The sequence below is a fragment of the Ruegeria sp. BHSA162 genome (assembly GCF_059613385.1).
Window position 1 is genome coordinate 1 of the sequence record NZ_JBXWSK010000021.1, and the last position, 47000, is coordinate 47000.

The 47000-nt window shown below is 63.0% G+C and carries 48 protein-coding genes, 1 pseudogene and 1 riboswitch; of the genes and pseudogenes, 12 read left to right on the top strand and 37 right to left on the bottom strand.

The features are described from left to right. Positions 1 to 161 precede the first annotated feature (161 nt). On the top strand, positions 162 to 809 hold the full coding sequence (locus AC2FM5_RS08455) for a sulfotransferase family 2 domain-containing protein (RefSeq protein WP_170358384.1): 648 nt from the start codon (positions 162 to 164) through the stop codon (positions 807 to 809). A gap of 186 nt (positions 810 to 995) precedes the next feature. Then, entirely contained in the window at positions 996 to 1760 is a 765-nt protein-coding gene (locus AC2FM5_RS08460; protein WP_367646303.1) for a Hint domain-containing protein, read from the top strand. Positions 1761 to 1815: 55 nt separating this feature from the next. Here AC2FM5_RS08460 and AC2FM5_RS08465 read toward each other — a convergent pair whose 3' ends face one another. The 7 genes from AC2FM5_RS08465 to AC2FM5_RS08495 all read right to left on the bottom strand — a co-directional run bounded on the left by AC2FM5_RS08465 (position 1816) and on the right by AC2FM5_RS08495 (position 9188). Beyond that, positions 1816 to 4017, bottom strand: a complete 2202-nt coding sequence (locus AC2FM5_RS08465; RefSeq protein WP_170358386.1) for a 3-hydroxyacyl-CoA dehydrogenase NAD-binding domain-containing protein — start codon at positions 4015 to 4017, stop codon at positions 1816 to 1818. A gap of 23 nt (positions 4018 to 4040) precedes the next feature. Further along, on the bottom strand, positions 4041 to 5252 hold the full coding sequence (locus AC2FM5_RS08470; RefSeq protein ID WP_170366562.1) for an acetyl-CoA C-acetyltransferase: 1212 nt from the start codon (positions 5250 to 5252) through the stop codon (positions 4041 to 4043). Positions 5253 to 5262: 10 nt separating this feature from the next. After that, positions 5263 to 5901, bottom strand: coding sequence for a glutathione S-transferase family protein (locus AC2FM5_RS08475; protein WP_496735013.1), 639 nt, complete (start codon positions 5899 to 5901; stop codon positions 5263 to 5265). A gap of 137 nt (positions 5902 to 6038) precedes the next feature. Next, positions 6039 to 6251, bottom strand: a complete 213-nt coding sequence (locus tag AC2FM5_RS08480; RefSeq protein WP_170358392.1) for a hypothetical protein — start codon at positions 6249 to 6251, stop codon at positions 6039 to 6041. 56 nt (positions 6252 to 6307) lie between these two features. Then, positions 6308 to 8089 (bottom strand): acyl-CoA dehydrogenase C-terminal domain-containing protein, encoded by a 1782-nt coding sequence (locus tag AC2FM5_RS08485; protein ID WP_170529145.1) that lies wholly within the window; start codon positions 8087 to 8089, stop codon positions 6308 to 6310. A 46-nt stretch (positions 8090 to 8135) separates the two neighbouring features. Then, complete coding sequence (locus AC2FM5_RS08490) at positions 8136 to 8537, bottom strand: MerR family transcriptional regulator (protein ID WP_093962630.1); 402 nt, start codon at positions 8535 to 8537, stop codon at positions 8136 to 8138. 282 nt (positions 8538 to 8819) lie between these two features. Next, on the bottom strand, positions 8820 to 9188 hold the full coding sequence (locus AC2FM5_RS08495) for a MerR family transcriptional regulator (RefSeq protein ID WP_170337669.1): 369 nt from the start codon (positions 9186 to 9188) through the stop codon (positions 8820 to 8822). A 113-nt stretch (positions 9189 to 9301) separates the two neighbouring features. Between AC2FM5_RS08495 and AC2FM5_RS08500 the strand changes: the two genes are divergently transcribed. The 3 genes from AC2FM5_RS08500 to AC2FM5_RS08510 are packed head-to-tail and all read left to right on the top strand — an operon-like array spanning position 9302 to position 11563. Continuing rightward, positions 9302 to 9721, top strand: coding sequence for a PaaI family thioesterase (locus AC2FM5_RS08500; protein ID WP_170358398.1), 420 nt, complete (start codon positions 9302 to 9304; stop codon positions 9719 to 9721). 1 nt (position 9722) lies between these two features. Beyond that, positions 9723 to 10241: a PaaI family thioesterase gene (locus AC2FM5_RS08505; protein ID WP_170368762.1), complete on the top strand. Its 519-nt coding sequence runs from the start codon at positions 9723 to 9725 to the stop codon at positions 10239 to 10241. A gap of 5 nt (positions 10242 to 10246) precedes the next feature. Next, on the top strand, positions 10247 to 11563 hold the full coding sequence (locus tag AC2FM5_RS08510; protein WP_496735017.1) for an MATE family efflux transporter: 1317 nt from the start codon (positions 10247 to 10249) through the stop codon (positions 11561 to 11563). Here AC2FM5_RS08510 and arsC read toward each other — a convergent pair. The 4 genes from arsC to AC2FM5_RS08530 are packed head-to-tail and all read right to left on the bottom strand — an operon-like array spanning position 11560 to position 13719. After that, positions 11560 to 11901: an arsenate reductase (glutaredoxin) gene (gene arsC, locus AC2FM5_RS08515; protein WP_170402020.1), complete on the bottom strand. Its 342-nt coding sequence runs from the start codon at positions 11899 to 11901 to the stop codon at positions 11560 to 11562. The two genes, AC2FM5_RS08510 and arsC, sit on opposite strands and share 4 nt — an antisense overlap. After that, a complete protein-coding gene (locus AC2FM5_RS08520) occupies positions 11898 to 12956 on the bottom strand; it encodes a quinone-dependent dihydroorotate dehydrogenase (protein ID WP_496735020.1) in 1059 nt (352 codons plus the stop codon). Before AC2FM5_RS08520 ends, arsC begins: the two co-directional genes overlap by 4 nt. After that, positions 12953 to 13384 carry a DUF1330 domain-containing protein gene (locus AC2FM5_RS08525; protein ID WP_496735022.1) on the bottom strand — a complete coding sequence of 144 codons (432 nt, stop codon included), beginning with the start codon at positions 13382 to 13384 and terminating at the stop codon, positions 12953 to 12955. The genes AC2FM5_RS08520 and AC2FM5_RS08525 overlap by 4 nt, the downstream gene beginning before the upstream one ends. Then, complete coding sequence (locus AC2FM5_RS08530) at positions 13381 to 13719, bottom strand: DUF952 domain-containing protein (protein WP_170359235.1); 339 nt, start codon at positions 13717 to 13719, stop codon at positions 13381 to 13383. The genes AC2FM5_RS08525 and AC2FM5_RS08530 overlap by 4 nt, the downstream gene beginning before the upstream one ends. Before the next feature lie 107 nt (positions 13720 to 13826). Between AC2FM5_RS08530 and AC2FM5_RS08535 the strand changes: the two genes are divergently transcribed. Further along, positions 13827 to 15404, top strand: a complete 1578-nt coding sequence (locus AC2FM5_RS08535; protein WP_496735024.1) for a bifunctional metallophosphatase/5'-nucleotidase — start codon at positions 13827 to 13829, stop codon at positions 15402 to 15404. 63 nt (positions 15405 to 15467) lie between these two features. Here AC2FM5_RS08535 and AC2FM5_RS08540 read toward each other — a convergent pair whose 3' ends face one another. Then, positions 15468 to 17120 carry a tetratricopeptide repeat-containing sulfotransferase family protein gene (locus tag AC2FM5_RS08540; protein WP_496735026.1) on the bottom strand — a complete coding sequence of 551 codons (1653 nt, stop codon included), beginning with the start codon at positions 17118 to 17120 and terminating at the stop codon, positions 15468 to 15470. Between the two features lie 55 nt (positions 17121 to 17175). On the opposite strand from AC2FM5_RS08540, the gene AC2FM5_RS08545 reads away from it, so the two are divergent. Beyond that, positions 17176 to 17844 (top strand): SOS response-associated peptidase, encoded by a 669-nt coding sequence (locus AC2FM5_RS08545; protein WP_170363052.1) that lies wholly within the window; start codon positions 17176 to 17178, stop codon positions 17842 to 17844. A gap of 51 nt (positions 17845 to 17895) precedes the next feature. Beyond that, on the top strand, positions 17896 to 18948 hold the full coding sequence (mnmH, locus tag AC2FM5_RS08550) for a tRNA 2-selenouridine(34) synthase MnmH (RefSeq protein WP_496735028.1): 1053 nt from the start codon (positions 17896 to 17898) through the stop codon (positions 18946 to 18948). Here mnmH and selD read toward each other — a convergent pair. The 7 genes from selD to AC2FM5_RS08585 are packed head-to-tail and all read right to left on the bottom strand — an operon-like array spanning position 18939 to position 27045. Beyond that, positions 18939 to 21098 carry a selenide, water dikinase SelD gene (selD, locus tag AC2FM5_RS08555; protein WP_496735030.1) on the bottom strand — a complete coding sequence of 720 codons (2160 nt, stop codon included), beginning with the start codon at positions 21096 to 21098 and terminating at the stop codon, positions 18939 to 18941. The two genes, mnmH and selD, sit on opposite strands and share 10 nt — an antisense overlap. 4 nt (positions 21099 to 21102) lie before the next feature. Then, positions 21103 to 21489, bottom strand: a complete 387-nt coding sequence (locus tag AC2FM5_RS08560) for a Na+/H+ antiporter subunit G (RefSeq protein WP_093962618.1) — start codon at positions 21487 to 21489, stop codon at positions 21103 to 21105. A gap of 7 nt (positions 21490 to 21496) precedes the next feature. Next, positions 21497 to 21766: a K+/H+ antiporter subunit F gene (locus tag AC2FM5_RS08565; protein WP_093962617.1), complete on the bottom strand. Its 270-nt coding sequence runs from the start codon at positions 21764 to 21766 to the stop codon at positions 21497 to 21499. Next, positions 21763 to 22260 (bottom strand): Na+/H+ antiporter subunit E, encoded by a 498-nt coding sequence (locus AC2FM5_RS08570; protein WP_170337690.1) that lies wholly within the window; start codon positions 22258 to 22260, stop codon positions 21763 to 21765. Before AC2FM5_RS08570 ends, AC2FM5_RS08565 begins: the two co-directional genes overlap by 4 nt. After that, positions 22260 to 23816, bottom strand: coding sequence for a monovalent cation/H+ antiporter subunit D (locus AC2FM5_RS08575; RefSeq protein ID WP_496735033.1), 1557 nt, complete (start codon positions 23814 to 23816; stop codon positions 22260 to 22262). The genes AC2FM5_RS08570 and AC2FM5_RS08575 overlap by 1 nt, the downstream gene beginning before the upstream one ends. Further along, the gene (locus tag AC2FM5_RS08580) at positions 23813 to 24172 is read right to left on the bottom strand and encodes a Na+/H+ antiporter subunit C (protein ID WP_170337694.1); all 360 of its coding nucleotides are present in this window, start codon (positions 24170 to 24172) and stop codon (positions 23813 to 23815) included. Before AC2FM5_RS08580 ends, AC2FM5_RS08575 begins: the two co-directional genes overlap by 4 nt. Then, positions 24172 to 27045, bottom strand: coding sequence for a monovalent cation/H+ antiporter subunit A (locus AC2FM5_RS08585; protein WP_496735035.1), 2874 nt, complete (start codon positions 27043 to 27045; stop codon positions 24172 to 24174). Before AC2FM5_RS08585 ends, AC2FM5_RS08580 begins: the two co-directional genes overlap by 1 nt. A 222-nt stretch (positions 27046 to 27267) precedes the next feature. On the opposite strand from AC2FM5_RS08585, the gene AC2FM5_RS08590 reads away from it, so the two are divergent. Continuing rightward, positions 27268 to 27738, top strand: coding sequence for a rhodanese-like domain-containing protein (locus AC2FM5_RS08590; RefSeq protein WP_170402048.1), 471 nt, complete (start codon positions 27268 to 27270; stop codon positions 27736 to 27738). Then, entirely contained in the window at positions 27738 to 28553 is an 816-nt protein-coding gene (locus AC2FM5_RS08595) for a CE1 family esterase (RefSeq protein ID WP_475144541.1), read from the top strand. Before AC2FM5_RS08590 ends, AC2FM5_RS08595 begins: the two co-directional genes overlap by 1 nt. Here the strand turns inward: AC2FM5_RS08595 and mdoH are convergent, their stop codons facing one another. From mdoH to AC2FM5_RS08630, 7 genes are all read right to left on the bottom strand, one after another. Beyond that, complete coding sequence (gene mdoH / locus AC2FM5_RS08600) at positions 28554 to 30434, bottom strand: glucans biosynthesis glucosyltransferase MdoH (protein ID WP_496735038.1); 1881 nt, start codon at positions 30432 to 30434, stop codon at positions 28554 to 28556. After that, complete coding sequence (locus AC2FM5_RS08605) at positions 30422 to 31921, bottom strand: OpgD/OpgG family glucan biosynthesis protein (protein ID WP_496735059.1); 1500 nt, start codon at positions 31919 to 31921, stop codon at positions 30422 to 30424. The genes mdoH and AC2FM5_RS08605 overlap by 13 nt, the downstream gene beginning before the upstream one ends. Next, positions 31918 to 33135 (bottom strand): OpgC family protein, encoded by a 1218-nt coding sequence (locus AC2FM5_RS08610; protein WP_496735040.1) that lies wholly within the window; start codon positions 33133 to 33135, stop codon positions 31918 to 31920. Before AC2FM5_RS08610 ends, AC2FM5_RS08605 begins: the two co-directional genes overlap by 4 nt. A 29-nt stretch (positions 33136 to 33164) precedes the next feature. Continuing rightward, positions 33165 to 34535: a tetratricopeptide repeat protein gene (locus AC2FM5_RS08615; RefSeq protein ID WP_170599303.1), complete on the bottom strand. Its 1371-nt coding sequence runs from the start codon at positions 34533 to 34535 to the stop codon at positions 33165 to 33167. 180 nt (positions 34536 to 34715) lie between these two features. Then, on the bottom strand, positions 34716 to 35900 hold the full coding sequence (locus tag AC2FM5_RS08620; protein WP_170443314.1) for a CaiB/BaiF CoA transferase family protein: 1185 nt from the start codon (positions 35898 to 35900) through the stop codon (positions 34716 to 34718). Next, complete coding sequence (locus AC2FM5_RS08625; RefSeq protein ID WP_496735043.1) at positions 35887 to 37506, bottom strand: thiamine pyrophosphate-binding protein; 1620 nt, start codon at positions 37504 to 37506, stop codon at positions 35887 to 35889. The genes AC2FM5_RS08620 and AC2FM5_RS08625 overlap by 14 nt, the downstream gene beginning before the upstream one ends. 79 nt (positions 37507 to 37585) lie before the next feature. Beyond that, entirely contained in the window at positions 37586 to 38047 is a 462-nt protein-coding gene (locus tag AC2FM5_RS08630; protein ID WP_170358436.1) for a DUF302 domain-containing protein, read from the bottom strand. Positions 38048 to 38191: 144 nt separating this feature from the next. On the opposite strand from AC2FM5_RS08630, the gene AC2FM5_RS08635 reads away from it, so the two are divergent. Then, a complete protein-coding gene (locus tag AC2FM5_RS08635; protein WP_170438629.1) occupies positions 38192 to 38536 on the top strand; it encodes a DUF1636 family protein in 345 nt (114 codons plus the stop codon). On the opposite strand, the gene AC2FM5_RS08640 is transcribed toward AC2FM5_RS08635, so the two are convergent. The 9 genes from AC2FM5_RS08640 to cbiE form a co-directional block, all read right to left on the bottom strand. Further along, positions 38524 to 39018, bottom strand: a complete 495-nt coding sequence (locus AC2FM5_RS08640) for a hypothetical protein (RefSeq protein WP_170338190.1) — start codon at positions 39016 to 39018, stop codon at positions 38524 to 38526. The genes AC2FM5_RS08635 and AC2FM5_RS08640 overlap by 13 nt on opposite strands. 64 nt (positions 39019 to 39082) lie before the next feature. Next, on the bottom strand, positions 39083 to 39781 hold the full coding sequence (locus AC2FM5_RS08645) for a CbtA family protein (RefSeq protein WP_496735046.1): 699 nt from the start codon (positions 39779 to 39781) through the stop codon (positions 39083 to 39085). 4 nt (positions 39782 to 39785) lie between these two features. Beyond that, the gene (locus tag AC2FM5_RS08650; RefSeq protein ID WP_005981986.1) at positions 39786 to 39956 is read right to left on the bottom strand and encodes a CbtB domain-containing protein; all 171 of its coding nucleotides are present in this window, start codon (positions 39954 to 39956) and stop codon (positions 39786 to 39788) included. Between the two features lie 36 nt (positions 39957 to 39992). Further along, a riboswitch (cobalamin riboswitch) is annotated at positions 39993 to 40201 on the bottom strand. 43 nt (positions 40202 to 40244) lie between these two features. Next, on the bottom strand, positions 40245 to 40988 hold the full coding sequence (gene cobF / locus AC2FM5_RS08655) for a precorrin-6A synthase (deacetylating) (RefSeq protein WP_496735048.1): 744 nt from the start codon (positions 40986 to 40988) through the stop codon (positions 40245 to 40247). Beyond that, complete coding sequence (gene cobA, locus AC2FM5_RS08660) at positions 40981 to 41709, bottom strand: uroporphyrinogen-III C-methyltransferase (RefSeq protein ID WP_170443308.1); 729 nt, start codon at positions 41707 to 41709, stop codon at positions 40981 to 40983. The genes cobF and cobA overlap by 8 nt, the downstream gene beginning before the upstream one ends. Continuing rightward, positions 41706 to 43022: a cobyrinic acid a,c-diamide synthase CobB gene (locus AC2FM5_RS08665; RefSeq protein ID WP_496735050.1), complete on the bottom strand. Its 1317-nt coding sequence runs from the start codon at positions 43020 to 43022 to the stop codon at positions 41706 to 41708. Before AC2FM5_RS08665 ends, cobA begins: the two co-directional genes overlap by 4 nt. Continuing rightward, complete coding sequence (cobM, locus tag AC2FM5_RS08670; RefSeq protein WP_496735052.1) at positions 43015 to 43809, bottom strand: precorrin-4 C(11)-methyltransferase; 795 nt, start codon at positions 43807 to 43809, stop codon at positions 43015 to 43017. The genes AC2FM5_RS08665 and cobM overlap by 8 nt, the downstream gene beginning before the upstream one ends. Further along, positions 43806 to 44174: a cobalamin biosynthesis protein gene (locus tag AC2FM5_RS08675; RefSeq protein WP_170370991.1), complete on the bottom strand. Its 369-nt coding sequence runs from the start codon at positions 44172 to 44174 to the stop codon at positions 43806 to 43808. Before AC2FM5_RS08675 ends, cobM begins: the two co-directional genes overlap by 4 nt. Continuing rightward, positions 44171 to 45370: a precorrin-6y C5,15-methyltransferase (decarboxylating) subunit CbiE gene (cbiE, locus tag AC2FM5_RS08680; protein ID WP_496735054.1), complete on the bottom strand. Its 1200-nt coding sequence runs from the start codon at positions 45368 to 45370 to the stop codon at positions 44171 to 44173. The genes AC2FM5_RS08675 and cbiE overlap by 4 nt, the downstream gene beginning before the upstream one ends. On the opposite strand from cbiE, the gene AC2FM5_RS08685 reads away from it, so the two are divergent. Continuing rightward, a complete protein-coding gene (locus tag AC2FM5_RS08685) occupies positions 45369 to 46118 on the top strand; it encodes a cobalt-precorrin-6A reductase (RefSeq protein WP_496735056.1) in 750 nt (249 codons plus the stop codon). The genes cbiE and AC2FM5_RS08685 overlap by 2 nt on opposite strands. Here the strand turns inward: AC2FM5_RS08685 and cobJ are convergent. Further along, positions 46091 to 46843: a precorrin-3B C(17)-methyltransferase gene (gene cobJ, locus AC2FM5_RS08690; RefSeq protein ID WP_170438064.1), complete on the bottom strand. Its 753-nt coding sequence runs from the start codon at positions 46841 to 46843 to the stop codon at positions 46091 to 46093. The two genes, AC2FM5_RS08685 and cobJ, sit on opposite strands and share 28 nt — an antisense overlap. Further along, positions 46840 to 47000: pseudogene (locus tag AC2FM5_RS08695) on the bottom strand (precorrin-2 C(20)-methyltransferase); the annotation flags it as partial. The pseudogene AC2FM5_RS08695 and the gene cobJ, both read right to left, overlap by 4 nt.

Sequence of the window (47000 nt, forward strand, 5' to 3'; positions counted from 1 at the left end):
GTGTTCGAGTATTCGGTCATGATCTTCGGGCCGGTTTTTGCCTGGGTGGTGATGGGGCAGGGGATCGGACCGCTGCAGATTGCGGGCATCGCCCTGATCGCCGCGGCCGGCGCAGTGCTGGCGTGGCGGGCGAGCGTGGTTCCCCAACGGGAACCGGCGCAATGATTCTATCAACAGGGCGGACCTACATCTTCATACATATTCCCAAGACCGGGGGAACATCGCTGGCGCTGGCGCTCGAGCAGCGGGCCATGAAGGACGATATCCTGGTGGGCGACACCCCCAAGGCGCAGCGCAGAAACAAACGCAACAGGTCACTGAAGACGGCGGGAAGGCTGTGGAAACACTCCCGTCTGACCGATTTGCGGGGGCTTTTGCCCGACCAGCAGATGCAAGAGATGTTCGTGTTCACGCTGATCCGCAACCCGTGGGACCGGATGGTCAGCTATTACTACTGGCTGAGGGATCAGTCCTTTGATCACCCAGCGGTTCATCTGGCCGGGCGGCTGGATTTTGAGGCCTTTGTTCTGCACCCTAAAATCCAGCAGTCCTTTCGGGAAAACCCGTTCCCATCCTATGTCAGAGACGCCACCGGAACCGATCTTTGTCGCGCATACATTCGGATCGAAAGCTTTCAGCGGGATGCGGCCCCACTGTTCGATCATCTGGGGTTTCGTCTGGACCTTCCGCATGAAAACCGGTCAGCCCGGGGGGCGGAATACGCCAACTACTACTCGGTCCAGGCAAAAAAGGCTGTGTTTGACGCCTGTCGCGAAGACATAGAGAGATTCGAATATCGGTTCGAATAAGGCTGGTCGATTATTTCCCGAATTGCGCGAAACGCTGACAAATACAGGCTTTTGTTTATAAAAAAACGCGACTAATGGGGCGAAAAAGGCCCAAAGTGGCCCTAAATATGGCAAAACTAAGTCACTCCCGAAAACTTCGTGCTAGCACAATGGGATAGTTTGAAAGTGCCAAAAGGGGGTCGGCACGTGTTGGAAGTAGTGAGTGTTTCGGGGTTTTCCGAAAATAATATCCAGACCGTACCGGGTGACGCCGTTTCGGTCAGGCGTGGCGGATTGCTGCACGGGACGAAGGTTGCCACCACCAGTGGCTGGAAACTGGCCGAGGCATTGGTTGCCGGCGATCTGGTCAGAACGATGGACAACGGGTTTCAGGAAGTGAAACGCGTGTCCCACGACAGAATAGCCGTACCGGCTGGCGAGGTTCGACCTGACTTTTTGCCAGTGCGCGTGCCGTCCCGCGCGGCATATAACGGTCGTGCGGTCTGGCTGATGCCCGAGCAGGGAATGGCCGTAGCCTTGTCTTCTGATTTCAACATAGACGAGGGGCTGGCGATCATTCCGGCGCGTCTGCTGAGCGGGCACTTCAGCTTTTCCTCTCGGACACCGGCAGAGGAATTCCAGGTCACATCGCTGTTTTTTGAGCAGGACGAAGTGGTCTTCATCGAGGGTGGCTTTCAAGCCTTCTGTTCCTCGTGCCGCATCCGTTCGCTGTCTGGCCCGTCCCGACGATCCTACGCGGTGCTGGAAGAATCCGAGGCGCGGAGCCTCGTCACATCTATCGCAGAAGCCGGCGAACTGTCGGCCCTTGCAAACCCGTTGGGTGCACTGCCTGCACCCATCCCGCAGGAACCGATCTTTCCGATACGTCCCCCATCGGGGGTGCGGCGTCCGGGACGTCCGGGGCGGCCCAACGTGCCGGCCTTGTTTCTGCGGCCTGAATGGCAGACCTGACCAAACACTCTAAGAAAGATGCTGGCGCATGGGATCATGCGCCAGCATCACTTGTTCAGGCAGCCTTGGCTTCGGGGTCGAAGCGGCCGTAGAAGGTCTGACCTTTTTCGGCCATCTCGCGCAGCAGCGGCGGGCAGGCGAAGCGGTCACCGTATTTCTCCGACAGCTGGTCACAACGCTCGGCCGCGTAGGGCGCACCGATGATATCAAGCCAGCTGAACGGACCACCTGACCACGGCGCAAAGCCCCAGGCCAGGATGGCGCCGACATCGCCTTCGCGGATGTCTTCCAGAACACCTTCTTCGAGCGCGCGCACGGCTTCAAGAACCTGTGCGAACATCAGGCGCTCCTGCACCTCGATCAAGTCGGGCTGCTGCTCGGCCAGCGGATACTTGTCCTGCAGACCTTTCCAGTAGCCGATGCGCTTGCCGTTTTCGTCATAATCGAAGAACCCGGCCTTGGACTTGCGGCCCAGGCGACCCTGTTCTTCCATCCAGAAGATCAGATCGTCCGCCGGGCTTTCCGGGTAGGCGTCGCCCATTGCCGCCTTGGTCGCCCGGGCAATCTTGGCGCCCAGGTCGATCGAAGTTTCGTCGGTTAGCTGAACCGGACCCACCGGGAAGCCCAGTTGACGGGCGGCGTTGTCGACCAGAACCGGGCTGACGCCTTCGGTGATCATCCGCGCCCCTTCGTTGATGTAGGGGATGATGCAGCGGTTGCAGTAGAAGAACCGCGCGTCATTGACCACGATCGGCGTCTTGCGGATCTGGCGGACATAGTCCAGCGCCTTGGCCACGGCCCGGTCACCGGTTTCCTTGCCCTTGATGATCTCGACCAGGAACATCTTCTCGACCGGCGAGAAGAAGTGGATGCCGATGAACTGATCGGGCCGCTTGCTGGCCTTGGCCAGTTCGGTGATAGGCAGGGTCGAGGTGTTCGAGGCAAAGATGCAGTCCTCGGGGATGATCGCCTCGACCTTCTGGGTCATCTCGGCCTTGACCTTGGGATCCTCGAACACGGCTTCGATGATCAGATCGCAGCCCGCCAGCTTTTCGAGGTCCGGCGTGGCAGTGATGCGGGCCAGCATGGCCTCTTTCTTCTCGGCCGTGACCTTGCCACGCTTCATGCCCTTGTCCAGATAGGCTTCGGTATAGGCCTTGCCCTTGTCCGCGGCGGCCTGATCGCGGTCGATCAGCACGACCTCCATCCCGGCCTGCGCCGAGACCAACGAGATGCCCGCGCCCATCATGCCCGCACCCAGAACGCCGATTTTCTTGACCGACTGATCCGGAATGCCTTGCGGACGAACGGCGCCTTTTTCCAGCGCTTCCTTGTTCAGGAACAGCGAACGGATCATCGCGCCCGAGGACGGGTTCATCAGCACCGAGGTGAACCAGCGCGCCTCGATCTTCAGCGCGGTGTCGAAATCGACCAGTGCGCCCTCATAGACCGCGCTAAGAAGGGCCTTGGCCGCCGGGAAGGCGCCCTGGGTCTTGCCGTTCACCATGGCCGAGGCACCCACGAAGTTCATGAAGCCCGCCGGGTGATAGGGCGCGCCGCCGGGCATCTTGTAGCCCTTGGCGTCCCACGGCTTGACCAGATCGGCATCCTTGGCGTTCAGCACCCATTCCTTGGCCGCTGCCAGCGGATCGGCTGCGATCTCGTCGATGTAGCCTGCGCCCTTGGCCTTTTTCACGTCCAGCATCTTGCCTTCCAGCAGCAGCGGAGCCGCCGCGATGGCGCCCACCTTGCGGACCATACGCGTGGTGCCGCCCGCGCCGGGGAAGATGCCGACCATGATTTCCGGCAGGCCGTATTTGGCCTTGGGGTTTTCGGCGGCAAAGATGCGATGGGTCGCCAGCGGCAGCTCCATGCCGATGCCGGCGGCGGTGCCGGGCAGGGCGGCCGCGATCGGTTTGCCACCTTTCTTGGTCTTGGGGTCCATGCCGGCCAGCTCGATCTTGCGCAGCAGGGCGTGCATCTTCATCGTGCCTTCGAACAGGCCCTTGGCCGGGTCGTCGCCCGCCTGTTCCTTCATCACCGCCAGCAGATTCAGGTCCATGCCGCCGGCAAAGGATCCTTCCTTGCCGCTGGTGATCACGATGCCTTTGATCTCGTCATCGGCCAGGGCCTGATCGATGCAGTCGTTCAGTTCGGACAGGCCGTCGAACGACATCACGTTCATGGTCTTGCCGGGGACGTCCCAGGTGATGATGCCAACGCCGTCGGCGTCTTTGGTCAGTGTAAAATCAGCCATTTTTCTTCTCCTGAACCCCGCCGTTACACACGTTCGATGATGGTTGCCGCGCCCATGCCGGATGCGATGCACAAGGTGGCCAGACCGGTTTCCTTGTCCTGGCGCTCCAGCTCGTCCAACAGGGTGCCGATGATGATCGCGCCGGTGGCGCCCAGCGGGTGGCCCATGGCGATCGAACCGCCATTGACGTTGACCAGCGCCGGATCGACGTCAAACGCCTGCTGGAACCGCAGCACGACCGAGGCGAAGGCCTCGTTGACCTCGAACAGGTCCAGATCACTGATCTTCATGCCGGTTTCGGCCAGGATCTTTTCGGTCACCGGAACCGGGCCGGTCAGCATGATGGTCGGGTCGGTGCCGATCTTGGCGGTGGCCTTGATGCGGGCGCGCGGCTTCAGGCCGTATTTCTCGCCGAATTCCTTGTTGCCGATCAGAACGGCCGCCGCGCCATCCACAATGCCCGACGAGTTGCCGGCGTGGTGGATGTGGTTGATCTTTTCCAGGTGCGGGTATTTCAGCATCGCCACCTTGTCGAAACCGGGCATCTGCTCGCCCATCATCTGGAAGGACGGGTTCAGCGCGCCGAGGCTCTGCATGTCGGTGCCGGGGCGCATGTATTCGTCGCGGTCCAGAATGGTCAGGCCGTTGCGGTCCTTGACGGTGATCACCGACTTGGCAAAGCGGTTCTCTTCCCACGCCTTGGCCGCGCGTTTCTGAGACTCGACGGCCAGCGCGTCGGCATCGTCACGGCTGAAACCGTATTCGGTGGCGATGATGTCGGCCGAGATGCCCTGCGGGACGAAATAGGTCTCCATCGCCAGCGACGGATCGACGGCGATGGCGGCGCCGTCGCTGCCCATGGGCACGCGGCCCATCATCTCGACGCCACCTGCGATATAGGCCTCGCCCGCGCCGCCCTTGACCTGGTTGGCGGCCAGATTCACGGCCTCCATCCCGGAGGCGCAGAACCGGTTGATGGCCAGGCCGGGGATCGATTCATCAAGGTCCGAGGCCAGAACCGCCGAGCGCGCCAGGCAGCCGCCCTGTTCCATCACCTGGGTCACGTTGCCCCAGATCACGTCCTCGACGGCGTGGCCCTCCAGGTTGTTGCGTTCCTTGATGGCGTTCAGGGCCACCGCCGACAGGCGCACCGAGGTCACCTCGTGCAGGCTGCCGTCCTTGCGGCCCTTGCCGCGCGGGGTGCGCAGGGCATCATAAATGTAAGCTTCGGTCATACTTCTCTCCTCAAGCTCGATCCGACGGATTGCCGGGCATCAGGTCATAGGGGTGTTTCCATCCTGGCTGCTCGGACAGGCGGGTCAGCCAGGCGTCGATATGGGGCCATTCGGCGCGGTCAAAGCCGAAGGGTTCGGGGTAATAGAGGTAGCCGCAGCAGCTGAGATCGGCGTTGGTCACGCTGTCGCCGACGATCCAGTCGCGGCCCTCAAGATGCGCGTTCAGCACCTGATAGGCGGCTTTCAGGCGGCCTTGGTTGAAGGCGATCACATCCGGGTTGCGGTGCTGTTCAGGCAGAAAGTTGATAAGGAACCGGGTCATGCCAGCCATCGAGCTGAACTTGTGGTTGTCCCACAGCACCCAGCGCAGGATGTCATAGGTCTCTTCCCGCGTCTTTCCGCCGAATTTCCCGGACTTCTCGGTGGCATAGGCCTGAATCGCGCCCGATTGGCTGGTCCGGAAATCTCCGTCGATCAACACCGGCGCTTCGCCCATTTCGTTGACTTCGGCGCGGTATTCGGGGGTTCGGGTCTGGCCGTTGAAGAAATCGACAAAGACCGGCTCCCATTCCAGCCCCGACATCTCAAGTGCCAAGGCAGCCTTGTATGAGTTTCCGCTTTCTCCGAAGCAATGCAGTTTTATCTTCATGCACTCACCCCTCCCAAGGCGGTTTGTACGGTTTCGTCACGCACGTGTTTCAAGAAAGACCTGTCTCGCGGGCCGCAGCCGCGTTCGGACTTGTCTTGCTAAAAACACGCCGGGCCTGGGCCAGGCATTGGGGTCGTCTAGCGTTTGCGCGCCTCAAGCTCGGAATTGAAGATGCGCAGCCGGTGGGTCAGGTTCTCCTCGTCGATCACGCTGTTGAAGTTCTCGAACAGGAATGACAGCGCCTCTCCTTCGTCCAGCCCGGCCTCGCGGGCAAACCCCTTGAGTTTTCGATAACCTTCCTCGGTCATGGCGACAGGAAAGCGGCGGGTCAGGCGAAAGCGTTTGGGCATGTCATCTCCTCCATGAGCGCTGGTTCCGGGCGGGGTCGCCCGGAACCAGACTGGGATCAGAAGTTCGCCGCGTCCAGTGCCATCACCGTGTCGGCGCCGGTCTGGATCCGTGCCAGGTGCATGCCCGTGGCCGGCAGACGGCGCGCCATGTAGTAGCGGCCGGTGGCGATCTTGGTCTCGTAGAAGTCCTTGTCGGACGCGCCGGCATCCAGCGCTTCCTGTGCGGCCTTGGCCATCTGCGCCCACATCAGGCCCAGGCAGACATGACCGAACATGTGCATGAAGTCATACGAGCCCGACAGAGCGTTGTTCGGGTTGGTCATGCCGTTCTGCATGAAATACATGCCGGCGGCCTGCAGGTCCTTCGAGGCGGCCTTCAGCGGTTCGATGAACGCCTTGTCATAGGCTTCGTCCTTGCCGCTGTTTTCCTTGCAGAAGGTTTTGACCATGTCGAAGAAGGCCATGACATGCTTGCCGCCGTCCTGCGCCAGCTTGCGGCCGACGAGATCCAGCGCCTGAACGCCGTTGGCGCCTTCGTAGATCATGGCGATGCGGGCGTCGCGGGTGTATTGCGACATGCCCCATTCCTCGATGTAGCCATGGCCGCCATAGACCTGCTGGGCCTGAACGGTCATGTCGTAACCTTCGTCGGTCAGGAAGCCCTTGATGACCGGGGTCATCAGCGAGATCAGCCCGTCGGCGTCCTTGTCGCCTGCGCGGTGCGCCTTGTCGATCAGGGTCGCGCCCCACAGGATGAAGGCCCGCGCGCCTTCCACAAAGCTTTTCTGGTCCATCAGGCTGCGGCGGATGTCGGGATGTACGATCAGCGGATCGGCCGGGCCGTCGGGATTCTTGACGCCGGTCACGTCGCGGCCTTGCAGACGGTCCTTGGCGTATTCCAGCGCGTTCTGATAGGCGGCCTCGGCTTGAGCCAGACCTTGCATGCCGACACCCAGACGCGCTTCGTTCATCATGGTGAACATGGCGCGCATGCCCTTGTGTTCCTGACCCAGCAGGTAACCGGTTGCGCCGTCATAGTTCATTACGCAGGTCGAGTTGCCGTGGATGCCCATCTTTTCTTCGATCTTGCCGACCGAAACACCATTGCGCTCGCCCAGGCTGCCGTCTTCGTTCACCAGGAACTTGGGCACGATGAACAGCGACACTCCCTTGATGCCCTCGGGGCCGCCGGGGATCTTGGCCAGCACCAGGTGGATGATGTTGTCGGCCATGTCGTGATCGCCGGACGAGATAAAGATCTTTTGGCCGGTGATCTTGTAGCTGCCATCGCCCTGCGGCTCGGCCTTGGTGCGCATCAGGCCCAGATCGGTGCCGCAATGCGGCTCGGTCAGGTTCATGGTGCCGGTCCATTCACAGCTGACCATCTTGGGCAGATATGTGTCTTTCTGCGCATCGGTGCCGTGCGCCAGGATGGCCGAGGCCGCGCCGTGGGTCAGGCCCTGATACATGGTGAAGGCCTGGTTTGCGGCCGAGAACATCTCGCCCACGGCCGTGCCAAGAACATAAGGCATGTTCTGGCCGCCATATTCCTCGGGCATATCCAGACCGGTCCAGCCGCCTTCCTTGACCTGCTCGAACGCGTCCTTGAACCCGGTCGGGGTGTAGACGACGCCGTTTTCCAGCCGGCAGCCTTCGGTGTCGCCGACCACGTTCAGCGGGTGCAGCAGGTTGACGGCGACCTTGCCGGCCTCCTCCAGAACGGCGCCCGTGAACTCGGGCTCCAGCTCATCATAGCCCGGAATATCCGAGGCCGAGATTTTCAGAACGTCATGCAGAACGAATTGCGTGTCTTTGGTAGGCGCGTTGTAAACGGGCATTTGAAGCTCCCTTAATTCAGATGTCCGGGTGGCAGGCGGCGCGGAGTTACTCGGCCGCCTTCTTTTCCTGTTTCATCGAGGCGATGACCTTCTCGCCCCAGCGCAACTGCTCTTTCAGATCGTCAATGGCCTGAGTCAGTTCCTCGCGGCGGGCTTCCATGTCCGCCAGACGCTCGCACGCGATTTCATAGGTGCGGGTCATCTGGGTCAGTTGCTGGTCGCCGACATGGTACAGATCCAGAAGCTGTCGAATCTCTTCCAGGCTGAAACCAAAGCGTTTGCCGCGCAGGATCAGCTTGAGCCGCGCCCTGTCACGTTTGGTGAACAGCCGTTTCTGGCCCTCACGGATCGGAAACAGAAGCTCTTTGGCTTCGTAGAACCGCAAGGTCCGCGGCGTGACGTCATAGGTCTCGCACATCTCGCGGATGGTCATAAGATCTTCGGTCATTGGTCACCCTCTCGTCGCTGGCGTCATGAGAAAGTTGCGCAGTCGATGGCCGCTTTACAACATGAGATTGACGTTTACGTAATCCAGACGCTGCGTCACAAAGAAATTGACGTAACTTCCGGTCGCGTAAAGCGGCGGGTTGGCAATTTTCTTTCCGTTGGGTCAGCCAAATCCACTTTACCGGCGCGGTTCGAAGCCGACGGGCAGGCGGCAGGGCGCCAGCCGAAAAATGCAGATTTCCGGTGTAATGAAGGATGGATTTGGGGGCTCGAACTGGCCGATTTAGGTCAGGGAGTTGGCCGTTTGATCGCGAAGGCGCTGCAACTCGTCCATAGCTTCGTCCAGTTGCTGACGCTGCTGACGCAGCTCTTCCATCTGGCGGTCGGCCATTTCGATAAAGGTAGCCATCTGGGCCTTGTTGCCTTGATCTTCGTAGATCAACAACCACTGCCGGATTTCCTCAAGTGGAAACCCGAACTTTCGGCCACGCATGATCAGCTTCATCCGCGCACGCTCGCGCGGACCGTAAAACCGGGACCGTCCTTCCCGGTCTGGCTGCAGCAGCTCGATATACTCGTAGTAGCGCAGGGTGCGCGGAGTCACGTCGAACTCGGCGCACATCTCTTTGAATGACAAACGCTTGTCGGACATTCCTGTTCTCCTCGGTTGCAACCTAGGGCGTTGTGCGGACAAGCGCAACAGGCGGGCTTGCCCTTTGCGCGCAGAGCAGATCATAAAGGGGCAGGACAACAGGACTGAACCTCATGGTCGACAAGACAGTACTCGCCCGCCAGTTCATCGAGGCGATCCCCCATGCGCGGGCCCTGGGCCTGACGCTGACCCATATCGGCGAGGGTGAGGCCGAGATCACCATGCCTTACAACGAGGATCTGATCGGCGATCCCCGCACTGGCGTGATTCACGGCGGGGCTGTGTCGGCCAGCCTGGATACTTGCTGCGGGGCTGCGGTCATGAGCCATCCGGCGGCGCCGGGCGGCACAGCAACCATCGATCTGCGCATCGACTACATGCGCGCCGCAACGCCCGGCCAGACGATCACCACCCGCGCGACCTGCTATCACATCACGCGCAATGTGGCCTTCGTGCGCGCAACTGCCATGGACGACGATCAGGATCGCCCGGTGGCCACCGCCTCGGGCGCCTTCACAGTCGAGGGGAAGTGAGATGGCAAGACCCCGTCCCGAACCGATGCAGGTGGTGAAACAGCGCCGCGACGCGGCCCTCAAGGCGCTGGTCGAGGGGGTTCCGTATATCCGGTTCCTCAATATCAGCTTCGACCGGCGCGGAGACGAACTGACCGGAGTTCTGAATTTCGACGAAAAGCTGATCGGCAACCCGTTCCTGCCGGCGATTCATGGGGGCGTCACGGCGGCCTTTCTCGAGGTGACGGCGGTGATCACGCTCAGCTGGGAGCACCTGTTCCCGCGCATCGAAAGCGGTGAGATCGATGCCGAGGACATCATCTCCGATCACAGTATCCGCTTTCCCAAGACCATCGATTTCACGGTGGATTACCTGCGCTCGGGCCTGCCGCGCGATGCCTATGCACGCGCCTTCATCAGCCGGGCGGGTCGGCGGTATGCCTCGGTGCGCGTCGAGGCTTGGCAGGACAACCACGCCAAGCTGTTCGCGCAGGCCACAGGGCATTTCCTGATGCCGCAAGAGCCTTCGGCCAAGAGCTGAGCAAAATGCGGGACGCCTCGGCACCCATTACGCACAGACGGGTGCTGAAGATCGCGGTGCCGATCGTGCTGTCCAACGCGACGGTGCCGATTCTGGGCGCGGTAGATACCGGCGTGGTCGGCCAGATGGGGCAGGCCGCCCCGATCGGCGCGGTTGGCATTGGCGCGGTCATTCTGGCCACGATCTACTGGGTGTTCGGCTTTCTGCGCATGGGCACGACCGGATTGGCGGCGCAGGCCCGAGGCGCGGGAGACACGGCCGAAACCGGTGCGCTGCTCATGCGCGGCCTGCTCTTGGGCGGCGCGGCGGGGCTGTTCTTTATCGTGGCGCAGGTGGCGGTGTTCGCAGGGGCCTTCGCGCTGTCGCCCGCCAGCCCCGAGGTCGAGGCGTTGACGCGCAAATACCTCGAGATTCGCATCTGGGGCGCGCCCGCGACCATTGCGCTTTATGCCGTGACGGGCTGGCTGATTGCGGTCGAGCGCACGCGCGGCGTTTTCGTCCTGCAGGTTTGGATGAACGGGCTGAACATCCTGCTGGATTTGTGGTTCGTGCTGGGTCTGGGCTGGGGCGTTGAAGGTGTGGCGGTGGCCACGCTAATTGCCGAATGGACGGGTCTGGCGCTGGGTCTGTGGCTGTGCCGCGATGCGTTCGGGGGTAATCAATGGCGCGATTGGGCGCGGATCTTCGACCCCGCCCGCCTGCGCCGGATGATGCAGGTCAATGGCGACATCATGATCCGGTCGGTCCTGCTGACCGGGTCCTTCACCACCTTTCTGTTCGTCGGCGCCGATCTGGGCGACGTGACGCTGGCCGCCAACCAGGTGCTGCTGCAGTTCCTGGAAATCACCGCCTTTGCGTTGGACGGGTTCGCCTTTTCTGCCGAGGCATTGGTAGGCAGCGCCGTCGGAGCCAAGGACCGATACCAGGTCCGGCGCGCCTCGGTCATGGCGTCGCAATGGGGCGTCGGTGGGGCTCTGGTGCTGGGGGCCACGTTTTTTGTGGCAGGGCCCGCATTGATCGACCTGATGGCCACCGCGCCCGAGGTGCGGATCGCGGCGCGTGAATACCTGATCTGGGCGGCACTGGCCCCGGTGATCGGCGTTGCCAGCTGGATGTTCGACGGCATCTACATCGGCGCGACCTGGACCCGCGCCATGCGCACCGCCATGATCCAGTCGGTGGCGATCTATGTTGTGGCGCTGTTCCTGCTGGTGCCGACCATGGGCAATCACGGGCTGTGGGCCGCGCTGATGGTGCTGAACATCGCCCGCGCGGTAACGCTGGGCCTGCGCTATCTCCGGCTCGAGGCGCAGGTGGCCTAGAGCAGGGTCAGCAGGTTCTCGGGCGGGCGACCGATGGCGGCCTTGTCGGCGGTGATCCCGGCGGGGCGTTCGATGAGGATCGGGTTCTCGGCCATGGCCTGAACCAACGCCTCCTCGGGCGTATCCTTGCTCAGCCCCAGTTCCTTGAACCGCGCCTCGCCCCTGCGCATCATCTCGATCGCCGGGATGCCCAACCGGGACAGCACCGCGCGCAGCTCATCCGCGCTGGGCGCGTCCTCGAGGTATTTGCGAACGGTGACTTCGGCGCCGCGGTCCTGTAGCAGGGCCAGCCCGGCGCGCGATTTTGAACACCGTGGGTTGTGCCAGTATTCGATCACAGCCAATCCTCTCGTTTACTGCCGACGGCGTCGGCCACCGACTTGAACCCGTCCCGCGCCAGCAGGGCATCCAGCCCCCGCGCGATCTCGGCCGCCAGCGACAGGCCCCCATAGACCATCGCGGTATAGAACTGCACGGCCGAGGCCCCGGCGCAGATCTTGGCATAGGCCTGTTCGGCCGTGCCGATACCACCCACGCCGATCAGCGGGATCCGCCCGTCGGTCAACTGGCTCAGCCGAGCCAGAACGCGGGTCGATTTTTCGAACAGGGGCGCGCCTGACAATCCGCCGGCCTGATCCTTGTGCGGGCTGCGCAGCCCTTCGCGCGACAAGGTCGTGTTGGTGGCGATCACACCGTCGATGCCCGTGTCACGGGCGACGTCGGCGATGTCCCGCAATTCGTCATCCGTCAGGTCGGGGGCGATTTTCAGAAACACCGGGACCCGCCGCGCCAAGGCGTCGCGGGTGTCCAGCACACCTGCCAGCAGGGCGCTCAGCGCTTCTTTCCCCTGCAGGTCGCGCAGCTTTTCGGTGTTGGGCGACGAGACATTCACCGTGGCGAAATCCAGCCATTGCCCGCAATGGGCCAGCACCTGTGCAAAATCCCGCGCCCGGTCGGTGCTGTCTTTGTTGGCGCCCAGGTTCAGGCCGATCACCGCGTCCTTGGGGCGATGCGCCAGACGCCGGGCCATCGCCTCCATCCCTTCGTTGTTGAAGCCGAACCGGTTGATGGCGGCGCGGTCCTCGGTCAGGCGGAACAGTCGCGGCTTGGGGTTGCCCGGCTGCGGGCGCGGGGTCACGGCGCCCACCTCAATGAATCCGAAGCCCGCGCGCGACAGCGGGCCCAGAACCTCGCCATTCTTGTCGAACCCGGCGGCCAGCCCCACCGGGTTGGGCAGGTCCAGCCCGGCAAGTTGCGTGCGCAAGCGCGTCGAGGTGACGGGACCGGGCGCCGGGGTCAGACCCGTTTTCAGCGCCTTGATCGACAGGCCGTGCGCGGTTTCTGGGTCCAGGCGATGTAGCGCGGCCAGGGCCAGTTTCTCGGTCAGTTTCATCCGAAGGACGCTCCGGTTGGGGTAGGGGCGGTGCGGATCAGGCGCGAGTCGGCCACCGCCGCCTGCCGGTGAATGACCGCCGCGCGATAGGCCGGGTCGGTCACCATCTCCAGAAACGCATGGGCCGAGGGGTAACGGGCGATGAACATCTCGTCCCACGCTTCGCACTTCGGGCCGATCAGCGTTGTCTGGAACGTGCCGCGCCAGATGATCGAGGCCCCCAGCCGCGCGATGATCGGGGTGGTTTCGGCACCATACCGGCGATAGGCTTCTGCGCCGCTCAGCCCCGCGCCGGCCAGGTCGTGGCCTGCGGGATAGACGGCCTTGGCGCGGAACTGCACAAGGTTCAGCATCTCGATCGGGTGATCGCGGTCCAGCGCTTTGAACGCCTCGAACTCGGCGCGGTCGGGGTCGATATGGCCGGTCATTGCATCTCCTTGGGGAAGCGGTGCGCGCCGTTTTCCAGCGATAGCGGCTTGGCCCAGACCACATCCGCCATGCGCATGTTGCGATAGAGATGCGGGAACAAGGCCCCGCCGCGCGAAACCTCCCATCTCAGATCATCGCCCATTTTCTGGGCATCGCAGGCCACGAGGGTCAGGTTTTCGACCCCGGCAAAGTGTTTAGCCGCGGTCTCGGCCGCCTGTTCTGCGGTGGAGAAATGCACAAACCCATCCGCCACATCGATGGGCGCGCCCCGGGTTTCGCCCTGTGCCTGCAGGGCCGCCCATTCCTCGGCCCGGAATATCTTGTAGATCAGCATGGCGCCGTGATGCCCCGCGCGCGGGGTAGAATCAAGCCGCATTTCCCCCTTTGACTCTTTGCCGCCCTCGGCGCACGATCCTGACAATCAATTACAGGGAGTTTCAAATGATTACCCGTTTCCTGACATCCGTGGCGGCCCTTGGCCTGACTGCAGGCATGGCGGCGGCCGACTACAAGCTGACCATTCTGCACACCAACGACTTCCATTCCCGGTTCGAGCCGATCAACAAATATGACAGCGGCTGTGGTGCCGAGGACAATGCCGAGGGCAAGTGCTTCGGCGGTTCGGCGCGACTGGTGACCGCGGTCAACGACGCCCGCGCACGGGCCGAAAACTCGATCCTCGTGGACGGCGGTGACCAGTTTCAGGGGTCGTTGTTTTATACCTATTACAAGGGCAAGGTCGCGGCCGAGTTCATGAACAAGCTGGGCTATGATGCGATGACCGTGGGCAACCACGAATTCGATGACGGCCCCGAGGTTCTGGCCGGTTTCGTCGATGCGGTCGAATTTCCGATTCTGATGTCGAATGCGAACATCGAGAACGAAGAACTTCTGACTGACCGGATCAAGAAATCGACCGTGATCGAAGTGGGTGGAGAGAAGATTGGCCTGATCGGCCTGACCCCCGAAGACACCGACGAGTTGGCTTCACCCGGGCCGAATGTCGTGTTCTCTGATCCTGTTCCGGCGGTTCAGGCCGAGGTGGACAAGCTGACGGCGGAAGGCATCAACAAGATCATCGTGCTCAGCCACTCGGGCTATGGCGTCGACCAGCGGGTCGCGCAGGAAACCACGGGTGTTGACGTGATCGTGGGAGGACACTCGAACACCTACCTGTCGAACACTTCGGACAAGGCCGCCGGGCCGTACCCGACCGTGGTGAACGGGGTGCAGATCGTTCAGGCCTATGCCTACGGCAAGTTCCTGGGCGAGCTGAACGTGACCTTCGATGACGACGGCAACGTGGTTCAGGCGGTCGGTGAGCCGCTGATCATGGACAACACCGTGACCGAGGATCAGGCTGCCCTGGATCGCATCGCAGAACTGGCCACGCCGCTGGACGAGATCCGCAACAAGGTCGTGGCCAATGCCGCGGCTCCGATCGAAGGGGACCGGTCGATCTGCCGCGTGCAGGAATGCGAGATGGGTAACCTGGTGGCCGATGCCATGCTGGCGCGGGTCGCCGATCAGGGCGTTCAGATCGCCATCGCCAACTCGGGTGGCTTGCGCGCCTCGATCGACGCGGGCGACGTGACCATGGGCGAGGTGCTGACCGTTCTGCCCTTCCAGAACACGCTCTCGACCTTCGAGATCAGTGGGCAGGGTATCATCGATGCGCTGGAAAACGGCGTCAGCCAGGTAGAAGAGGTCAAGGGTCGCTTCCCGCAGGTGGCGGGGCTGAAATTCACCTGGGATCCGTCGGTTGCTCCCAACGAAGGCCGCGTGACCGAGGTCATGGTGGCCGAAGGTGATGGGTATGTGCCGATCGATCCGGCCAAGACCTATTTGGTGGTGACCAACAACTATGTCCGCAACGGTGGCGACGGGTACAAGATGTTCTCTGGCGAGGACAAGAATGCCTACGACTTCGGTCCCGATCTTGCGGATGTGACCGCCGAATACCTTGCGGCCAATGCGCCCTACACGCCCTATCTGGACGGACGTATACAGCAGAAGTGATTGCTGACACAAAGAAAGAAAAGGCCGCATCCTTGGATGCGGCCTTTTTTGTTGGGTTTCGGCTTAATCGAATTCGTATTCGGGCCACAACTCGGGGTCGAAACCGTCCAACATGGGCCGGATATAGTCCGCAACCTGACGCCAGCCGCCAACCGATTTGGTCGAGATTTTGTTGCGCACCTGGTCGATACTGGCGGTACGCACCTGTTTCTTGTTTTCTTCCGGGTGCATCATGCTTTCGCGCCATTCGATCCCGCAGAATTCTGCAACCTGCTTGCTGTAGGTTTCGGGATCGGCAACCAGCTTTTCGTAGGGCACCGTCAGGATGCGATCACCGAAGATTGCATCCCAATGCTGCATGTAGCGGCGATACATGTTGGCCGAGTGCGCGATCGAGTTCAGGTTCGATGCGTATCGCATTCCGCCCGCTGGAAAACGCCGGATCCATTTCGACAGGCCGACGTCCCGTGGGTCACGCAGCATGTTGATGATCTTGGCGTTGGGGAACGCTGCCAAAAGAAAACCAACCCGCTGGTAGTTGTGCGGCATCTTGTCGACGAAAGCGATCGAGCCCTTGGGGATCGGGGGCATCAACTCGCGGAAATGCTTGGCGAACACCGCGGCTTCTGCGTCCGAGAATGCCTTCTTTTCGTTCGAGTATGGCGCCGAAAGGTCGGACCCGAGGTTCAGCTCTCCACATCCCGCGATGTCGGGGGCGGAACTCAGCATCATTTCCATCAAGGTGGTGCCCGACCGAGGCTGTCCGATCACGAAAATCGGCAGGGGCATTTCCTCGATCCCGGAACTTGGGACCGACGTGCTGTCAGGGAACAGGCCGCAGATGCGGCGTAGTTTGCGCTCTTCTTCTTCGAAATCGTATGGGTTTTCGTCGTGCTGCACCCTGTTCGCGACTGCAAACTGCGCAAGAGCGGCCTCCAACCCACCGATCTTTGATTGAAGCTGTGCCAGCGTGAATTCCAGAGTCGAATTGGGGTGTTTCCGCTTTTCGATCGCGGCCTCGACCCGGGGCAGCAATGCTTCGGCCTGTTCGGCATCTACCATTGACGACAATTGGAACAACGCCGATGCGTGATACGGATCCTTGTCCAAAACACGCCACAAAAGGTCAGTACAGCCCTTCTTGTCGCCGGCTTGGTGCAGGTCCACTGCTCGGCGGAAGGCGATTTCGATGTTGTCGGGATCCAGCTCGTATGCGCGCGCAATATCGGCCGAGGCCGCATCCACGAAGCCGACGCGCCCATAGGCCCTGCTGCGGGTGGACAGCAGCTTGGGGTTGTCCGGATCGGTCATCAGTCGCTTGGTGGCGTTCTCGATGATGCTGCGCCAGTTCTTGCCCTTGAGCGTGATTTCATCGATCACCCGGACGATCTCGCGGTTGCCGGGCATCTTTTCGGCCATCTTTTCGGCATAGGCCAACGCTCGCGCGATCTGGCCGGTCTGCATCAGGGCATTCGCGATGTTTTCGACGAATTGCGGGTCGTCCGGTTTCAGGCGGGCGGCTTCCTGGAAATGCGGCAGCGATTTCTTGTACTGCTTCATCTCGGTCAGAACGAACCCGGCAATCGCGTGGTAGTCCGCGTCTTTCGGGAATTTCTTGATGCCGAGGGTAGCTTTCTTCAGAGCCTGAGGAAGCTTGCCGGAGTCCAGATCCGCCACCGCCTTGGCCTTGAGGGAATTTGGTGCTTGATTTGTCATCTGACTGCGCGAGACCCTGTGCCTGATTGAAACTTTTGTTGTTGGTTCATTACCCATGTGCGGACGGTTTGCAATAACTCTTCCCAACGATGCCATGGCGCAGCTGTTTGCTGCGCGGCCTTCAAACGCGTTGCCGGCGGTGCCCAACTACAACATCTGCCCGACAAATCAGGTGCATGTCGTGCGCGCCAGAGAGGGAGGGCGGCAGTTGGACCCGCTGCGATGGGGTTTCTTGCCACATTGGTACAAAGCCCAAAACGACGGTCCGCTGCTGATCAACGCCCGCGCCGAAACCCTGGCCCAGAAACCGGCCTTTCGCACAGCCTGCCGCGATCGGCGCTGTCTGATCGTGGCCACGGGCTTCTACGAATGGACCAAGACCCAAGACGGTGCGCGGCTGCCTTGGTACTTCCACCGCAGCAATGGTGCGCCCATCGCCTTTGCCGGCATCTGGCAGAACTGGGGCGAGGGTGAGGCGCGGCAGGCGACCTGCGCGATCGTCACGACCGCAGCCAACGACAATGTGCGTGCGGTTCATCACCGGATGCCGTTGATCATCGAACAGGCGGATTGGGCCTTGTGGCTGGGCGAGGTCGGCAAGGGGGCAGCCCGCCTGATGAAACCCGGCGCCGAGGATGTGTTGCAGTTTCACAGGGTCGGCACGGCCGTAAACTCCAACCGGGCCAGTGGGCCGGACCTTATCGCGCCCGAAGCCGATGAATGACATCAGCGGGGCCTTCTTTTCTTTTGCCATCCTGCGCGCTAAACCCCTGTCATGGCCCTGAAATTCTCAAACCTGTCGCAGCTGTACGCGCATCCGTTCGATACGATCATCGATGTGCGCAGCCCGGCAGAGTTTGCCGAGGACCATCTGCCCGGCGCCATCAACCTCCCGGTTCTGGACAATGAGGAACGCGCACGTGTCGGCACGATCTACGTTCAGCAGAGCCCGTTTCTGGCGCGCAAGCTGGGGGCCGCGTTGGTGTTTCGCAACGCCGCCACCCATATCGAGACGCAACTCAGCCACCACGAGGGCGGTTGGCGCCCTTTGGTCTATTGCTGGCGTGGCGGTCAGCGGTCAGGATCCTTCACCTGGATGCTGCAGCAGATCGGCTGGCGAGCCGAGGTGATCGAGGGCGGATACCGCAGCTATCGGCGTCTGGTGAAGCAGTACCTCTACGATGATCCGCTGCCGTTCAAGCTGGTGGCGTTGGATGGCTACACCGGCACTGCAAAAACGGAACTTCTGGCCCAGTTGCAAACGCGCGGGGTGCAGGTTCTGGATCTCGAAGCGTTGGCCAATCACCGCGGTTCGCTGCTGGGCGAACAACCCGGCGGACAACCCAGCCAGAAAGCGTTCGAATCTGCCTTGGCCTCGGCCATGTGCGCCCTTGATCCGGCACGGCCCGTGTTGGTCGAGGCCGAGTCGTCAAAAATCGGTTCGTTGATCCTGCCCCCAGCGGTCTGGCAGAACCTGTGCCAAGCGCCGCGAATCCTTGTCACGGCAGATATCGAGGCGCGAACGGACTATCTGGTCGCTGCCTATGACGACATTCTGTCCGATGCCGAGCGTTTGCAGGACCGCCTGTCGCCGCTGCGGTTTCACCGGGGGCATGATGTCGTGGATGCGTGGATGGCTCAGATTGCCGAGGGCAACAAGAAAGCTCTGACGCGTGCCTTGATGGAGCAGCACTATGACCCGGCTTACGAAAAGTCGCGGAGAAACCATCGGTTTGATGTGATCGCGCGCGTGCATGCCGCGTCATTGACTACGGACGGGCTGGATCAGCTCGCGTCGGAAATCGAAGGGATTGTGGCTCAGCTCTGAAGGCGCAGGCCGGGTGTGTCGCTCAATACACCGATGACTGCAGCCGGGTAACCAGCGGCACGCAAATGGTCGCAGATATTTTGTGCGTCGTCGGCCGAAACGGCAGCCAGCAACCCACCCGCGGTCTGAGGATCGAACAGCAGATCGGCTTTGCCGCCAATTGGAACTTCGGGCGCGATGGCGCGATTGTCGTTGAACAAGCTGGACCGGACCCCTTGCTGGCTGAGCTCGAGCGCGCCCTCCATGACCGGGACTGCGTCGAGGTTCAGGACTGCGCCACAGTTGGATGCCTCGCACAGTCCAACGAGATGCCCGGCCAGTCCAAATCCGGTGACGTCGGTCATGGCATGGGCCTGGGCCAGAATGCGTGCGGCGTCACCCTGCGGCCGCGTCATGTGGTCATAGGCGGACACTACCCACTCGCCGTTGGCTTGCCCTGCCATTTCTGCGGCCATCAGGACTCCGCTGCCAATAGGTTTGGTCAGGATCAACACATCACCGGGCCGCCCACCCGAAAGGGTGATCGGATCAGACTGGCACAAACCCGTGATGGTGAAACCGATGGTAAGCTCATCGCCCATCGAGCTATGGCCGCCGACGATCTCAGCGCCGGCGCTGCGCATGACTTCGGTCGCGGTTGCCATGATTTCAGCCATGGTGCGGTGTTGCAGCTGGGAGGACATGCGCGGCAGGATCAGAGTGGCCGTCGCGGCCTGTGGGGTCGCACCCATCGCCCAGATGTCCCCCAGTGCGTGAATGGCCGCGATGCGGGTCATCAGAACAGGGTCCGGAACGAAGCTGCGCAAATGATCTGACGTCAGCACCTGCCGGACGCCTCCAAAGGTCAGCATTGCGGCATCATCCCCGGACAGGGGCGTGATATCCGGACGATCGGATCTCTGTACCGCGGATAGCGCGGCCTGCAAGGCGCCGCGACCTACCTTGGCGCCGCAACCGCCGCACATGGGCTTGTCGCCCAGAGCATCGCGCAGGCCATCCGCATGATGACGGGGAAGCGCGGGGCCTGGCATCTGGGGCAGCTCACGAAAGCGACGCATGAACTTCTGGTCGATATGGTTTTTCCACCGCCACATCACAGGTCCGCTGAATGACGTCCCAAAGCGCTCGGCCAGTGCCGAGCGTTCCCCCAGCGAGACCAGCTTCAGGTAATCCTTCTGCGGCTTGTACCGGCGCATGGTTCCAGCGCCGAGAGCTGCGCGCAGGTTGTTGAAGAGAACAGGAGCCTCTCGCACGGCAAAGACACCGGCCTTGGGGCGCGGCGTGTCATCAAGATGAGCGCAGTCGCCGACTGCGAAGACCGATGGATCGCTGGACTGCAAATACCCGTTCACTCGGATAAAGCCGTCGTGCAGGTCCAGTCCGGTCTGGCCGATCCAGTCATAGGGACGGGCGCCCGCCGCGCCGGTTGTGAAATCAGCCGTGATGTGACGCCCATCGGTCAGTTGCACGCCTTCGGGTGTGATCTGCGCAATTTCGGCCTGTTCGATGCAATCGATGCCAAGCTGTTCCATCGCCCGCCGAATGGTCTGGGCGGCTTTGGGGTTTATCGCGGTCAGGATTTGCGCCTTGTCGATCAGAGCGACCGTTGCTTGCCGACCCTTGGCGCGCAGGGCATGAGCCATGGCCATCGCCAGTTCGACGCCCGCGACACCGCCGCCGATGACCGCCACCGAAGCAGGGTCGGTTGTCTCCAGGTACTGGGCCCATTTTGCGGCAAAGGGACCAAGAGGTTTTGCCGGGATGGCATGTTCCGTGAACCCGGGCAAAGACGGCATGTCCGATGTTATTCCGACATTGATCGAGGCAACATCGAAAGCGACATCAGGATGATCGGCCACATTCACCAGCCGCCGGTTCGGGTCCAGGCCGATCGCGGCACCCAGAATGATCCGGGCCCCCGCAAACCGTGCCAGCCGGATCAGATCGATGTCCAGGTCGCGGCGGGCGTAGTGCCCCGCGACATATCCGGGCAACATCCCGGAATAGGGTGCGGTCGGGCCAGGATTGATCACGGTCAACCGCGCGCCGGGCAGGGGGTTCATCCCCCATTTCCGAAGGTAAAGCGCGTGCGTATGACCTCCGCCCACCAGAACCAGATCGCAGGTAAGTGGCAACGAAGGTGTTTTCATGAAGTCAGTTCGCGCTGTGATCCGGGACGTCTTCGACCTGCTCGACCGCGTGGGTGGCCCAAAGCTTGTCTTCGCCCGCGTCCGGCAGATCCTCGGGGGCTTCATGGCGGTGAATGTGCCACTTGGCAATGAACAGAGCCGTGATCGGAGCCGTCAGAAACAGGAACAGCGTGATTAGCAGTTCATGCATGGAAAGGCGCTGTTCGATCAGGATCGAATGAAAGATCGAGGCCAGCAACACACCGCCCACGCCCAGCGTGGTGGCTTTGGTCGGGGCGTGCAGCCGCGACATCGGATCCTTCAGCTTGATCATGCCGAATGACCCGACAAAGCCGAAAATCCCTGAAACGATCAGGAAAAATGCAATCAGAAGCTCGAAGATGAATTCCATGGCGGCCTCACTCGATGATGTTGCCGCGCAGCATAAAGCGCGCATAGGCCACGGTCGAAACAAAGCCCAGCATGGCAATGATCATGGCGGCTTCGAAAAAGATCTCGGTGCCCAGATGCAGGCCGTACAGGATCATCAGGGCGATGGTGTTGATCACCATCGTATCAAGGGCGAGCACTCGCGTTCCCACACCGTCGGCGGTGATGATCCGCCACAGGCACATCATGATCGCGGCCCCAAAGCAGGCAAAGGCAAAATAGATTGCATATTCGATCATTCGAAAATCTCCTTCAGGCGGCGCTCGTAACGCTGCTTGATCTGGTCTCGTACCGCGCCCGGATCCGGAGCGTCCAGGCAATGGACCAGCAGACAATGCCCTTGGGCCGAGAGGTCGCAACTGACGGTGCCCGGAGTCATGGTGATGGTTCCAGCCAGTACCGTGATCGCTTCGGGTGTGCGCAGTTCCAGCGGGATCGAGATCCAGTTCGGTTGTCTGTCCGCGTCGCGTTTGAACAGGATGATGCGGGCCACGGTCACGTTGGCCACCACGATGTCCCACAGAACCACGATCATGTACTCAACGACCATGGGCCAGTTCCGCAGGATGGGCCGGTCGGGCCAGTAGGGTTGGGTGATGAAGGGAATGATGATCCCCAGAAGCAATCCAAACACCAACGAGTTCAGCGAGGGCGCGTTGGCCAACAGCACCCAGACCAGAGTCAGCAGGAAGCTCAGATGCGGGTGGGGGAATATCCGGCGCAGCAGTTTCATCAGTCTTCCCTTCCCAATACGGCCGAGATGTACTGTTCCGGCGCGAACAGTTGCGCGGCGGTCTTGCGAGTGTAGTCCAGCGAGGGCCCGGCGAACAGAGTCAGCAGGACGAGGCCCAGAACCACTCCGGACACCGAGGTGAACGCCAGCCCCGGCTGCGGTTCAGGCGCGGGCCGGTGCGGCGGTCCATCATCGTTGGTGGCCTCGGTTTCGGGTTCCGGGTCGATCTGGGTGCTCGCGTCATAGCTTTTCCAGAAGATCAGGGACCCGGCGCGAGCCAGACCCACGATGGTGACAAAGGATCCAATCAGAACGACCGCCCAGACCGCAGTGGCATCCGGCGCATACCAAGACGCATCCAGCACCAGAAGCTTGCCGATGAACCCCGACAACGGCGGCATGCCCGCCATCGCTATGGCTCCTACGAAGAACAGCGCCGAGATCAGCCCGCTTTGCGGCATCGGGGGGCGGGGCGCAATGGCCCCTCCTCGACGTTCCATCACCAGATCGGCCACCAGGAACAGCAGCGCGGTCGCCAAGGTTGAATGGTAAACGTAGTACAGAGCGGCGGCTGTGGCCGTCTCGGTGAACAAAGAAATAGCCACCAGCAGCGTTCCCATCGAGGCGATGGCGCAAAACGCAACCATGCGCGCGATGTGCCGCGTGCCCAGAATACCGATCGAGCCGATGGCAAGGGTCACCAGCGCGGCAGGTTGTAGCCAGTCACCAACCAGTCCTTTGGTGACGGCAACATCCGGGCCGAATGCCAAAGTATAGACCCGCAGGATCGAATAGGCCCCCACCTTGGTCATGATCGCAAACAGCGCGGCAACTGGCAGCGGCGCGTTGGCATAGCTGGCCGGCAGCCAGAAATGCAGCGGCAGGACAGCGGCCTTGATGCAGAAGACCAGCAGCAGAAGAACCGCACCCACGCGCAACAGGGCGGTGTCTTCGGCCGGAATTTCCGCGACGCGCACGGCGAGGTCGGCCATGTTCAGGGTACCGGTAACCGAATAGATCGTGCCTAATGCAAACAGGAACAGAGTTGACCCCAAGAGGTTGTAGGTGACGTATTGCACCCCGGCCTTCAGGCGTACCGCGCCGCCGCCATGGGTCATCAGGCCGTAGGAGGCGATCAACAACACCTCAAAAAATACGAACAGGTTGAAAGCGTCCCCGGTCAGGAAGGCGCCGCAGACACCCATCAGCTGGAATTGGAACAACGGGTGAAAGTGGTTGCCGCGTTCGTCCCACCCGGACGCGATGGCGTAAAGCACGACAGGCAAGGCCAGCAACGCCGTCAGCAACACCATCATCGCGGACAACCGGTCAAGGACCAGAACAATGCCAAACGGGGCTGGCCAATCGCCCAGTTCGTAGACATGAATCTCGCCGCCCGCCGCCTGCGCAGTGATGGTCAGCGCGATGCCGAGCAAGCCCACCACACCGGCGACTGAAAAGATGCGCTGCAGGTCCAGATGGTACCGCAGAACCATGATGATGAAGGGGGCCAGGATCGCGGGCAGGACGATCGGCGCAACGATCCAGTGGTTCATGCGTCTTCTCCTGCGTCATCCACGCTGTCCTGCGCGGCCATGTCTATATGGTCATCCTTCGAAGACAGGTAGGCGCCCAGAGCGATCATCACGATCACAGCTGTCATCCCGAACGAGATCACAATCGCCGTCAGCACAAGGGCCTGCGGCAATGGATCAGTATAGGGAACCTCTTCGTATTTGTTCAGAACTGCAGGCGCGTTCACGGCCAGCCGTCCCGTGGCGAACAGGAACACGTTGACCGCATAGGTCAGCAGAGACAGGCCCAGGATGACCGGAAAGGTCCGACGGCGCAGGATCAGAAAGATCCCTGCGGCGGTCAGAACGCCAACGGCCGATGCGACGAGTGCTTCCATCAGCCTTGCTCCTTCGCTTTTTCTTGCTCTTCGGCCAGATCATCCCGCAACGGGTTGATGTCCATCGGGAATTCCTGTGCCATGCCCGGCCGCCACGCAAAGCGCGACAGGCTGTCCAGCGCCAACATCACGGCGCCAAGAACGGCAAGGAACACGCCTGTGTCGAACAGCATGGCCGTGGCCCATTCGAACTCTTCCAGCGGCGGCCAATGCAGATAGCCGAAATCGCTGGTCAGGAAGGGCCGCTCGTTGAACCAGGCGCCCAAACCCGTGGCCGCAGCGATCAGAACACCCCAGCCGATTGTGCCATGGTAGTAGAACCGCTGCCGCTCGATCGCCCAGGTATAGCCGCTGGCCATGTATTGCATCAGGAAGGCGATCGCGACCACCAGACCGGCGATGAACCCGCCTCCGGGCTGGTTGTGCCCCCGGAAGAAGATGTAGGCGCCCACCATAAGGGCGATCGGCATCATCACACGTGTGGCAACAACCATCATCAGCGGGTGTGAGTCACCTGACTGGGGCCAGTGCGGTTTGCGGTTCAGCAGGTAGGCGCGGACACTGGTGCCCAGCACGGCCTCGGTCAGGGCAAAGATGATCAAGGCCGCGATCCCCAGCACGATGATCTCGCCGAAGGTATCAAATCCCCGGAAGTCCACCAGGATCACGTTGACCACGTTGGTGCCTCCGCCACCCTTGTAGGAATTGGCCAGGTGGAACTCCGAAATCGTCGGGAAGGCGAAATCGCGCAGCATGAGCGCATAGATCAAGCCCCCGGCGCCGATACCGGCCACTACCGAAATGGCGGCATCACGCCAACGCCGTGCCGCGCTGCTGTCCCATGGGGTCTCGGTCGGCAGGAAATTCAGCGACAGCAGCAGCAGTATCATCGTGACGACTTCGACCGAGATCTGCGTCAGGGCTAGATCAGGCGCGGACAGATAGTTGAAGGCCATCGACACGATCAGGCCGACGACACCGATCAAAACAAGCGACAGCAAACGGTTCCGGTGGAACCACATGATGCCCATCGTCGCCACGATCAGGCACAGCCAGCCGATGATCGGAATGATTGGAGCCGGCAGCGGAACCCGCGTTTCCACGCCAATCGTGCCGGTCGAATAGGCATAGTATCCAAGGCCGACCGTAAAGGCGATCAGGATGATCGCATAGCGGCTGATGACACCGTTGTGCAGCTCGTCCGTGATCCACCGGCTGGCGGCGGTCAATCCGCCTATCACGGCGTCGAAGATGGTCTTGGCCTCGGGGCGGGGCAGGATATTCCAGACCTGCTCGCCGCGGCGGTGCAAAGCCAACAGGAAGAGGCCGCCAAAAGTTGCGACGATCGACATGTACAAGGCAGGCGTGAACCCGTGCCACAGCTTCAGTGAGTAATAGGGCAGCTTCTCGCCGCCGATCACTGCGGAAGACACAACCGCAACCAAGGGGCCGACGATGGCGGCCGAGTTCAGGCCGATCAGCACGACCAGCACGACCAGGAATGCCGGAGCCAGCCACAGCCCCACCGGCGGGTCATGCGGGTGCGCAGGGTAATCCTCGCGTTCAGGGCCCAGGAAGACGTGGGACACGAACCGGAAGGAATATGCGGCAGAGAAGATCGCGGCTACCAGGGCCAGGGCTGGCACCAGATAGTGCGAGTTTCGCCAGACCGTGTGCACGGTTTCTTCCAGCATCATTTCCTTCGACAGGAATCCGTTCAAAGGTGGAATCCCTGCCATGGACAAGGCAGCGATTGTTCCGATCGAAAAGGTGATCGGCATCAAATGGCGCAGCCCGCCCAGGCGCTTGATGTTCCGGGTGCCGGTTTCGTGGTCCACGATACCGGCAGTCATGAACAGGGCGGCCTTGAAGGTGGCGTGGTTGATGATGTGGAAGATGGCCGCGACGACGGCGATCTTGGTGCCAAAGCCCAGCAGCATCGTGACCAGCCCCAGATGCGACACCGTCGAAAAGGCCAGCAACGCCTTGAGGTCATCCTTGAACAGCGCGATCACCGCGCCGATCAGCATGGTCACCAGGCCGGTGGTGGCGACGATGTAGAACCACGCCTCGGTCCCGGCCAGAACCGGCCACATGCGCGCCATCAGAAACAGGCCAGCCTTCACCATCGTGGCCGAGTGCAGATAGGCCGAAACCGGCGTTGGAGCGGCCATTGCATGCGGCAGCCAGAAATGGAACGGGAACTGGGCCGACTTGGTGAAACATCCCAGCAGGATCAGTATCAACGCCGGCAGGTAGTAGGGCGAAGACTGGATCAGTTCGCGGTTCTGGAGGATCACGCTCAGGTCATAGGACCCCACGATATTGCCGAGGATCAGCATCCCCGCGATCATCGCCAGCCCGCCGGACCCGGTGACCGCCAGCGCCATCCGCGCGCCCTGGCGACCTTCGGGCAGGTGTTTCCAATAGCCGATGAGCAAGAACGAACTGAGCGAGGTCAATTCCCAGAAAACCAGCAAAAGCAGTATGTTGTCGGACAGAACGATACCGACCATCGCGCCCTGGAACAGCAGGAGATAGGTATAGAATTGCCCCATTGGGTCTTCACGCGACAGGTAGAACCGCGCGTACAGGATGATCAGCAGACCAATGCCAAGGATCAGCAGCGCGAACAGAAATCCTAGCCCGTCCAGCATGAAATTGGCATTCAACCCCAGCCCTGGAATCCAGTCGAACCGCGCGGTGACCACCGTGCCGTTCATGACGTCCGGGATATGAATCAGCAGCCCCATCAAGGCCAGAAACGTGGTCAATCCCGCTGCCGACGCGGCTGCGTTGCGCCCGGCGCGGATCAGCAGGGCGGGAAAGACAGCTCCGAGGAAGGGAAGGGCCGCGATAAGGAATAGGGACAACTGCGATACTCCGGGCTGAGCGGTCAGGGTGCTGTTGATTTTGTAAGGATAATTTATTGACTGTCCAGCTATTGCAAGTTTTTCACCTTGCACTACTCCCCGCGAATTTTTGGCCAAAGCCTGCGCGAAAATGACGCGAACTTGATCCGTACCCGGCTTTTCGGCGCAGCGTCGGAGGCGGACCCGTGATAAAACCGGCTTGGAGAAACCGGAGGGTGCACATTGGCGATCACAACCAGGCTCAGCCGCAGAGGCGTGTTCCTTGGGGGCGCGGCCGCTGTTCTCGCGGGTTTTGCGATCCGTGAATACCGTCTGATCCCCGAAGACTTTTCTGGCGGTACGTTGACCGTCGCTCAGGCGCACGAAAAGGCTGTTGCAGGGGAAATCCTGTTGCTCGACATTCGGACCCCGCGCGAATGGCGGGCCTCAGGCATCGGGCAGGGCGCCCAACCGCTGGACATGCGCCGTGAAGACTTTCTGGATGTGTTGGATCGCCTGTCTGGCGGTGACAAGGGGCGGCCGATTGCCTTGATCTGCGCCCGTGGTGTGCGGTCAGCGCGGCTGGGCAACAGGTTGACCGAGGCGGGCTACGGCAACATTCTTGACGTGCCCGAAGGGATGCTGGGGTCAGCCGCAGGTCCGGGCTGGGTGCGGGCCGGGCTGCCGGTGCAGGCGTATTCGGAGGGGGCGTGATGAGGCTCAGGGATCTGTTGGCTGTGTTGATCGCAACCGCCGCAACTCCGGCATTGGCCGCGTGTGGGCAGGATCAGGGTGTTTGCGAGACTAAAACCGGAAGCTATCGCATCGAGCTGCCGGAAGACTCCAACCCGCCGTTGGTCGTGTTCCTGCACGGGTATGGCGGTAGCGCGCAGGGAACCATGAAAAACCGCGGCATGGTCGAACCCTTGCTGGCGCGGGGATATGCGGTCATGGCACCCGAGGGGGCCGAGCGCAACGGGCGAAAGAGCTGGAACTTCTATCCGGGGTGGGACGGGCGAGACGAAGCCGCGTTCCTGAAGGAGGTTGTTGCGGATGCGGTCCAACGGTTCGGGATCGATGACCATCGCGTGGTGCTGGGAGGATTCTCGGCCGGCGGCTTTATGGCGAACTATCTGGCCTGCGCCGATCCCGAGGCATTCTCGGCCTATGTGCCGGTCTCAGGCGGATTCTGGCGCCCGCATCCCGAAAGTTGTGCGGGGCCCGTGCGCCTGTTCCACACACATGGCTGGACCGACAACGTGGTGCCGCTGGAGGGGCGCGCACTGGGCGGCGGTCGGTTCCTTCAGGGCGACATCTTCGCCGGGCTTGAAATCTGGCGGCAGGCCAACGAATGCGCCGACAACCGTCCGGACGGGTATTCAACGACAGGCCAATTCATGCGCCGCAAGTGGACCGCCTGTGCTGACGGCAGCGCATTGGAGTTCGCTCTGTTTCCCGGCGGTCATACAGTTCCGCGGGGCTGGGCCGACATGATGCTGGATTGGTACGAAGGGTTGCCCGGCGGGTGATCATTCCGCCGGGGTCATGGTTCCTTTGCCCTCGATCAGGCGTTTCAACTCGTTGCGATGCGAACGTGCCGCCCGCGTGATGGCGGGCTCGTGGAAATCCTCGGGCATGCCGACCATGCGACGCGCTGCTGCCGCAGATACGCCGCTGAGTGCGGAGAGCGGTACCGCAAAGGTCAGGCTGATGGCGATCGGAGCCAACCAGACCGAGACCAACCCGGCCAGGATACCCGCGCTCAGCGCGAAGCCGCTGATGGTTTCGAGCGCGTGACACACGATCAGCGTCCGCAGCCCATAGGTGCCGCCATCCCGTGCCTGCGGGGTCCAGCCTTTTTGCACACCGAGAAGGGTGCGGAACACGGCGATCATCTGCTGCACCATCAGTATCGGTGCGTACAGGATCGACAGCACGACCTCGAACAGGAGTGACGCAAGAAACCGGGTCCGGCCGCCGAAATCGTCATAGCGAACACCGCTGAGGGGCAATGCCAGGGCACCCAGAATCTTGGGGGCCAGCAGCATCGCGTACATGACAAGGATGATCAGAACGTGCCGCGTTTCGGTCATTTCCGGCCACTGGGGGAACATCGGATTATCCGGGCTGAAATAGTGCAGCACCGAAGCATCCTTGCCCTGACCGATCAACGCCCACATGACCAGCAGTGCGAACCACAAGGGTGACATCAGGTATCCGACGGCGCCGTGGAACAGATGAAACCGCGACACGGCCCGAAACCCGGTCGAGCCGAGCAGACGCAGATGCTGCAGGTTGCCCTGGCACCAGCGGCGGTCGCGTAGGGCGTGGTCGATCAATGTCGGCGGTGTTTCCTCGTACGAGCCTCGGATGCGCGGCAGAAAGCGAACGCCCCAACCGGCGCGGCGCAGCAACCCGGCCTCGACGAAGTCGTGGCTCATGATCAGTTGTTCCTGGCCCGAGAGCGAGCGCAGCTTGGGCAGACCCGCACAGGTCGCAAAGGCCTTGGTGCGGATGATGGCGTTGTGGCCCCAATAGTTGCCTTCCTGGCCACACCAACGGGACAGGCCCTCTGCAAATGCGATGCCGTATACACCATTGGCGAACTGCTGCATCCGGGCAAAGACGGACTGGGCACCGATCAGTTGCGGATAGCTTTGGATCAGGCCGGCGCCGGGATCGCGGGCCAGCGCGTCGGTCAGCCGCGCGATCGCGCGCCCGGTCATCAGACTGTCGGCGTCCAGAACCAGCATTGCATCCCAAGCGCCACCCCAGCGGCTGACCCAATCAGCAATATTGCCGACCTTGCGGTCCGTATTCTGTTCTCTGCGTCGGTAATACAGCTCAAGCCCCGGGGCGAGCGTGGTGCGCAACGCCTCGATGCTGGCCTGTTCCTGGGCCGCGATTTCCGGATCGCGGGTGTCTGACAGGATGAACATCGCATAGTGATGCTTGCCCCCTCGGGCGCGCAATTCTTCCAGCATCGTGCGGGCATTGCCCAACACGTTCCACGGCACTTCGTTGTAGACGGGCATCAGCAAAGCAACCCGCAGTGGCTGCGCGCGACCCTGCCGTACCGGACGCTCTTGCCGGGCCAGAGAGACCATTCCCAGCAGGACGGTGCAGACCGTGAAGGAAATCCAGAAGAAATTGAACGAAATCAATGCCAACAGGATCGCTTCGACCACGTTTATCCCTTCGGCGTCGAACCAGTCCGCCATGACCCACAGCAAAGCAACCGAGGCGGCCATGGCCGGGGAAAACGCCAATGCGCGCCAAAGGCCAGCCGACGACCGGCGGGCATCCGCAGGTGCTTGGGCGTCTCGAAACCCGGCGCCAAAGTCCTGCTCCGGCATTGCCAGCGGTGCCTCGGGCGGCATGATTTTCAGGTCCGGGATTATGCTGTCCATCTGTACATCCAGACTTCCGAGGCGGGCTCGTCACCCAGCCTCAGTTGCGCGCGCAATTCTACGTGGTCGCGGTCGCCGGGTTGAAACGAAAAGGCCAGACGCAAACCGCCCGTATCCGGGTTGCGTTGCAGAACCCCGTCCGAGGTTTCCGCATGAGGCGACTGCACGAACACGCTGAGGGCGTCCGGATCGTCTAACAACTCGCTGGCTTCGAAGTCGATCACCGCAAGCCGTCCTTCCCCGAAAGTGTTCTCGCCCATTGCGGTGTTGATCACCCGCGGCATGGTGGTCCGCTGAGGTTCCTCGCCCCAGATCAGGCGGTACGACAAGTCGAGCTGAGCACCGGCAGCGACCGGTTCCGCAGGACGCCAATAGGCGACAATGTTGTCGTAGATCTCCTGATCGGCCGGAATTTCGACCAGAGTGACCGTACCTTTACCCCAATCGCCCATCGGCTCGACCCAAAGGCCGGGGCGCTTGTGGTATTGCGCCTCGAGGTCGGCATAGTCGGAAAACGCGCGTTTGCGCTGCATCAGTCCGAACCCGCGAGGATTCATGTCGACGAATGAGGACACCTGCAATCGCTTGGGATTGGCGAGCGGGCGCCAAATCACTTCTCCCGCCCCGTTTCGGATCATCAGCCCGTCGCTGTCATGCACGGCCGGACGGAAATCGTCGAACCGGTTGTGATTGGTCTGATCGAATAGGAACATCGACGTCCCCGGAGCGATCCCGACATGGGGAAGTTCTTCCCGAGCAAACAAGGTTGCCTGCACCTCCATGATGCAGTCAGCGCCGGCCGAGATATCGAACCGGTAGGCGCCGGTCACACTGGGGCTGTCCATCAGGGCGTGAACGATCATGTTGCGCTGGCCGGGCTTTGGGCGCTCCAGCCAAAATCGGATGAAATCCGGAAATTCTTCGCCCTCGGGATCCCCGGTTTTTAGTGCAAGACCACGGGCCGACAGACCATAGACCTCGTGCAGGCCGATGGCACGGAAATAGCTGGCTCCCTGAAAGACGCAGAACTCGTCCGTCTTGCCAGGGCGATGCATCTCGGTGCGCAGCCGGAAACCCGAAAAACCCAGCGTTTCGTCCACGGGCAGATCGGGGACATCCTCGGCCCGGTCGAACATCTCGAGGTCGAAGGCAACTGGCGCGATCATCCCGTTCTCAACTGCCGAGACCTGAACGGTTCGCGGGAAGTAGAGGCCGGGGGTGAAGAAATCGACGTTGAACGGCGTATCGGTCCCGTACCAGAGTGCACGGTCCAGCCGGAAACGGATGGAGCGGTACTGCTCGTAAGTGAGGTCCTGCCACGCCTGCGGAACGGTTTCGCGCGCCTCGTAGGGGCGGCTGGCCAGATCGCGGGCAAGGGCGATGATGTCGGCCCGGTCGAATGGCACCTCGCCACCGGTGGCAAAGGTGGCCGGGGCGAAGGCCAGCGCCGTAGTCGACGCAAGGAATGCACGACGCGTGAACTTCATGACTTCGATTTCCATGGGTGTGATTTGAACCAAGCGGCCAGATAAGCCACGCCGATGATCAATGCAAATCCAATTAGATTTGCGGCCAGAACGGTGGCAAAATCCCGCCCAAATTCGTCGAGGAAAACGCCGATAAGTCGTGCTGCTGCCATGGAAAATACAAAAACCGCCAAGGACTGCTGGCCCACTTTGGTGATCTGCTTCAGGATCCATCGCCACAGCTGCGCGCCGATCGTGTTGCCGGTGGCGATCAGGCGATGCCCATGTTGCCCTGCAGCCACCCAACCCAGGTAAGCCAGCGACAGGAAGTGCATGTACCGGAACAGGCCGAAATCGGTTTTTTCGCGCAGCTCGCTTGTAAGGGGCCAGACCTTTCGGATGTTCTCGGCAAGATCCGGGGCGGCCGCCTGCACCCACAAGAACACTTTCCACGATCCGAACGGGGCCGAGAGGACAAGGAACAATGCCGCGGCCCAGATCAGCGTCTTGGAAACCGGCGGCGCAGGAATCCAGCCCCGCATGAATGCAAAGCCCGTGAAAAACAGCAACTGCCATCCAAACGGGTTGAAGAACCACTGGCGGTCCGACCACGGTTCGGCCGGAAGCGCCAGCATACCGGTCTGCGCCACCAGCCAGATCGCGACCGAGACCAACCCGACCGCCCAGATGCTGAGGCGCGACAGGCCCATGAACATCGGCATCATTGCCAGAACGACCAGGTACATCGGCAGGATGTCGAAATAGTTCGGCACATAAGTCAGGGTGAACAGCCCCACCATCTGTGGCATCGGGTCGTTGAAGAAATGCTGCAGGTTCAATCCCGAGACATAGCTTTTGTCGAAGGCTCCGGACAGATCCAGTGCCGCCATGGACATGGCGACAAAGAAAAACAGGCAAATATGGGCCCAGTAGACCTGCCAGATGCGGAAGCTGACCCGGGCGGTACCTATCCACCAGCCCTTGCGTTCGAACGCGCCGCCAAAGGCGATCGCCGAAGCCATGCCCGAGCAGAAAACAAAGATTTCAGTCGCGTCCGAGAATCCGAAACGGGCCGGGATCCATCTGGCCCAAGGGTCGTTCGGGATGTGCGCGATCAGGATGATGAACATCGCAATACCGCGATAGAAATCCAGCCGCGGGTCGCGGGTTGTGGCAGCGGGGGCGGAGGATGCCGCCACCGGCGCAAAATCAGAAGCGGGCGATGCGGTCGCCATTCGTTTCTCTGTCCTTTGTGGTCGTCTTGTTATTCAGCCGGTACGCTTTGCACACCGGATTGGTCGCGGGCCGAACTGATTAGAGCGCGGCGCGCGAGGGCGTAATTGTCTTCGGTGCCGGACCGTTTGGCCTTGCGGTCGTCCAAAATGCGCTCGACATCATCGAGGCGTCCGGCACGCAGGCCGGAATCGATTGTAATGCGTTCAAAAACATCCCTCTGGGCGTGACTGCCGCCGGCCAATTGCATCGAATTTCGCGCATTTGCAAGATGCTCGAAGGCTTGGAGATAATCGCCTTTTCCAAATGCCTCAAGGCCAATGGCGGCGGCCAAGCCCGGGTCGGCCATGCGACGTGCCGTGTCGGTTGCGGGCTGTTGGGAGTCCTTGTGAATGCGGGCCAATAACTTGGCGGTCGAGTCGGGCCTGTTGTCACCAGTCAGTGCCAGAAGGTAATGCAAATCGGCGAAAATCAGACAGCCGTCTTCGGTGCGGGCGGCGCTCAGGTCGGCCAGTTCTTCCCATCGGGTGCCAATGTCCACCCCTTCAAGCTCGAGCCGCGACAACAGCGAGGTCGCATTCGAAATATCGCGATAGTCATCTGTCTTGTCCTGGCGAATCTCGTGGTCGTACAGATCAAGCACCTGGTCGATCTGACCCAGATCCAGATGCATCAACGCTTTGTGCCACCACACATGATACCGGAAGTTGTTGCAGTGGGACCAGGCAGCCTCGCGCCCGGCCAGCCAGTCCAGACCGGATTGCGCATTGCCCGTCATTTCGTGCACGTGGGCGACTGCGTGTAGGCCCCACGCATCGTCCGAGACCATCCACAGAGCCTGCCGCCCTGCGATCTCGGCCTTTTCATAGGCACCGGTTTCTTCCAACGCAAACGAATGGCACCCAAGCAGGTATCCACGACCGGGGTGATCGGGCGCATAGGCTGGCAGAACCCGTTCGATCGAGCGTCGCATTCCTGCGGAGTCACCCAACACGAAACGGGTCGCGTGGCTGAGTTTCATGGCCAGCGTGTCCTCGGGGTGAGTGCGCAGAATTGCCTCGAAGATTTGCACGGCGCGGGTGGGCTGGCCTGCCAGCCAGTGATCCAGGGCCTCAAGATACAATGTCTCGCGGGCCGAAATCGGCTGCTCAGCGGCCGCATTCTTTGCGGCGGCGGCGGCCTGATGGGCGACCTCCATCATTTCCCTGCGACCCAACAGAACCATGAACAGCCCCTTGATGGCATGTCCAAGCGCAAAGCCCGGTTCAAGCTCAAGCACCTTGCCCAGATGCTGAGGTGTGACCGCTGCGTGAGCCATGAAGCCAAGCAGAACACCATTCCACGCTTCGGCGCTGTCCGGGTGGGTCAGGGTGTTCATCTGTCCGAAAACATCTTGCTGCATGCTTGGGTCCAATCTGGTTGCAAAAACTCACACTCTTGGACTTAGCAGAGTGTGCAGACGGGACGTAACAGTATCGGGCCTGCTCTCGAATTGGTGAAAGCTTGTGTTCGCAAAAAGCGAAAAAAATCGCCGATTCAATGACATGTTTCAGCGACTTGCCGCCGAAAAAGGCAGAGTGTTTCAATCCTCGAAGGGGTTTTCCGCGTTCAGAACCGCTTGCGTGTCAGCGCCGAACTCGGGCGGAGCAGAGCGGTAGGTCACCGGGCTGCGGGACAACTTCAATGGATTCCCGATCAGACGCACCTGGCCGGGCCGGGCTGGCATATCCACTTGCATCCCCCGCGCCGCCACTTGGTCCGAGGCAAAGACCTGATCCAGCGTCTGAACCGGGCCGACCGGCACTTTCAGCGCCTCCAGGCCGTCGATGACGGCCTTGGTCTCCAGCCGCAGCAGCGCGGGCCGCAGAACGGCGTTCAATGCATCGCGGTGTTCCAGCCGAGCCGGGTTGGTGGCGAACCGCGCGTCGTCGGGCAGGTGGCTCAACTCCAGAAAACCGCAGAAGCGCCGGAACTGGCTGTCATTTCCCACGGCCAGAATGACGTGTCCATCGGCGGTTTCGTAGACATCGTAGGGCACGATGTTGGGGTGCCCATTCCCGCGCCGCTGTGGAACCTGGCCCGAGGTCAGATAGTTCACGCCCTCGTTGATCAGCCATGCGATCTGGCTGTCGACCAGCGCGATGTCGATCTGCTGGCCTTCGCCGGTCTGATCCCGGTGGCGCAGCGCCGCCAGAATGCCGACGGTCGCGTACATGCCGCACATCACGTCGGCGATGCCCACGCCGACTTTCATAGGGGCTCCGTCCGGTTCGCCCGTCAGCGACATGATCCCGCCATAGCCCTGCGCCATCAGGTCATAGCCCGGCTTGGCCGCGTTCGGGCCGGTCTGGCCGTAGCCCGAGATCGAACAGTAGATCAGCCCCGGAAAGTCCCGCGAGAGGGTTTCATGGTCCAGCCCGTATTTGGCCAGCCCGCCGGGTTTGAAATTCTCGATGAGGATGTCGGCGTGGGAAGCCAGCCGCCGGATCTGTGCCTGCCCCTCTGGCGTTGCGATGTCGATGGCGACGGATTTCTTGTTGCGGTTCGCGGCCATGAAATAGGCGCTCAGATCGGTCGGGTTGCCATCCGCGTCGGTGACATAGGGCGGCCCCCATTGGCGGGTGTCATCGCCCCCGGTGGCCGGGTTTTCCACCTTGATCACGCTGGCTCCCAGATCGCCCAGCAGCTGCGTGCAGGTCGGCCCGGCCAGAATGCGTGACAGATCCAGAACCTTGACGCCCTTCAGCGGCCCGTCAGATGCGGCCATCATAGCCTCCGCGGTCGATCTCGGCGGCGATTACGGTGAACGTGTCGGCGGCCATCGCGGCCTGCAGCGCCGCGCGCAGTTCGGCGCGGTTGCGCACGGTGTGGCCGTTGCCGCCGAACGCCCGGCCCATCGCGGCATAGTCATGCCGGTCGAAATCGACGCCCCGATTGCCCATCTGGCGCTGGCGCTGTTTCAGCTCGATCAGTGCCAGGCTGGCATCGACAAAAACCAGAAAGATCGGGTTTCCGCCCATTTCCGCGGCGGTCGACAACTCACCGGCGACCATCAGGAATCCGGCATCGCCGGAAAAGCTGATGACCGTGCGGTCGGGTTCGGCCAGTTTCAGGCCGATCGCCATCGGAACGGCGCACCCCATCGTACACAGCGCCGACGACTGGATCAGGCCGCGCGCCTCGGAGCATTGCCACATCTGGCTGAGAAGGATGCGGTGCGCGCCGCTGTCGGCGGTGGCCAGTGTTTCGGGGGGCAGGGTGTCGCGGGCCTCGGCGATCACGGCGGCGGGGCCCCAGTCGTCATCGGTCGGAAAGGCTGCGGCCAAGGCGGCCTTGGCCTGCGCCGGCTGGCCTTGGGGCCAGGTCGGGCGGGCGGGGTTGCCCTTGGCGATCGCCTCAAGCGTGGCGCCGGTATCGGCCACCAGGTTCAGCCCCGCCTGATGCATGTAGTGGTCATTCACCACGGCCGAGATGTCGATCACGCGTTTCTCGTCCGGGTCCCAGATCTCGCGCCAGCCGGGGCGCATTTCGATGGGGTCATAGCCCAGGCACAGGATCAGGTCGGCCTGTTCGACCAGCGGCACAAGCTGCGTGTCGGCCAAGGGCGACAGCCCCGCGCCCCCCAGGCACAGCGGGTGATCCTCGGGCACCACGCCCTTGGCCTTGTAGGTGGTGACGAACGGGATGCCGAAATGTTCCAGAAACGCCCGCACCACGCTGCGCGAGTCGTCATACAGAACGTCCAGCCCGATGATCGCCAGCGGACGCTCGGCCTCGGCCACCCAGCGGCGGGCCTTCTCCAGGCATGTGCCCTCGGGCGCGACGCGGGCGGCCCGGGTCAGCCGTCGGCGCTTGGCGACCGACACCCGTGTATCGGCGACCGAGATCGGCACGTCGATATGCACCGGCCCGGGGCGTGGCTGCGTGGCCAGCGACACGGCCTTGTCGGCGATGATGTCGGCGCCCTTGGCCGTCAGGGTGAACGTACCCTTGGTGATCGAGCGATAGACCTGCGCATGATCCATGACCTGATGGGTGTAGGTCAGCGCCTCGTCGGCATCGACGCAGCCGGTCAGCACGATCATCGGCACCCGGTCCTGCAGCGCGTTGGCCACGACATTGATGCCGTTCATGGCCCCAGGACCCAGAGTCGCCACCAGAACCGCCGGCGCGCCGTCGCGGTGGTGCACCGCCTCGGCCATGAAACCGGCCGAGTTTTCGTGCTTGGTCAGGTGAAAGGTGATCCCGGCCTGTTCCAGCGCATCGACCAGGGTCAACACCTCGCCCCCGGGCATGCCGAATGCGTGGCGGCACCCGGCCTCGTACAGCCGTTGCGCCAGAAGGTCCGCAGCGCGGGGGGACAGGTCCTGCATCGAACAAGCTCCGTAAGTTCCGTTGCGCAGCAGATTGCGGAGGTTCCGGGCCGGTGCAAGCCGCATCACGTCAGTGTGACTATTTGACAGCCATCTGGGCGATGGCGGCGAATTTGGCGTCCAACTCTGCGGCAATCGCGGGCAAGGCGTCGGAGCCACCGTTGTAGGGGGCAAAGACCAAAGTGGGCGTTTTGTAGGACAGCGTCGCGGTCCCGTCCTCGTTTTCCGTGACGTACAGGCGGATCGGCGCCTCGATCATCGCGGGCACCGATTGTTCCAGAACCCGCACCGCATAGTCGTTGTTGAAGACGCCGATCACCCGGTTGCCCGGAATGGTGATGCCGCGCGCGGCGGCGGCCTTGGTGGGCCCGGCCTGCGTTACCACGATCAGACCGTTTGCCTTGACCGCTGCGATCGTGTCGGCCACCAGCGCGTCATGGGTCTTGGTCGTCGGGTGGACGGCCCAACCCGGCCGCGGTTCGATATCGGCAGCAAGCGCGGGCAGCGCCAGCAGGCCGAGGAAAAACATAAGACGTTTCATCACGGGCTCTCCAGGTCGTGGTTGGCCCAAGTCTTCCCGAATTCCCGGGTGCGTACAGTCACAATATCGTGGGCGGCGGGCTTGCGCCGGGGGTGCGAAACCCGCACAAGCGACAGTGTGAAACGGAAAAGGCAGGCGAGTGGCATGCGTGTTTTGATCTGCAGCAGCTGCGCGGGCGAGCGCGACTTGCCGGCCGAGCGTCAGGCCGTATCGGACGCCCTGCGCGCTGCGGGCGTGGACGGGCAGGTCGAGATCGCCGAGCACGCCTGTTTCAGCGGTTGCAATGAGCCGACCGTGGTGGCGATGCAGGGGGAAAGCCTGGCGTCCTACGTGTTTTCGGGGATCAATCCGGTTGCCGATGCCGATGACATTGCGGCGACCTGCCGGACCATTCTGAACAGCCCGAATGGCTGGATCGAAGACGCCCGGCCGTGCGGGCGGCTTCGCTTGTGTCTGCGGGCGCGGATCCCCGCGTTTCAGTCCACCTGAACCGTGACCGAGGCGCTGACCGGCACCCCATCCACTGCCAGCGGGCTGTGGCTGTTGGCGTTCAGCGAGACCTCGATGGTAGTGTCGCCCTTGGGCAGGTCCGAAATGTGCATCCAGTTGCCATAAAGCCGGGCCAGCTTGACGCCGTTTACATAGACATGCGCATGGCCTTCGCCGGGCTTGTTGTCCAGCGAGGCGTTCTCCGGCGAGAAGCGGAAGTTTTTTGGCATCACATGCAGGTTCCAACCCGCCATCGGGTCGGGGGAGACGGCGATCTCCAGCCCCGGCGCGTCAGGTCCGGCGGGAAGGTTGATGGCGGCGCTGTGGTCATGGGCCATGGCCTCGGCGTGATGGCCGCCATGTTGGGCGGGGTCGGAATGGTCGTGGCCATCGAAGGTGACGCCGTTGGCCGCGGCCAGCACGAACCCGGCACCCCCACCAAAGACCAGACCGATCGCAAAAAGAGCAAGCGAGCGTGTCATCATGTTTCCTTGAAAAGCAAATGACCCGCCGGTTGGGCGCCGGCGGGTCGTGGGATTTCGGGGCTCAGGCCGCGGCTTCGACGCGCTTGCCCTCGCTTTGCCAGAAATACCCGGCAAACGAACCCAGCAGCACCCAGGCCACAAGGCCGACGCCAAAGGCGCGTGCTGCGAACAGGGCCCCGATCTCGGTCGGAACCGGCCCGGTGAACACGTCGGGTTCCGGCGCGCCGATCAGGTGCGGGGCCATCAACAGCACGGCCGCAACCAGATAGCTGACGATGTTGCCACCAAAGGCGATCAGCCACATGGCCACACCAGCAGCCGCGACGGTTGCCCACCACCAGATCTGCCGCGCGAACACGTCGGCTGCGGCAACACCCGGAACCTCGGGGGCCAGGGTGAAGCCCGGCGCCAGGTGAAAGGCGATGAAACCGGCCAGGCCCCACAGCACGCCCGTGCGCCCGTCAACAGGGTGGCCTTGCGCATCGGCCAGCGACATCAGGGCGACCAGAACCAGCGCATAGCCGGTATAGGTCAGCATGGTGAACACCACGCTCAGCCCGTCGCGGGTCAGGTCCGAGAACATGCCCGGCAGTTCGGGATGGGCCGAGACGGCTTCGGCTCCGAAATGCACCAGCTCTCCGGATTCATAGAGTTCAGCATGCAGCAACACGGGCTGCACGAATACCAACTGCAGCAGGGCGACGATCAACCCGGCTGCAGCACCAGCGAACAACGCGCTGGTCAGAATGCGACTGAACATTGGTTTAGTGGCAGGGGAAGCCGGTTGCGTGGCGCACGTCATGCGCGGCGTCATGCAGCGCCGATGCCTGAACGTGACCAGCCAAGGTGATGATCCCCAGGCCTAGGGCTGCCGCGAACACTGCCGAAAGAATGCCAGCGCGTGCCGTTGATGCGGTTTGCGTTTGTGTCGTCATTTTCTGTCCTCCTGTGCCGCCGCACCCGACGGCCGGTGTTTCATTGTTCGCCTGGCAGGTCTCCTGGCTTGCGGGTCAGCGCCTCTGTTCGCCTTCCCCCCGAACGGATCGGGAGTGGCTGGTTGAACAGGGCTCACCGCTTACAGTCGCGGGGGCGGCTTCGGATTTGACCTGCGCGCAGGCCGCACCAAATTCCCTCTTAGCATCCGGATGTCTCCGGCAGGACCAGACCCGTCCATTTAGACGTGAATGCCGCTGTGGCGCAATCGCCATTTGCGACCTTTCGCGTCAATTCCCGCGCTTTTTCAGAACATAGATATCCATGATCCACCCGTGCCAGGCGCGGGCCTCGGTGCGGGTGCGCAGGATCTCATCGGCCACATCGGCCAGCGGACCTTTGATCAGGATCTGCTCGGGCATACCCACGTAAGCCCCCCACCAGATGTCAAAATCGGCCATGTCCAGCATCTGGAACGAACATTCGCCATCCAGCATCACCGCAACCGTATCGGCGTCGCTGGGCCAGCCCTCGTCGCGGATGCGCCGGCCGGTGGTGACCAGATAAGGCGCGCCGATCTCGTTGATTGGCATGGCATGGGCCGCCGTCAGCGCCTGCAGCGCCGTGATGCCGGGGATCAGCCTGGTGTTCGGCTGCGGGTCCAGTCGCGCCGCGATTCGCAGCGAGCTGTCATAGAGCGACGGGTCGCCCCAGATCAGCAGGGCGACGGTGCGCGCCTCGGGGTGTTCGTCCATCGCCTCCTGCCAGCGCAGGGCGATTGCGTCGTGCCATTCATCCACGCCGCGCAGGTAGCCATCCTGCGACCGGCGCGCGGGGATGTCGAAGTAGGCGATTTGGGGTGGTGTGTCGGTGACCTTGCGGATGATTTCCTCGCGCACACCGGCCAGATCGGCCTTGTTGGCGCCCTTGCGCGGGATCAGGATCAGATCGGCCGCGCGGATCGCCTGAGCGCCCTGCATGGTCACGTGGTCCGGGTTGCCGGTGCCGATCCCGATCAAGACCAGATCAATCATCGTCGAACTCCGCCAGCGGACCATAAAGGATCAGCGCTGGCGCGGTGCCGATCTCGGAACCCAGGCGCTCGGCCAAGGCACCGACGGTGGACCGGTGCAGCGACTGCTCAGGCGTCGAGACCGACTCGGCCATCAGCGCGGGGGTATCCAGCGGCAGCCCATGCGCGTGCAGCGCGCCGGCTAGCAGTGGAAAGGTGCGCTTGCCCATGAACACCACCGTCGTCGCACCCGGGTCGGCCAGCGCGGGCAGGTTCAAGTCCTCGGGAAGCTTCCCGCTGACATCGTGGCCGGTGACGAACTGCACGCGCCGCGCGGTCAGCCGCCGGGTCAGGGGGATGCCTGCCGCGGCAGCCGCGGCAATGGCTGAGGGGATGCCCGGAATGATCTCGTAGGCGACCCCGGCAGCGCGCAGGGCCACCAGTTCCTCCTCTAGCCGTCCGAACAGGCCGCCATCGCCCGATTTCAGCCGCACGATCCGCTGGCCGGTCTGGGCGTACTCGACCAGCAGGCGGCTGACATGGTCCTGCTTGGGCGAGGGCCGCCCGGCGCGCTTGCCCACGCCCACAAGGTCGGCCTCCTTGCGCGCATGGCTCAGGATCGGCCCGCTGCTGAGATCGTCGAACAGTACCGCATCGGCCTTTTGCAGCCGGTCCACGGCCTTGAGGGTCAACAATTCCGGGTCGCCGGGACCGGACCCGATGAAGGAAACGAAACCGCTCATGCGCTGGCCTCTGCGATCAGATGGAAGAACGTACCGGTGACATGTCCGCGGCGCGATCCGGTCTGCGGACCTTCGGCGCCTTCGGCGTCAAAAACCCGTGCCAAGGGCACGTCGGGCTGCTCGACGATCGAGGAATAGTGGAACTCGTGCCCCCGCAGCGCGGTCCCGGCCGAGAACCCGGGCATGTCGGCCAGCAACTCGGCCCGGCGATAGCCCAGGTTGAACTTGCGCTTCTCGTACGAGGTGACCAGACCCAGCAGCCCGGCCATCCGGTGGCGGGTGCCATCCTTGTCGATCAGCCCTTCGCCCAGGGCCATGTAGCCGCCGCATTCGCCATGCACGGGCCGCGTTTCGGCATGATTGCGCAGGCCGGTCAGGAACCGGTCTGCCGCAGCCAGGGTTCCGGCGTGCAGTTCGGGGTACCCGCCGGGCAACCAGACCAGATCGGCATCCGGGGCCGGCGCCTCGTCCGCCAGCGGAGAGAACGGCAGAATCTCGGCCCCGGCCGCCCGCCAGCCTTCCAGAAGATGCGGATAGGTAAAGGAAAACGCCGCGTCCCGGGCCAGTGCGATCCGTTGCGCCGGAGGGCGCGGCAGCGCGGCCGACGACGGCCCCGCGGGGCCCGAGGAGACCGCCCTCTTGATCGCCTCCAGATCCACATGCGCGCGCAGAAAGGCCGCGTAGCCGGCAATCGCGCTTTCCAGATCGGGGTGCTCGACCGCCTGGATCAGGCCCAGATGCCGCTCGGGCAGGGTCAGGTCGCCGCGTCGGGGCAGGACGCCCAGAACCGGCAAGCCCGCGCGCTCCATCCCCAGACGGGTCAGGCGTTCGTGGCGCGGGCTGGCGCAGCGGTTCAGAATCACGCCGGCAAAGGGCAGGTCGGGGTTATACATCCGGAACCCCAGCGCCGTTGCGGCGGCCGATTGCGCCTGACCACCCACATCCAGCACCAGAACCACCGGCCAGCCCATGCGCAGCGCGGTCTCGGCGCTTGACCCGTGGCCCAGTTCTCCCGGCTTGGTGACTCCGTCGAACAGGCCCATCGACCCTTCGGCCACCACGATGTCGGCACCTTTGGCCTGCGCCGCAATCGCGCCCAGCAACGGCGCGCCCATCGCCCAGCTGTCAAGGTTGAACGAGGCCCGCCCCGCCGCCGCCCGGTGAAAGGCCGGGTCGATGTAGTCGGGACCGCTCTTGAAAGGCTGCACCGTCAGCCCGTCCTCGGCCAGCGCGCGCAGAAGGCCCAGCATCACGGTCGTCTTGCCCGTCCCCGAGGATGGGGCCGAAATGAGCAGTCCGGGCGGGTTAGTCATCGCCGTGACTCCAGCTCGACCACGGGCTGTCGGCGCTTTGCGGACGATAGCGACGGTCATAGGTCTTTGAATACAGACAGCTTTCGTCGAAGCCTTCACCGGCCAGTGCCGGCCCGACCAGGATCAGCGCGGTGCGCGAGATGCTTTCGTCCAGCGAGTCCTTCAACGTGCCCAGCGTGGCGCGGATGATCCGCTCGTCCGGCCAGCTGGCGCGGTACACCACGGCCACCGGGCAATCGGCGCTATAGGCGGGGGTCAGGTCGGCCACCACCTTGTCCAGATTGCCGATCGACAGGTGGATGGCCAGTGTGGCGCCGGTGCGGGCGAAGTTTTCCAGCGTTTCGCCCTCGGGCATGGACGAGGCGCGCCCCGGCGTCCGCGTCAGCACCACCGATTGCGCCAGCCCGGGCAGGGTCAGTTCGGTGCCCAAAGCGGCTGCCGCGGCGGCAAAGGACGGAACGCCGGGGGTCACGCTGACTGGAATGCCCATCTGTTTCAGGCACCGGATCTGTTCGCCCATCGCCGACCAGACCGACAGGTCGCCCGAATGCAGCCGGGCCACGTCCTGACCGGCGTCATGGGCGGCTTGAATTTCGGCCATGATCTGATCCAGATCCATCGGCGCGGTATTCACGATCCGGGCGCCTTCGGGGCAGTGGGCCAGGATCTCCTCGGGCACCAGCGACCCGGCATACAGGCACACCGGGCAAGCGGCGATGATGTCGCGTCCGCGCAGGGTCAGAAGGTCGGCGGCGCCCGGTCCGGCGCCTATGAAATGAACGGTCATGTCTGTCCTCCGATGGCGACCGCGCAGGTGGCAAGCCGGTCGTCCGAGATCTGTCGGGGTGAAAGCAGCCGCGCGCCCGGTCCGGCGGCTGCGAGGGCGGAAGCTTCGGCCACGCTGCCGGTGCCATGGGTGGCGCGGCTGCGGGGCGAGCAGGTGAGCGTGCGTTGCCCGGCCAGATCGGCCGGGTCCGCGAAATGCAGGGGCAGGGCGCAGGCGGCGGCAAATTCGGCCAGCGCCGGGTGGCCGGCCTTGTCGGCGGCGGTGGCCAGCGCGTCCACCGCGTGCCCGGCGGTGGCGCGGTCGAACGCGGCCCGCAGGCTGGCGCAGGTCGCGGTGGATGAAAACCCAAGCCCGGCTACGATCATAGGGTCACGCTCCACTGAACGACCGGATAGGCCGATTTCCAACCGCGCCGGGGGCCGAGGTCGCCGGCTTGCGCGAGCTCGATCCGCAGCAGGTCGCCTCCCAACTTGGCGTGCCATTGGCTCAGCACCGCTTCGCTTTCCAGCGTCACGGCGTTGGCGACCAGCCGGGTGCCCGAGGGCAGGTTGGCCGCAAGCCAGCCCAGCAGCGCGTCGCTCAGCCCACCGCCGATGAACACCACGTCAGGCAAGGGCAGGCCGTCCAGCGCATCGGGTGCCCGGCCGTGGATGACCTGCAACCGATCCTGTCCCAGCGCGTCGGCATTGGCGCGGATTCGCGCGGCGCGGTCTGCGCGCGGCTCGATCGTGGTGGCCGTCAGGGACGGGTCGCACATCAGCCATTCGATGCCGATCGATCCGCTGCCGCCGCCGATGTCCCACAGATGCTCGCCCCGCGCAGGCGCCAGCGCCGACAGTGTCAGCGCGCGCACCGGCCGTTTGGTGATCTGCCCATCGGTTTCGAAAATCTCGTCGGGTTTGCCAGAGGCCAAGGGCAGCTCACGCCCGTCGCCCGAAACCTCGAGCGCAACGCAGACCGGATGCTCGAACGCGCCCAGCAGGGCTTCGGTCAGGGACATGCTGCGCGCGCGTTCCCGAGGGCCGCCGAGGGCCTCCATCACGTGCAGGGTCGTTTCGCCGAACCCGGTCTCGGTCAGATAGCGGGCCAGCTCGGCCACAGCGGCCCCGTCGCGCAGCAGGACGATGGCGCGCAGGCCGCGCGACAGATGCGGACGCAGGCGGGTCAGGGGGGCAGCGTGCAGGCCGAAGGTGGCAACGTTTTCCAGAGGCCAGCCCAATCGCGCCGCCGCCAGCGAGAAGGTCGACTGCCCCGGCCGTGCCACCCACTCCCAATGGGCGAAATTGCGCGCGATCACCGACCCGGCGCCAAACCAGAACGGATCACCCGAGGCCAGAACCACCGTGCGCCGGCTCTTCAGGTCCTGCAGGATGGGCAGCCCGTCGGCGAACGGCACCGGCCATTCGATGCGTTCGGCCCCGGTTTCGGGAACTAGTGACAGGTGCCGGCGCGGGCCCATGATGACCTCGGCGCGCTCCAGCTCTTGACGGCTTGCGGCCGACAGGCCATCCAGTCCATCCTCGCCCAGGCCCAGAATGGTCAGCCACGGAGTTTCAGACATGCCCAACCTCCTGATCCTTGGCGGCACGACCGAGGCCAACGCATTGGCCCGCGCCGTGGCGGATTTGGGTGTGGCGGCAACCTATTCCTATGCGGGCCGGGTCGACAACCCGCGGCCGCAACCGCTGCCTACGCGCGTAGGTGGCTTCGGCGGGGCCGAGGGTCTGGCGCGTCACATCCGCGACAACGGCGTGACCCATGTGATCGACGCCACCCATCCCTTTGCCGCGCGGATGAGCCGCAATACCATCGCCGCCTGCCAGCAGACGCAGACGCCGCTGGCCGCGTTGACCCGCGCGGAATGGACGGCCGCGCCCGGCGACCGGTGGCAGCGCGTGCCCGACATCGCCAGCGCCGTTGCCGCGCTGGCCGGGCCGCCGCGTCGGGTGTTCCTTGCGGTGGGGCGCATGCATCTCGAGGATTTCGCGGCGCAGCCCCAGCATCACTATCTTCTGCGGCTGGTCGACGAACCCGCCTCTCTGCCCTTTGCCGATTGCGACGTGGTCGTTTCGCGCGGGCCTTTTACGGTTGAAGAAGACACGGCGCTGATGCGCCGGCACCGAACTGAACTGGTGGTGTCCAAGAACGCCGGCGGCACCGGCGCGCGCGCCAAGCTGGACGCCGCGCGAGCGCTGGGCATCCCGGTGCTGATGATCGACCGGCCCAGGCTGCCCCGCCGGGTCGAGTTGACGAGCGTGCCGCGGGTTTTGGACTGGCTGGCTCATTCCGGCGTGGACCTTGGCGTATAGACGATGGGGCCTATGGGCCGGTCGATGACGCGGGTCAGCGACGAGCCGACGATCACCACCGTCTGCATGTCGGCCATGTCGGGCGTTGCCTCGGCCAGGGTCGCGATGTGGATCGCCTCGTCTGGGCGACATACGGCGCGGGCGAACAGGATCAGGCGCTCGGGCTCGCATTCCTGTCGCAGGATTTCCAGTGTCTTCACAAAGCCTTCAGGCCGCGACTTCGAGCGTGGATTGTAGAAGGCCATTGCGAAATCGGCCTGCGCGGCCAGCCGCAGGCGTTTCTCGATCACGGCCCATGGCTTGAGGTTGTCGCTGAGGTTGATGGCGCAGAAATCATGGCCCAGCGGCGCGCCCGCCCGGGCTGCCGCGGCCAGCATGGCGGTGATGCCGGGCAGAACCTCGACAGGGATTTCACGCCAGGTGTCCGGGCCGGTTTCCAGCGCCTCGAACACGGCGGCGGCCATGGCAAACACGCCCGGATCGCCCGACGAGACCACGACCACCCGCTTGCCCTCGGCCGCCATGCGCAGCGCGTGCTGCGAGCGGTCGATCTCGACTCGGTTGTCGCTGGCGTGCAGGGTCAGGCCCGGCCGTTTGGCCACCCGCGCGACGTAGGGAATATAGCCCACCACATCAGTCGCCTCGGCCAAGGCGGCGGTCACCTCGGAGGTCACCAGCGCCTCGTTTCCGGGGCCAAGCCCGGCGATCTTGACCCAGCCGCTCATGGCCGCCGCCCCTGTCCGTGCACGATGATGATCGAGAAATAGGGCGTGACCTCGGTGCAGGCGTCGCTCAGCTTGCGAACGGTCTGGTTGGGCATCTGCGCGTATTCCACGATCCAGGCCCGGTCGAACAGGCCCGCCGTTTTCAGCGCGCGTTTCA

What these genes read in the sequence shown, in the direction of transcription:
- AC2FM5_RS08480 (WP_170358392.1), bottom strand. Translation starts at nt 6,251, where the DNA reads ATGCCCAAACGCTTTCGCCTGACCCGCCGCTTTCCTGTCGCCATGACC.
- mnmH (WP_496735028.1), top strand. Translation starts at nt 17,896, where the DNA reads ATGGCCCTGAAATTCTCAAACCTGTCGCAGCTGTACGCGCATCCGTTC.
- AC2FM5_RS08575 (WP_496735033.1), bottom strand. Translation starts at nt 23,816, where the DNA reads ATGAACCACTGGATCGTTGCGCCGATCGTCCTGCCCGCGATCCTGGCC.
- AC2FM5_RS08645 (WP_496735046.1), bottom strand. Translation starts at nt 39,781, where the DNA reads ATGTTCAGTCGCATTCTGACCAGCGCGTTGTTCGCTGGTGCTGCAGCC.
- mdoH (WP_496735038.1), bottom strand. Translation starts at nt 30,434, where the DNA reads ATGGACAGCATAATCCCGGACCTGAAAATCATGCCGCCCGAGGCACCG.
- AC2FM5_RS08535 (WP_496735024.1), top strand. Translation starts at nt 13,827, where the DNA reads ATGATTACCCGTTTCCTGACATCCGTGGCGGCCCTTGGCCTGACTGCA.
- AC2FM5_RS08565 (WP_093962617.1), bottom strand. Translation starts at nt 21,766, where the DNA reads ATGATCGAATATGCAATCTATTTTGCCTTTGCCTGCTTTGGGGCCGCG.
- AC2FM5_RS08520 (WP_496735020.1), bottom strand. Translation starts at nt 12,956, where the DNA reads ATGAAACTGACCGAGAAACTGGCCCTGGCCGCGCTACATCGCCTGGAC.
- AC2FM5_RS08685 (WP_496735056.1), top strand. Translation starts at nt 45,369, where the DNA reads ATGCCCAACCTCCTGATCCTTGGCGGCACGACCGAGGCCAACGCATTG.
- cbiE (WP_496735054.1), bottom strand. Translation starts at nt 45,370, where the DNA reads ATGTCTGAAACTCCGTGGCTGACCATTCTGGGCCTGGGCGAGGATGGA.
- AC2FM5_RS08470 (WP_170366562.1), bottom strand. Translation starts at nt 5,252, where the DNA reads ATGACCGAAGCTTACATTTATGATGCCCTGCGCACCCCGCGCGGCAAG.
- AC2FM5_RS08620 (WP_170443314.1), bottom strand. Translation starts at nt 35,900, where the DNA reads ATGGCCGCATCTGACGGGCCGCTGAAGGGCGTCAAGGTTCTGGATCTG.
- AC2FM5_RS08545 (WP_170363052.1), top strand. Translation starts at nt 17,176, where the DNA reads ATGTGCGGACGGTTTGCAATAACTCTTCCCAACGATGCCATGGCGCAG.
- cobM (WP_496735052.1), bottom strand. Translation starts at nt 43,809, where the DNA reads ATGACCGTTCATTTCATAGGCGCCGGACCGGGCGCCGCCGACCTTCTG.
- AC2FM5_RS08465 (WP_170358386.1), bottom strand. Translation starts at nt 4,017, where the DNA reads ATGGCTGATTTTACACTGACCAAAGACGCCGACGGCGTTGGCATCATC.
- AC2FM5_RS08630 (WP_170358436.1), bottom strand. Translation starts at nt 38,047, where the DNA reads ATGAAACGTCTTATGTTTTTCCTCGGCCTGCTGGCGCTGCCCGCGCTT.
- AC2FM5_RS08455 (WP_170358384.1), top strand. Translation starts at nt 162, where the DNA reads ATGATTCTATCAACAGGGCGGACCTACATCTTCATACATATTCCCAAG.
- cobJ (WP_170438064.1), bottom strand. Translation starts at nt 46,843, where the DNA reads ATGAGCGGCTGGGTCAAGATCGCCGGGCTTGGCCCCGGAAACGAGGCG.
- AC2FM5_RS08595 (WP_475144541.1), top strand. Translation starts at nt 27,738, where the DNA reads ATGAGGCTCAGGGATCTGTTGGCTGTGTTGATCGCAACCGCCGCAACT.
- AC2FM5_RS08510 (WP_496735017.1), top strand. Translation starts at nt 10,247, where the DNA reads ATGCGGGACGCCTCGGCACCCATTACGCACAGACGGGTGCTGAAGATC.
- cobF (WP_496735048.1), bottom strand. Translation starts at nt 40,988, where the DNA reads ATGATTGATCTGGTCTTGATCGGGATCGGCACCGGCAACCCGGACCAC.
- AC2FM5_RS08525 (WP_496735022.1), bottom strand. Translation starts at nt 13,384, where the DNA reads ATGACCGGCCATATCGACCCCGACCGCGCCGAGTTCGAGGCGTTCAAA.
- AC2FM5_RS08500 (WP_170358398.1), top strand. Translation starts at nt 9,302, where the DNA reads ATGGTCGACAAGACAGTACTCGCCCGCCAGTTCATCGAGGCGATCCCC.
- AC2FM5_RS08605 (WP_496735059.1), bottom strand. Translation starts at nt 31,921, where the DNA reads ATGAAGTTCACGCGTCGTGCATTCCTTGCGTCGACTACGGCGCTGGCC.
- AC2FM5_RS08625 (WP_496735043.1), bottom strand. Translation starts at nt 37,506, where the DNA reads ATGCAGGACCTGTCCCCCCGCGCTGCGGACCTTCTGGCGCAACGGCTG.
- AC2FM5_RS08635 (WP_170438629.1), top strand. Translation starts at nt 38,192, where the DNA reads ATGCGTGTTTTGATCTGCAGCAGCTGCGCGGGCGAGCGCGACTTGCCG.
- AC2FM5_RS08530 (WP_170359235.1), bottom strand. Translation starts at nt 13,719, where the DNA reads ATGCTGATCTACAAGATATTCCGGGCCGAGGAATGGGCGGCCCTGCAG.
- AC2FM5_RS08505 (WP_170368762.1), top strand. Translation starts at nt 9,723, where the DNA reads ATGGCAAGACCCCGTCCCGAACCGATGCAGGTGGTGAAACAGCGCCGC.
- AC2FM5_RS08540 (WP_496735026.1), bottom strand. Translation starts at nt 17,120, where the DNA reads ATGACAAATCAAGCACCAAATTCCCTCAAGGCCAAGGCGGTGGCGGAT.
- selD (WP_496735030.1), bottom strand. Translation starts at nt 21,098, where the DNA reads ATGAAAACACCTTCGTTGCCACTTACCTGCGATCTGGTTCTGGTGGGC.
- AC2FM5_RS08495 (WP_170337669.1), bottom strand. Translation starts at nt 9,188, where the DNA reads ATGTCCGACAAGCGTTTGTCATTCAAAGAGATGTGCGCCGAGTTCGAC.
- AC2FM5_RS08560 (WP_093962618.1), bottom strand. Translation starts at nt 21,489, where the DNA reads ATGGAATTCATCTTCGAGCTTCTGATTGCATTTTTCCTGATCGTTTCA.
- AC2FM5_RS08640 (WP_170338190.1), bottom strand. Translation starts at nt 39,018, where the DNA reads ATGACACGCTCGCTTGCTCTTTTTGCGATCGGTCTGGTCTTTGGTGGG.
- AC2FM5_RS08650 (WP_005981986.1), bottom strand. Translation starts at nt 39,956, where the DNA reads ATGACGACACAAACGCAAACCGCATCAACGGCACGCGCTGGCATTCTT.
- AC2FM5_RS08580 (WP_170337694.1), bottom strand. Translation starts at nt 24,172, where the DNA reads ATGGAAGCACTCGTCGCATCGGCCGTTGGCGTTCTGACCGCCGCAGGG.
- AC2FM5_RS08475 (WP_496735013.1), bottom strand. Translation starts at nt 5,901, where the DNA reads ATGAAGATAAAACTGCATTGCTTCGGAGAAAGCGGAAACTCATACAAG.
- cobA (WP_170443308.1), bottom strand. Translation starts at nt 41,709, where the DNA reads ATGAGCGGTTTCGTTTCCTTCATCGGGTCCGGTCCCGGCGACCCGGAA.
- AC2FM5_RS08665 (WP_496735050.1), bottom strand. Translation starts at nt 43,022, where the DNA reads ATGACTAACCCGCCCGGACTGCTCATTTCGGCCCCATCCTCGGGGACG.
- AC2FM5_RS08570 (WP_170337690.1), bottom strand. Translation starts at nt 22,260, where the DNA reads ATGAAACTGCTGCGCCGGATATTCCCCCACCCGCATCTGAGCTTCCTG.
- AC2FM5_RS08610 (WP_496735040.1), bottom strand. Translation starts at nt 33,135, where the DNA reads ATGGCGACCGCATCGCCCGCTTCTGATTTTGCGCCGGTGGCGGCATCC.
- AC2FM5_RS08615 (WP_170599303.1), bottom strand. Translation starts at nt 34,535, where the DNA reads ATGCAGCAAGATGTTTTCGGACAGATGAACACCCTGACCCACCCGGAC.
- AC2FM5_RS08675 (WP_170370991.1), bottom strand. Translation starts at nt 44,174, where the DNA reads ATGATCGTAGCCGGGCTTGGGTTTTCATCCACCGCGACCTGCGCCAGC.
- AC2FM5_RS08490 (WP_093962630.1), bottom strand. Translation starts at nt 8,537, where the DNA reads ATGACCGAAGATCTTATGACCATCCGCGAGATGTGCGAGACCTATGAC.
- AC2FM5_RS08485 (WP_170529145.1), bottom strand. Translation starts at nt 8,089, where the DNA reads ATGCCCGTTTACAACGCGCCTACCAAAGACACGCAATTCGTTCTGCAT.